Below are 57,671 nucleotides of genomic sequence, written 5' to 3'. Positions count from 1 at the left end.
GCCGCACGCGCACGTACGGCGCGCGGCGGGGTTCCTGGCCTGGTCCCAGACCGAGCCCGGCCACGGGTGCCCGATCTCGATGACCTACGCCGCGGTGCCCGCGCTGCGCGCCGACGAGACCCTGGCCAAGGAGTGGGCGCCGCTGCTGGCCGCGACGTCGTACGACCCGGGGGTGCGGGCGGCCGCACAGAAGAGCGGCGCGCTGGCCGGGATGGGGATGACCGAGAAGCAGGGCGGCTCCGACGTGCGCAGCAACGTCACCTTCGCCCGGGCCGCCGCGGCTGACGGCGAGTACACGCTGCACGGGCACAAGTGGTTCACCTCCGCGCCGATGAACGACGTCTTCCTGGTCCTCGCCCAGGCGGTCGGCGGTGTCACCTGCTTCGTGGTGCCCCGGGTGCTGCCCGACGGCACCCGCAACCAGCTCGACGTGGTGCGCCTCAAGGACAAGCTCGGCAACCGCTCGAACGCCTCCGCGGAGCTCGAGCTCGACGGCACCCTGGGCATCCGGCTCGGCGACGAGGGCCGCGGCGTGCGCACGATCATCGAGATGGTGGCCGCCACCCGCCTGGACTGCGTGCTCGGCTCCGCGTCGCTGATGCGCAAGGCGCTGGCCGAGGCGTCGTGGCACGTCGCGCACCGCTCCGCGTTCGGGTCGCTGCTCGCCGACAAGCCGCTGATGCAGAACGTGGTCGCCGACCTGGCGGTCGAGTCCGAGGCGGCCACCGCGCTGGCCATCCGGCTCGCGGCCGCGGTGGACAACCGCGACGATCCGCGGGAGGCGGCGTTGCGGCGGATCGCGCTGCCGCTGGCGAAGTTCTGGGTCTGCAAGCGCACCCCGGCGATGGTGGCCGAGGCGCTCGAGTGCCTGGGCGGCAACGGCTACGTCGAGGAGTCGGGGCTCCCGCTGCTGTTTCGCGAGTCGCCGCTGAACTCGGTCTGGGAGGGCTCGGGCAACGTCAACGCGCTCGACGTGCTGCGCGCGATCACCCGCGAGCCGGAGGCCCTCGACGCCTGGATCACCGAGGTCGGCCTGGCCCGCGGCGCCGATGCCCGCCTGGACCGCGCCGTCGACGACACGCTGGCCCTGCTGGGCGAAACGGCCGGCCTCGAGGTGGCCGCGCGGCGCCTGGCCGGGCAGATGGCCGCCTGCCTGCAGGGCTCGCTGCTGGTCCGCTTCGCCCCCGCGGAGGTCGCCGACGCGTTCTGCTCCTCGCGCCTGGGCGCCACTTGGAACGGCACCTTCGGCACCCTCACCTCCGGCGGCCTGCGCACGATCGTGGAGCGGGCGACGCCGGTGCTGGGGTGAGGCGGCGGGCTGGGGACGCGGCGTACGGCGTACGGCGTCAGACGCCGAGCCTCACCGCTTGGGCAGAAACGGCACCCCCGGACGCCGAATCGCACCCGTTGGGGACCAAACGGCGACGCCGGCCGCGTCTTTCAGGCCCGGCGACGTAACGCCGGTCACCGGAAGCTGAGGACCCCGTCGTCCACCGGGCGGGCCAGCGCCCGGCGGTCGCGGACGTAGTTCATGCTCAGGTTCCACGGCGCGCGGTCGCCCTGCTTGGGCAGCCGGTCCATCACCCGCTGGATGTAGCCGGCCTGGAAGTCGGTGAACGGCAGCGCCGCCACGGACGGGTCGCGCGGTACCACGAACGTGCGGGCGCCGACATGGTCCATGTGCTGCAGCAACCGGACGACGTACTGCGAGACGAGGTCGGCCTTCAGCGTCCAGGAGGCGTTGGTGTAGCCGAAGACGAAGACGAAGTTCGGCACGTCGCTCAGCAGCATCGCCCGGTAGGCCATCGTCTCGGCGAGGTCGACCTTCTCGCCGTCGACGACCAGGTCCATCCCGTGGAAGAGCGCCACCTCGATGCCGGTCGCGCTCACCACCAGGTCGGCCTCGAGCTCCTCGCCGGAGGCCAGCCGGATGCCGCGCTCGGTGAACGTCTCGATGGTGTCGGTGACGATGGAGGCGTCCCCGTGGCGCAGCGCCCGGAACAGGTCCCCGTCGGGCACGACGCACAGCCGCTGGTCCCACGGGTCGTAGTGCGGGCTGAAGTGCACGTCGACCGGGTAGCCCTCGGGCAGCTGGGCTGCGGCCAGCCGCCGGAACAGTCGGCGCGCGGCTGCGGGGCGGCGCCGGCTCAGCTCGTAGGAGGCCATCGCGCGCAGCACGTTCTTCCACCGGCTCAGCGTGTACGCCGCGCGCCCGGGCAGCACCCGGCGCAGCAGCGCGCCGGCCCGGTCCTGGGAGGGCAGCGCGACCACGTACGTCGGGGAGCGCTGCAGCGTCGTCACGTGGGCGGCCTCGCGCGCCATCGCCGGTACCAGCGTCACCGCCGTGGCCCCGCTGCCGATCACCACCACCCGCTGACCGGAGTGGTCGAGGTCCTCGGGCCAGTCCTGCGGGTGCACCAGCCGCCCGGCGTACCGCTCGATGCCGGGGAAGACCGGCGCGTGGCCCCGGTCGTAGCGGTAGTAGCCGGTGCACGCCCAGACCAGGTCGGCGGTGAGCTCGCGGGTCTCGCCGTCGTGCTCGACGCTCAGCGTCCAGCGTGCCTCGGCGCTGGACCACTCCGCCCGGGTGACCCGGTGACCGAAGCGGATCCGCTGGTCGATCCCCCGCTCGTGGGCCGCCTCGGTGACGTAGTCGCGGATCGAGTCGCCGTCGGCGAGCACCTGACCGCCCAGCCACGGCTTGAAGTGGTACCCGAGGGTGAGCATGTCGGAGTCCGAGCGCACCCCGGGGTAGCGGAACAGGTCCCAGGTGCCGCCGATCCGCTCGCGCGCCTCGAGCACCGCGTAGCTGCGCTCGGGGAAGGCGTCGACGAGATGGGCGGCCGCGCCGATCCCGGACAGGCCGGCTCCGATGATGACGACGTCGAGGTGCTCGCTCACCCGGGGCAGTCTAGGCACGATCCCAGCCCCGCCCCGGGTGTCGCAGACTCAGCCCAGCACGAGCCCGGGGTAGAGCGGGTGCTTGTCGAGCATCTCCGCGGAGGCGTCCTTGACCTTGGCGGCCACCCCGTCGGCCAGCTGGTACGACGCCTTCGACGGCCCGCCCGCCTTGGTCGTGCCGGGCTGGGTGTTCGACAGCACCTCGACGACCAGGTCCGCGACCCGGTCGAACTCCTCGGCGCCGAAGCCGCGGGTGGTCAGCGCGGGCGTGCCCAGGCGGATGCCGGAGGTGTACCAGGCGCCGTTGGGGTCGGCCGGGATCGAGTTGCGGTTGGTGACCACACCGGCGTCGAGCAGCGCCGACTCGGCCTGGCGACCGGTGAGGCCGAAGGAGGTGACGTCGAGCAGCACCAGGTGGTTGTCGGTGCCGCCGGTGACCAGGCGGGCGCCGCGCTTGAGGAAGCCCTCGGCCAGCGTCTGGGCGTTGTCGGCGACCTCGTGGGCGTAGGTGGTGAACTCGGGCCGGCGCGCCTCGGCCAGGGCGACGGCCTTGGCGGCCATCACGTGCGAGAGCGGGCCGCCGAGCACCATCGGGCAGCCGCGGTCCACCGAGGAGGCGTACTCCTCCTGGGCCAGCACCAGACCGCCGCGCGGGCCGCGCAGGGACTTGTGGGTGGTGGTGGTGGTGACGTGACCGAACGGCACCGGGTCCTCGTCGCCGGTGAAGACCTTGCCCGCGACCAGACCGGCGAAGTGCGCCATGTCGACCATCAGCGTGGCGCCGACCTCGTCGGCGATCTCGCGCATCTTCGCGAAGTTCACCCGGCGCGGGTAGGCGGAGTAGCCGGCGACCAGGATCAGCGGCTTGAACTCGCGTGCCTTGGCGCGCAGCGCGTCGTAGTCGAGCAGCCCGGTCACCGGGTCGGTGCCGTACTGCTGCTGGTGGAACATCTTGCCGCTGATGTTCGGCCGGAACCCGTGGGTGAGGTGGCCGCCGGCATCCAGCGACATGCCGAGCAGACGCTGGTTGCCGAGCTCGTGGCGCAGCTTCTCCCAGTCGGCCTCGGTGAGCTCGCTGACGTTCTTGGCACCGAGCCGCTCCAGCGCGGGGCTCTCCACGCGGTGGGCCAGGATCGACCAGAAGGCGACCAGGTTGGCGTCGATGCCCGAGTGCGGCTGCACGTAGGCGTACGGGGCCCCGAACAGCTCCCGGGCGTGCTCGGCGGCCAGCGCCTCGACCGTGTCGACGTTCTGGCAGGCCGCGTAGAAGCGGTGCCCGACGGTGCCCTCGGCGTACTTGTCGCTGAACCAGGTGCCCATCGTCAGCAGCGTCGCCGGAGACGCGTAGTTCTCCGAGGCGATCAGCTTCAGCGATCCGCGCTGGTCCTCCAGCTCCTGGCGGGTCGCCGCCGCGATCCGCGGCTCGACCGAGGCGATGACCTCGAGAGCCTGGGTGTACACGCTGCTGATCCGCTCATCCGTCATGTCTCCCAGCCTAGTGACCCGCCACACCGGCCGCCTCCCCGCGCCGAGCCGCAGACCGGCCGCAGAGGTGACCTGCGTCTCACCCAGCGCGCGGACCGCCCCACTGAGCCACTTGGCAGGTCCGCATCTTGGACAGACGTCTCACCACATGAGATTGCCGGTTGTGGAGACGCCGTCCGCTCCGTGAGACTCGCCGTCATGATCAGCTCCGCAACGCACACGTACCTCGTGGTTCGACGCCACGTGGACTACGGGCGTACGCGCAGCTCCATGTGTTGGCCCTGCTGACCTCGTCGTGCCAGCCCCCCGCTGGTCCGACGGACGCCCGACTGTGAACCTTCAGACCACCGGGCGCCGGTCGCAGGCCACCCCGACGACCTCACCGTCGCGGCGTCGGCCCCGCGCATCGCGCGTCTTCGTACCGCGTTAGGAAACGTCCCGTGAACGATCAGGCCCCCGCCGCACGCACGCCCCGCCCGCGCCCCAAGCGCGGCGAGGGGCAGTGGGCCCTCGGCTACCGAGAGCCGCTCAACGCCAACGAGCAGTTCAAGAAGGACGACGACGCACTCAACGTGCGCGCCCGCATCGAGGGCATCTACTCCAAGCGAGGCTTCGCCTCGATCGACCCCAACGACCTGCGCGGCCGGATGCGCTGGTGGGGTCTCTACACCCAGCGCGCCGAGGGCTTCGACGGCGGCAAGACCGCCACCGTGGACCCGGCCGAGCTCGACGCCGAGTTCTTCATGATGCGGGTCCGCTCCGACGGCAAGATCCTCGGCCCCGAGCAGCTGCGCGCGCTCGGCGAGGTCTCCACCACCTACGCCCGCGACACCGCCGACGTCACCGACCGGCAGAACATCCAGTACCACTGGATCCGCATCGAGGACGTGCCCGCGGTCTGGGAGCGCCTGGAGTCCGTCGGCCTCGACACCCAGGAGGCCTGCGGCGACTCCCCGCGTCCCTTCCTGGGCTCCCCGCTGGCGGGGATCGCCCGCGACGAGATCATCGACGGCAGCCCCGCGCTGGCCGAGATCAAGCGCCGCTTCATCGGCAACCCGGCCTTCTCCAACCTGCCGCGCAAGTTCAAGACCGCCGTCACCGGCCACCCCAGCCACGACGTGGCCCCCGAGGTCAACGACGTCTCCTTCGTCGGCACGGTCCACCCCGAGCACGGCCCCGGCTTCGACCTGTGGGTCGGCGGCGGCCTGTCCACCAACCCGATGCTCGCGCAGCGCCTGGGCGTGTGGATCCCGCTCGAGGAGGTGGCCGACGCCTGGGAGGGCGTGGCCTCGATCTTCCGCGACTACGGCTACCGCCGGCTGCGCTCGCGCGCCCGCCTGAAGTTCCTGGTCGCCGACTGGGGCGTGGAGAGGTTCCGCGAGGTCCTCGAGACCGAGTACCTGCACCGCGCGCTCGTCGACTGCCCCTCCCCCGCCATCCCCGAGCGCCAGGGCGACCACATCGGCATCCACGAGCAGAAGGACGGCAAGTTCTACCTCGGTGTCGCCCCGATCGCCGGGCGGATCAGCGGTGGCACGCTCACCGCCCTGGCCGAGCTGGTGGAGCGGTACGGCGCGCTCGGCGCCCGGCTCACGGCGTACCAGAAGCTGGTCGTGCTCGGCGTCGACGCCGAGTCGGTGCCCGCGCTCAGCGCCGAGCTCGAGCAGATCGGCCTGACCGCGACGCCGTCGAACTGGCGGCGCAACACGATGGCCTGCACCGGCCTGGAGTTCTGCAAGCTGGCGATCGTCGACACCAAGGAGCGCGCCCGTGCCCTGGTCGCCGAGCTCGAGCAGCGCTTCCCCGAGCTGGACACCCCCATCTCGGTCAACGTCAACGGCTGCCCCAACGCCTGCGCGCGCACCCAGGTCGCCGACATCGGGCTCAAGGGCCAGCTGGTGCTGGACGCCGACGGCCGCCAGGTCGAGGGCTTCCAGGTGCACCTGGGCGGTGCGCTCGGGCTGAACGCCAACTTCGGGCGCAAGCTGCGCGCGCACAAGGTCACCAGCGCCCAGCTCGACGACTACATCACCAACGTGGTGACGGCCTACCTCGCCGACCGCGAGCCGGGCGAGTCCTTCGCCCGCTGGGCCGCGCGCGCCGACGAGGCACACCTGCGCGGCGAGAAGACCCTGGAGGTGGTCTGAGATGAGCGCACGCGCCGTCCCCTTCCACTGCCCCTTCTGCGGCGACGAGGACCTGCGCCCGCACGAGGCGATCTCCGAGACCGGCGAGGTCTCCTCCCCGCACGGCACCTGGGAGTGCCGCTCGTGCATGCGCGCCTTCTCGCTGAAGATGATCGGGCTGCTGCGCCCCGACTCCGCCCGCGAGGGCTCCTCGTGAGCGCCGCGAGCACCACCGCGGCGCGCAACCGCCGCGGCACGCACACCGAGGGACGCAGCTCCGAGGAGCTGCGCGAGCTGGTCTCCCACGTCGGCGCCGAGCTCGAGCTCGCCCCGGCCGAGGACATCATCGAGTGGGCGGTGGCCACCTTCGGCGACCGGTTCTGCGTGACGTCGTCGATGGGTGACGCCGTCCTGGCCCACCTCGCCGCGAAGGTCGCCCCCGGCCTGGACGTGGTCTTCCTCGACACCGGCTACCACTTCGTGGAGACGATCGGCACCCGCGACGCCGTGGAGGCCACCCTCCCGGTCAACCTGGTCACGATCCAGCCCCGGCTCAGCGTGGCCGAGCAGGACGCGACGTACGGGCGCGACCTCTACAAGAGCGACCCCGACCTGTGCTGCAAGCTGCGCAAGGTGCAGCCGCTGGCGGAGTCGCTGGCCGGCTACGACGCCTGGGCCACCGGGATGCGGCGCGCGGAGACCCACAACCGCGTGCTGGCGCCGGTGATCGGCTGGGACGCCAAGAAGGGCAAGGTCAAGGTCTCCCCGTTGGCGCGCTGGAGCGACGCCCAGGTGGAGAGCTACATCGCCGAGCACGGGGTCCTGGTCAACCCACTGGCCTACGACGGCTACCCCTCCATCGGCTGCTGGCCGTGCACCCGCCGGGTCGCCCCCGGCGAGGACCCGCGCAGCGGACGCTGGGCGGGCACCAACAAGACCGAGTGCGGGATCCACACATGACGCACACGAGGCACTGCGCACCACTGATCCCCGAAGGGAGACTGCTCTGATGGCCGCACCCGCACTGGTGGCCCTGGCACACGGGAGCCGCGACCCCCGTTCCGCCGCCACGATCACCGCACTGGTCCACGAGGTCCGCGCGATGCGCCCGGACCTGCGCATCGAGCCGGCGTTCCTCGAGCTCTCGCGCCCGTCCTTCGCGACGGTCGTGGATCGGCTGGTCAAGGCCGGCTTCGACGAGATCGTGGTGGTGCCGCTGCTGCTCAACGACGCCTACCACGCCAAGGTCGACGTACCGGCCGCGATCGCGGAGGCGACGGCGCGCCACGAGGGGCTGAAGATCCGCGCCACCGACATCCTGGGGCTGGAGAAGTCCTTCCTCGAGGTGCTCGACCAGCGGCTGCGCGCCGCGCTCAGCGAGGCCCGGGTCCGCGAGCTCGACGCGCTCGTGCTGGCCGCCGCCGGCTCCAGCGACCCGCTGGCCAACCAGGCCGTCGCCCGGCTGGCCCGGGTCTGGGGCGCGCACCACAAGCTCCCGGTGACGGCGGCCTTCGCCTCGGCGGCTCCGCCCGCCACCGGCGAGGCGGTGCGGACCTTCCGCGCCCAGGGCCGGCGCCACATCGCGGTCGCCTCGCTGTTCCTCGCCCCCGGCTTCCTGCCGGACCGGGCCGCGGAGCTGGCGCTCGAGGCGGGCGCGGTCGCGGTCTCCGCACCGCTGGGCGCCCACCCGGAGCTGGCGCGCACCATCCTGGCCCGCTACGCCGTCGGCGCCGTCGAGCTCGTCCCCGTCTGAGCCACCTCCCCGGTCGTGTGCCCGAGGACGCGCCCAGGCGCGTCGCGGGGCACACGACCCGGGGATCAGCGGACCAGGCAGCCCACCAGGCGGGCGAGCTCGGCGGCGGGGTCCTCGGTGAGGCCGCTGTGCACCGGCCCCGGCTGCAGCACCGTGCTCTTGGGCGCCTTCAGGAAGCCGAACCGGGTGCCGATCGGTCGGGTCGCGGCCGCGCCGCCGCGCGCGTCGCCGGCGCACACCCCCGCCACGAAGTCGAGGGCGGAGCGGACGTGGGCGAGGTCCAGACCCGGGTGCAGCGCGCGCAGCCGCTCGGGGTCGAGGTGCGTGCCGACGGCCAGCACCTCGTCGGCCTGGCAGTAGAGCACGACGCCGACGTTGACGAACTCCTCACGGTCGGCGCGCGGCACGCAGCGCAGGACCACGTACTGGTACGCCCGCCTGCTCATCGGGCCCCTCCCCTGCCGCCGTCGGTACCCGTGCCGGTGCCGGTGCCGGTGCCGGTGGGCAGCCAGTCGCGAACGGCGAGGCGAGCGGTCAGGAACGCCACGTACGCCGCGCGCACGGCCTCCGGCGACTCGGCACCCGGCACCGGCTCCAGCCACTCGTCGGGCACCTCGGCGAGCACCTCGGCGAACAGCTCCTCGTCGAGCAGCTGCGAGACCTCGGCGTCCACCTTCGCCAGCGCGGGCACGTAGGCCCCCAGCACGTGGTCGGAGACGTCCCAGGGCTGCCGGGCGAACCGGGCCGGATCGGTGATCCCACCCGACCAGGCGTGGTGGAAGTACAGCGCCGCGCCGTGGTCGATCACCCACAGGTCGCCGTGCCACATCAGCAGGTTGGGGTTGCGCCAGCTGCGGTCGACATTGGCGCAGAAGGCATCGAGCCACAGCACCTTCGCCGCGACCGCGTCGCCGGCGGGGAGGTCGCCGTCGAAGCCGAACGCGCCGGGCAGGAAGTCCACCCCCAGGTTCAGCCCCAGGCTCGCGTTGATCAGGTCCTGGACCTCCTCGTCGGCCTCGTAGCGGGCGATGTCCGCGTCGAGCTGGAGCGCCACCAGCCGGGGGGTGCGCAGCCCGATGCGGCGCGCGAGACCGGCCACGACCACCTCCGCGACGAGCACCCTCAGGCCCTGGCCGGCGCCGCGGAACTTGCACACGTAGGTGCCGAGGTCGTCGGCCTCCACGATGCCGGGCAGGCTGCCGCCCTCACGCAGCGGCGTCACGTAGCGGATCACCGAGACTGTGTCGATCACGCCGATCTCTCCTCTGCCTCGAGCTGCGCAGCCCGCATCTCAGAAGCCCTTGCGAACGACCGGCTGGGAGGACCAGGGGAAGTCGATCCATCGGTCGGTGCGCCGCCAGACGTAGTCGGGCTTCACGATCGAGCGGGACTTCTCGTAGATCACCGCCATCCGGACGTCGGCGACGTGATCCGCGCAGTAGGCGCGGACCAGCTCGAGGGTCTTGCCGGTGTCCGCGACGTCGTCGGCGATCAGCACCCGCGCCCCCGAGAGGTCCACGGCCTGCGGGGTCGGCGGCAGCATCACCGGCATCTCCAGACGCTGGTCGATGCCGGTGTAGAACTCCACGTTGACCGCGGAGAGGTTCTTGACCCCCAGCGCGTAGCCGAGCGCCATCCCCAGGCCCAGGCCGCCGCGCGCGATGGACAGCACCAGGTCGGGCTCGTAGTCGTCGTCGACGATCGTCTGCGCCAGGTCCCGGGCCGCCACCCCGAACATCTCGTAGGTCAGGACCTCGCGCTCGTCGCTCATGGGCACATCATGGACCACCGGCGGTGTCGTCGCGCGGGCAGCCGGGCGCGGCTGCCTCACCCCTCCAGGTCCGGCACGTCGAGATCGGCGCGCAGCTCCTCACGGATCACCGAGAAGGCGAGCCCGGCCGGATAGCCCTTGCGCGCGAGCATCCCGGCGAGGCGACGGGTCGCCTTCTCCGGCTCCAGCCCGGCCACCGAGCGCAGCTTCTTGCGCACCAGCGCCCGCGCGGCGGCCTCCTCGTCGGCGGGGTCGATCTCGTCGAGGGCCTCGCGGGCCAGGTCGTCGTCGATGCCCTTGCGTCGCAGCTCCTGGGCGAGCGCGCGGCGCGCCAGGCCCTTGCCCGGCTGCCTGCTCTCGACCCAGGCGCGAGCGAAGGCACGATCGTCGACCAGCCCGACCTCCTCGAAGCGGTCCAGCAGCCGCTGGCCCACCTCGGGCGGCACGTTCTTCTTCGCCAGCTTGTCGGTGAGCTCCTGACGGGAGCGCGCCTGGCCGGTGAGCTGGTCGAGCAGGATCTTGCGCGCCACCGCCTCCTGGTCGGCCTCCGGACCGCGCGCCACCGGGTCCTCGGGGGGAGGCAGGTCCGCCTGGGGAGCGACCGAGCGGATCCAGGCGGCCACCCCGGCCGCCACGTCACCGCGCCACGGGTCCTCCGCGTCGGTCACGGCCGCCTCGGAGTCGTCGTGGCGCGGTCCGCGCTCAGAAGCTCTCGACACCGGTCGGGTCGGCAGGCACGTCGACGTGCGGGCCGACGCCCAGCTTCTCGAGGATCTTCTTCTCGAGCTCGTTGGCCAGGTCGGGGTTGTCCCTGAGGAACTTGCGGGCGTTCTCCTTGCCCTGTCCCAGCTGGTCGCCCTCGTAGGTGTACCAGGCACCCGCCTTGCGGACCAGGCCGGCCTCGACGCCCACGTCGATCAGGCCACCCTCGCGGCTGATGCCCTTGCCGTACATGATGTCGAACTCGGCCTGCTTGAACGGCGGGGCCACCTTGTTCTTGACGACCTTGATCCGGGTCCGGTTGCCGACCATCTCGGTGCCGTCCTTGAGCGTCTCGATGCGACGCACGTCGAGACGGACCGAGGCGTAGAACTTGAGCGCCTTGCCACCGGTGGTGGTCTCCGGGGAGCCGAACATCACGCCGATCTTCTCGCGCAGCTGGTTGATGAAGATCATCGTGGTGCCCGAGCTGTTGAGGGCACCGGTCATCTTGCGCAGCGCCTGGCTCATCAGCCGGGCCTGCAGCCCCACGTGGCTGTCGCCCATCTCGCCCTCGATCTCCGCGCGCGGCACCAGCGCGGCCACCGAGTCCACGACGATGAGGTCGAGCGCGCCGGAGCGGATCAGCATGTCGGCGATCTCCAGGGCCTGCTCGCCGGAGTCGGGCTGCGAGACCAGCAGCGCGTCGGTGTCGACGCCCAGCGCCTTCGCGTACTCCGGGTCGAGCGCGTGCTCGGCGTCGATGAAGGCGACGATGCCCCCGGCCGCCTGAGCGTTGGCCACCGCGTGCAGCGCGACCGTGGTCTTACCGGAGGACTCCGGACCGTAGATCTCCACCACCCGCCCGCGCGGCAGGCCTCCGATGCCCAGCGCGACGTCCAGCGCGATCGCACCGGAGGGGATCACGCCCAGCGCGGCACGAGTCTCCTCGCCCAGGCGCATGATCGAGCCCTTGCCGAACTGCTTCTCGATGCCCGCGAGCGCGGCATCCAAGGACTTGTTGCGGTCTCCAGCGGCCATGTCATTCCATCCAATCTCCGGGCCCCGTAGAGCCCGCCGTGTGGTGTAGCGAGTCGTGTTCGTCTGTGGGAAGGACGCTAGACAAGACCACCGACAGTGCCGGAATCCTCCCGGAACCTGGGGACAACGAACGCCCCTGCGTCACCTGTGCATCCAGGGTAGCCCGAACAGGTGTTCGACCGAGAATCTCGCCCCCGCGTGTCGCTCGTTGATTTTCCATTGTGCGCAATTGAATCGCCGGATACGTTGGGGAGCGGGTCGGTCCCGGCCCACCACCTCACGGACAGGACCCCCATGGACGCGCTCTACACCGCCGAGGCCCTCGCCACCGGAGCCGGCCGCAACGGCCGCGGCAGCACCCCCGACGGCCGCCTGGACCTCGACCTCGCCGTACCCCAGGAGATGGGCGGCAGCGGCGAGGGGACGAACCCCGAGCAGCTCTTCGCGGTCGGGTACGCGGCGTGCTTCCACTCCGCACTGCAGATGGTGGCCCGCGCCGCCGAGGCCGATGTCACCGACTCCGCCGTGGGCGCCCGCGTCAGCATCGGCGCCGCCGAGGGCGGGGGCTTCCAGCTCGCCGTGACCCTGGAGGTCACCCTGCCCCACCTGTCCCTGGAGGAGGCGGAGAAGCTGGCCGAGCAGGCGCACCAGGTGTGCCCCTACTCCAACGCCACGCGCGGCAACATCGAGGTGACGCTGAGCGTCAACGACGAGGACTGAGCCGCATCCGGGCGCCGCAGGCCCTAACGCAGGGTCTCGGGGAGCTGCTGGTCGCGCCACACCGCCGCCCAGACCTCCTTCGCCGGTACGCCGGCGTCGAGCGCCTGGGTGACGGTGCGGTTGCCCAGCTCGCCGATCACGTGATGTTCGGCGAACGTGGGGGCGTGCACGCCGAGGCCCTCCTCGAGGCGGCCCCAGAACTCGGTGAACCTCATCGCGCGTCCCTGGGCAGGACGGGGGCCAGGTACGCGCAGTCGGGGGTGAGCACACGAGCATTCTTCCAGCCACTGCCACATGCGCCGCCCGGTGCTGGGAGGATGGCGACTATGGCCGAGTTCTCGACCCGCTCCGCGACCGAATCCGATCTCGCCGCTATCTCGGCGATCTACACGCACGCGGTGGAGCACTCCACCACCACGTTCGACCTCGAGCCACCCGACATGGACCACTGGCGCGCGCGCCTGGACGGCCAGCACCCCGGTGACCACCTGCTCGTCGCGGTGAGCGACGCGGACACCGTCGTGGGCTACGCCTACTCGTGGTCGTTCCGGCCGCGACCTGCCTATTCCCTGACCCGCGAGACGTCGATCTACCTCGACCGCTCGGTGCGCGGCCAGGGCGTCGGGAGACTGCTCTACCCCGCACTGCTGCAGACGATGGCGGTCTCGGGGGTGCACACCGCCATCGCCGCGGTCGCGCTGCCGAACCCGGCCAGCGAGCGGCTGCACCAGTCCGTGGGCTTCGAGAAGCTCGGGGTGATGCGGGAGGTGGGTCGCAAGTTCGACCAGTGGATCGACATGGCCTGGTACCAGAAGATGCTGATCAACCTGCCCTGAGGCTCGCTCAGGTCAGCAGGAGGCCGTCCAGGCGCCGCCGGACCACCCACAGCCCGGCCACCCCCATCGCCAGCAGGTAGAGCACCGAGACCAGGGACGCGCTCGTCACCGCCCCGGTGGTCAGCTCGCGGCACAGCACCACGCCCCGGTACAGCGGCGTGCACTCCACCACCCAGCGCAGCGCGCCGTCGAAGGCGGTGATCGGGAAGAACGTGGCCGAGAACAGGAACAGCGGCAGCTGCACCAGCGTCACCTTGTCGAAGTCCTGCCAGCTGGTGAACCACGTGGTCACGGCCATGAAGACAGCCGAGAACGCGAAGCCCAGCAGCACCGCCGCCGGCAGCGCCAGCACCGCCCACCAGGTGTCCACCAGCCCCATCGCCACCATCACCACCAGGAACATCGCGGAGTAGCTCGCCCCGCGGATCAGCCCCCACGCGATCTCGCCGCGCGCGATGTCGGAGGTGGACAGCGGGGTGGCCAGCATCTGGTCGTACAGCTTGGCGTACTTGAGCTTGAAGAAGACGTTGAAGGTGCTGTCCATCATCGCGCCGTTCATCGCCGAGGCCGCCAGCATCCCGGGCGCCACGAACTCGGCGTACCCGATCACCTCGCCGTTGAACTCGAAGGTGTCGATCAGCTGGCCCACCCCGATGCCGATCGAGAGCAGGTAGAAGAACGGCTCCAGGAAGCCGGTCAGGAACAGCTTCCATGCCTGCCGGTAGACCACGTAGTTGCGCAGCACCAGCAGACGGGTGGCCCGCCAGGGGCTCAACGGCGCCGGCACGGGCCCGGGCGAGAACTCCAGCATCAGCTCACCAGCCTGCTGCTCAGCCCGGTCACCGAGAGCCGCCAGCCGAGCGCCGTCAGCGCGCCCAGCACCAGCACGTGGACCGCCGCCAGCGGCCAGTCCACCTGGTCCAGGGTGAGCATCCGGGAGAGGTTGACCCCGTGCCACAGCGGGGTGAGCCGGGCGACCCACTCCAGCACGGCGCCGAGGTTGGAGATCGGGAAGAACGCCCCCGAGAACAGGAACAGCGGGAACACCCCGAGCCGGTAGATCAGCCCGTAGCCCTCCTCCGAGCGCATCCGCACGCTCAGCGCGTAGACCAGCGTCGAGAAGGTCATCCCGACCAGCACCTGCGCACCGAGCGCCAGCACCGCTCCCCACCAGGTCGCGAACACCCCGAACGGCGCCAGCACGAGCAGGTAGACCGCGCAGGTGGTCAGCAGCCGGAAGAGCACGAAGAGCTGATGGCCGGCGACCAGGTCGCGCGGCTGCAGCGGCGTGGCCAGCATCGAGTCGTAGACCTTCTGCCACTTCAGCATCGACATCACCGGGTACGTCACCTCGCCCACGGCCGTCTGCATGGCGTGGCTGGCCACCAGCCCCGGCACCACGAACGCCAGGTACGACGTGGCTCCCTCGAGCCGGTCGGGGTCGGCCTGGATGTAGCCGCCGAGCAGCACCCCCATCGCGACCACGTAGAACATCGGCGCCACGAACGAGGAGATCACCGAGCCCTTCCAGGTCCGCTTGTAGACCGTGAGCCAGTAGTCGGCCTGCCGGGCGATCGCCTCGCGGGCGCTGAGCGTCTCCATCAGTCCACCAGCGTCCGGCCGGTCATCCGCAGGAAGACGTCCTCCAGGGTGGAGCGGCGCACCAGCACCGCGACGGGCTGCAGCCCCCGCTCGTGCACCTTCGCCACCACCTCCTCGCCGTCGGCGGTGTAGACCAGCAGCCGGTCGGGCAGCACCTCGACCCGCTCGCCCAGGTCGGCGACCTTCTCCGCGAGCCGCTCGTGCTCGCCGATGCCGAAGCGCAGCTCGGCGACCTCGCGGGTGGAGTGCTCACGGATCAGGCTCAGCGGGGCGCCCTCGGCCACGATCCGGCCCTTGTCCATCACCACCAGCCGGTCGCACAGCTGCTCGGCCTCGTCCATGTAGTGCGTGGTGAGCACCAGCGTCACGCCGGCCTGCTTGAGCCGGAACAGCCGATCCCACAGCACGTGGCGGGCCTGCGGGTCGAGCCCGGTGGTGGGCTCGTCCAGGAGCAGCAGGTCGGGCCGGTTGATCAGCGAGCGCGCGATCGTGAGGCGCCGCTTCATCCCGCCGGAGAGGTCCTCGACCTTGCTGCGGGCCTTGTCGGTGAGCTGGACGAACTCCAGCAGCTCATCGGCGCGCTCGCGAACCTCGGTCCGCGACAACCCGAAGTAGCGCCCGTAGATGACCAGGTTGTCGCGCACGTTGAGCTCGGCGTCGAGGGTGTCGTCCTGCGGGCACACCCCGAGCCGCCCGCGCACGGCGGGGCCCTGGGTGGTCGGGTCCAGCCCCAGCACCCGCAGCGTCCCGCTGGTGGGTGGCGAGACGGCCGCGATCATCCGCATCGCCGAGGACTTGCCCGCGCCGTTGGGCCCGAGGAACCCGAACGCCTCGCCGCGCCGTACGTCGACGTCGATGCCGCGCACCGCCTCCAGCTCGCCGAACGACTTGCGCAGGTCGCGGGCGTAGATCATCGACTCCGGGAGTTCAGCCACCTCGCGGACCCTAGTGCGCGGCTCCGACCAGGTGAAGTGGTTTCCGGCGGGCGGCCGGGCGCGACCCGGAGGCGTGTCGGTGCCGTCCGGCAGGATGGAGCCGTGCCCGACGTACTCGACCGGTTCAGCGACGCGACCCGCACCTGGTTCGCCGCCGCCTTCGCCGAGCCCACCGCCGCCCAGGCCGGCGCGTGGCAGGCGATCGGCGCCGGGCGGCACGCCCTGGTGGTGGCGCCCACCGGCTCGGGCAAGACGCTCTCGGCGTTCCTGTGGTCGCTGGACCGGCTGATGACCGGCCCGCCGCCCGCCGACCGGCTGCACCGCTGCCGGGTGCTCTACGTGTCGCCGCTCAAGGCGCTCGCGGTCGACGTGGAGCGCAACCTGCGCGCGCCGCTGACCGGGATCCGGCACACCGCGGACCGGCTCGGCTCGCCGGTGCCCGACGTCACCGTCGGCGTCCGCTCGGGCGACACCCCGGCCGCCGAGCGGCGCCGGTTGGCCAGCGCTCCCCCGGACATCATGATCACCACACCGGAGTCGCTGTTCCTGATGCTGACCTCGCAGGCGCGCGAGTCGCTGCGCGGCGTCGAGACGGTGATCCTCGACGAGGTGCACGCGGTGGCGGGCACCAAGCGCGGCGCCCACCTCGGGGTCTCCCTGGAGCGCCTCGACGCGCTGCTGGAGCGCCCGGCCCAGCGGATCGGGCTGTCGGCGACCGTGCGGCCCCTCGACGAGGTGGCCCGCTTCCTCGGCGGCTCGGCCCCGGTGGAGATCGTCGCCCCGCCCTCGGAGAAGGGCTGGGACCTGAAGGTCGTCGTGCCGGTGGAGGACATGTCCGCTCCCGGCGAGTACGACGAGGAGTCCGAGGACCCGCAGCGCAGTGCCTCGATGTGGCCGCACGTCGAGGAGCGGGTCGTCGACCTGGTCGAGGAGCACCGCTCCACGATCGTCTTCGCCAACTCCCGCCGCCTCGCCGAGCGGCTCACCGCCCGGCTCAACGAGATCGCCGCCGAACGCGCCGCCGCCCGCGACGGCGACGATGACGGCGACCCGGTCCGCGCACCCACCGCGCCACCGGCCCAGGTGATGGCCCAGGCCGGCCAGAGCCACGGCGCGGCGACGGTGATCGCGAAGGCCCACCACGGCTCGGTCTCCAAGGAGCAGCGGGCGCTGATCGAGGACGACCTCAAGCGCGGCCGGCTCCCCTGCGTGGTGGCCACCAGCAGCCTCGAGCTCGGCATCGACATGGGCGCGGTCGACCTGGTGATCCAGATCGAGTCGCCGCCCTCGGTGGCCAGCGCCCTGCAGCGGGTCGGCCGGGCCGGGCACCAGGTCGGCGAGGTCTCGCGCGGCGTGCTCTTCCCCAAGCACCGCGGCGACCTCGCCCAGACGGCGGTGGCGGTGGAGCGGATGCGCAGCGGAGCCATCGAGTCCCTGCACGTGCCCGCCAACCCGCTCGACGTGCTCGCCCAGCAGGTGGTCGCCGCGACGGCGCTGGAGGCGTGGGACGTCGAGGAGCTCTACGAGCTGTTCCGCCGCTGCGCCGCCTTCACCTCGCTGCCGCGCAGCGCCTACGACGCGACCCTGGACCTGCTCAGCGGCCGCTACCCCTCCGACGAGTTCGCCGAGCTTCGGCCGCGGATCGTCTGGGACCGGGTGACCGGCCGGCTCACCGGACGCCCCGGCGCCCAGCGGCTCGCGGTGACCAGTGGCGGCACCATCCCCGACCGCGGCCTGTACGGCGTCTTCCTCCTCGGCGGCGAGGGGCCGGGACGACGCGTCGGCGAGCTCGACGAGGAGATGGTCTACGAGTCGAGGGTCGGCGACGTCTTCGCGCTGGGCGCGACCAGCTGGCGCATCGAGGACATCACCCACGACCGGGTCCTGGTCACCCCGGCGCCCGGCGTCCCGGGCCGGCTGCCGTTCTGGAAGGGCGACGCGCTGGGGCGCCCCGCCGAGCTGGGCGAGGCGATCGGCGCCTTCACCCGTGAGCTCGCCTCGCTGCCCCCCGAGACGGCCGGCAAGCGGGCCCAGCAGGACGGCCTGGACGAGTGGGCGGCCGCCAACCTCGTCGCCTACCTGGGCGAGCAGCAGGAGGCCGTCAACGTGCTGCCCAGCGACCGGTCCGTGGTCGTGGAGCGCTTCCGCGACGAGCTGGGCGACTGGCGCCTGGTCGTGCACTCCCCCTACGGCACCCCCGTCCACGCCCCGTGGGCGCTGGCCATCAACGCCCGGCTGCGCGAGCGCCACGGGGTGGACGGGCAGGCGGTGGCCTCCGACGACGGCATCGTGATCCGGATCCCCGACACCGACGCCGAGCCGCCGGCGGGCGACCTGGTCGTGTTCTCCCCCGACGAGATCGAGGACCTGGTCACCGCCGAGGTCGGCGGGTCCGCGCTCTTCGCCGCGCGCTTCCGCGAGTGCGCGGCCCGGGCCCTGCTGCTCCCCCGCCGCGATCCCGGCCGGCGCTCCCCGCTGTGGCAGCAGCGCCAGCGCTCGGCCCAGCTGCTCGAGGTCGCCGCGCGCTACCCCAGCTTCCCGATCGTGCTGGAGGCGGTGCGCGAGTGCCTCCAGGACGTCTACGACCTGCCCGCGCTGGTCGCGCTGATGCGGCGGGTGGACCGGCGCGAGGTGGTGGTCTCCGACGTCGCGACGACCTCGCCCTCGCCGTTCGCGCGCACCCTGCTCTTCGGCTACGTCGCGCAGTTCCTCTACGAGGGCGACTCCCCGATCGCCGAGCGCCGCGCCGCCGCGCTCTCCCTGGACCAGGGCCTGCTCGCCGAGCTGCTCGGCCGCGCGGAGCTGCGCGAGCTCCTCGACCCCGAGGTGCTCGCGGAGGTGGAGGCCGAGCTGCAGCGGCTCGCCCCGGACCGCCGCGCCCGCGACGCCGAGGGGGTCGCGGACCTGCTCCGGCTGCTGGGTCCGCTGACCACCGCGGAGGTGACCGAGCGGTCGGTGGCCGAGGACGCCTCGCCCTGGCTCGCCGAGCTGCACGCCGTACGACGCGTGGTCGAGGTGCGGGTGGCCGGTGAGGAGCGTTGGACGGCCATCGAGGACGTCGCCCGGCTGCGCGACGGGCTCGGGGTGCCGGTCCCGCCGGGCACGCCGGACGTCTTCACCGACCCGGTGGAGGACCCGCTGGGCGACCTGGTCTCGCGCTACGCCCGCAGTCACGGGCCGTTCACCGTCGAGGAGCTGGCCGCCCGCTACGGCCTGGGGCCGGCGGTGGTGCGGCACACGCTGCAGCGCCTCGGCGCCGCCGGGCGGGTCCTGGACGGCGAGTTCCGCCCCGCGGGATCGGGCACCGAGTGGTGCGACGCCGAGGTGCTGCGCAAGATCCGGCGCCGCTCGCTGGCCCGGCTGCGCAAGGAGGTGGAGCCGGTCGAGCCCGAGGCGCTCGGCCGCTTCCTGCTCGCCTGGCAGCACGTCAGCCCCACCGCACGCGGCGGGCTGCGCGGCATCGACGGGGTGGTCGCGGCCGTCGACCAGCTGGCCGGCTGCGCAGTGCCCGCCTCGGCGCTCGAGCCGCTGGTCCTCGCGGCCCGGGTGCGCGACTACCAGCCCTCCTACCTCGACGAGCTCACCGCCTCGGGCGAGGTGCTCTGGGCCGGGCACGGACCCCTGCCCGGAGCCGACGGGTGGGTCTCGCTGCACCTGGCCGACCAGGCCCACCTGACGTTGCCCGCCCCCGAGCCGCTGGAGACCACGGTGCTGCAGCAGGCGGTGCTGGACGCGCTGGCGCCAGGCGGCGCGTGGTTCTTCCGCCAGCTCGCCGACGCGGTCGGCTCCACCGACGACAAGGCGCTCGCGGCGGCGCTGTGGGAGCTGGTCTGGGCCGGCCGCGTCAGCAACGACACCCTCACCCCGCTGCGCGCGCTCGCCCGGGGCGGCACACCGGCGCACCGCTCACGCCGGCCACCGGCACGCGCTCGGATGACCGGCGCCCGCGGCACCCGGCTGCCCTCGCGCACCGGTCCGCCAGAGACGGCCGGACGCTGGGCGCTGCTGCCGGCGACCGACCCCGATCCCACCCGACGCGCCCACGCCGGCGCCGAGCACCTGCTGGACCGGCACGGGGTGGTCATCCGCGGTGCGGTGATGAGCGAGCGGGTTCCCGGGGGGTTCGCCGGCGTCTACAAGGTGCTGGCCGCCTTCGAGGAGCAGGGCCGGTGCCGGCGCGGCTACTTCGTCAGCGGCCTGGGCGCCGCCCAGTTCGGCACCGCCGGCGCCGTGGACCGGCTGCGCACCTTCGCCGAGCTCCCCCCGGGCGCCGAGCCGGTCGCGGTCGCCCTGGCCGCCACCGACCCCGCCAACCCCTACGGCGCCGCCCTGCCGTGGCCCGAGCGGGAGAGCGCCACCGAGGGCGGGGCGGGGCATCGCCCCGGACGCAAGGCGGGCGCCCTGGCCGTGCTCGTCGACGGTGCGCTGGTGCTCTACGTCGAACGCGGCGGGCGCACCCTGCTCACCTGGTCCGACGACGTCGCGGTGCTCACCCCGGCCGTCCGGGCGCTCGCCGAGGCCACCCGCCGCGGCACACTGGGCCGGCTCACCGTCGAGCGGGCCGACGGCGCCGCGCTGCTCGGCTCCGGGCCCACGCCGCTGCGCGAGGCCCTGCAGAGCGCCGGGTTCGTCTCCACCCCGAAAGGGCTGAGGATCCGTGCCTGAGGGCGACACCGTGCTCCGCACCGCCCGGCGGCTGCACCAAGCCCTGTCCGGGCGAGACCTGCTGAGCACCGACCTGCGGGTGCCCGAGCTGGCCACCGCCGACCTGTCCGGGGCCCGGGTCAGCGAGACCGTCGCCCGGGGCAAGCACCTGTTGACCCGGATCGACGGCGTCGAGTCGTGGACGCTGCACACCCACCTCAAGATGGAGGGCAGCTGGCACGTCTACCGGGCCGGAGAGCGCTGGCGCCGCCCCGCCCACCAGGCCCGGGCGGTGCTCGCGGTGCCGGGCGCACAGGCCGTCGGCTTCTCCCTCGGCGTGGTGGAACTGCTGCCTCGCGACGCCGAGCAGGACGCGGTCGGCCACCTCGGTCCCGACCTGCTCGGCCGCGACTTCGACGAGGACGAGGCGCTGCGCCGGCTGCGCGCGGAGCCGGACCGGCCCGTGGTGGAGGCGCTGCTGGACCAGGGCATCGTGGCAGGAATCGGGAACATGTACGCCGCCGAGCTCTGCTTCGTCGCCGGCGTGCACCCGCACACCCCGGTCGCCGAGGCGCCCGATCTGCTCCGGCTGCTGCGACGGGCCCGCCAGATGCTCCAGGTGAACGCCGAGCGCTCGGTGCAGTCGACCACCGGCAGCCTGCGCCAGGGCGAGCGGATGTGGGTGTACCGACGTGATCGCCGGCCCTGTCGCCGCTGCGCGACGAGCATCGCGGTGGCGATGCGCGGCGAGCCGGGCCGGGAGCGCGCGTCGTACTGGTGCCCGAGCTGTCAACCGGAGGTCGCCGGCTGACCCGGACGGTGCGGGCGGGTCAGGCGGCGGAGGCGACCACGTCGCCGGTGGTGCCGCGGCGCGCGGCGACCGGGACGGCCGGGATCTCGATGCGCGCGGTCTCCAGCGCGATCGCGGCCTCTTCGAGGGCGATGGCGTCGCTGACGTCGCGAAGCACCTCCGACAGCGGCAGGTCCAGCGCCGCGCACAGCGAGGCCAGCAGCTCGGAGGAGGCCTCCTTGTGACCGCGCTCGATCTCGGAGATGTAGCCCAGGCTCACCCGGGCCTCGGCGGAGACCTCGCGCAGGGTCATGCCGCGCTTCATCCGCTGCGTGCGGAGCACGTCGCCGAGCAGCCGACGAAACAGCACCATGGGCGCACATCCTCTCCGTGTCAGTGGGGCAACGCTACCCGAGGGGGGTTGATTCCCGGTCAGGCGGGAGCCGCCGACTCGTGCAGCATGGCAGACAGCGCCGACAGCGCGGCCGCACAGGTCCCCTCCCGGATCGCGTGCCGGTCCCCGTCCAAGGAGAGCGGGACGACCGTGGTCCCCGCAGGAGCGGCGACCGCCACGAAGACCGTGCCCACGTCCTTGTCCTCCTGCGTGCCCGGTCCGGCCACGCCGGTGGTGGCGAGCGCGTACGTGGCGCCGGTGAGCCGGCGTACCCCGTCGGCCATGGCGCGCGCACACTCGGCGGAGACCACGCCGTGCTCGGCCACCAGCTCCTGGGGCACGCCGAGCAGGCTCTCCTTCAGCGCGGTGGCGTAGGAGACCACGCCACCGAGGTAGACCTGCGAGGCCCCGGGGGCGTCGGTGAGCAGGGACGCGAGCAGGCCGCCGGTCAGCGACTCGGCCGTCACCACGGTCTCCTCACGCTCCTGCAGCAGCACGTGCAGATTGGCCGCCAGTGCGGCGATGGCCACGTCGCGTGGACCCTCCGAGTTGCTCACCGCGGGAATGTTGCCAGAGGGCCCCGACCCCAAACGTGGGCTACGCAACAGGGGGCCGCCCCGAAGGACGGCCCCCTGTGCGCAGTGAGTGGACTACCTGCGACGCACCACCCGGAAGGTGACCGTCTTCGTGCTGCGCTTGACGTTCCCGGCGCCCAGGTAGGTCACCTTGACCGTCTTGCGACCGGGCCGGCCGAACTTCGCCAGCCGGACCAGCGCCTTGCCCTGGCGCAGGGTCACCGTGCGGGCGTCCCGCCCGGCGACCCGGATGATGACCTTGCCGGTCGGCACGACGCCGGCCGCCCGGACGTTGATCCGCACCAACGGGCGGGTCCGCTTCGCGACCACCCGGCGCGTGAGGACCTTGAGCGACGTCACGGACTTCACCTTGGCCACGGCATCGGGGAGGAGGTCCAGCCCGAGGATCACCGGGTCGTGGTCGGAGGACCGGAACGGCGTCGGCTGGTGGAAGTCGGTGCCGTGGTAGTTGAACCGGCTGTACTCCAGCGGGAGGGCCTCACCGGAGTTGATGTTCCAGATGTCGGCGCCGGTGGCGGCCTTCATCGCCGCGGCGTTCGCGAGGACGTGGTCCAGCGAACCCGACAGACCGGAGAACGAGTAGGAGTACTCGTCGGCGGCGAACTCCGTGGCCACGTTCTGGTAGCCGGCGTCGCCGAGCACCTGCAGCGGGTCCTCCATCGCGTAGGAGTTGAAGTCGCCGGCCAGCAGCACCGCCTCGACCCCGAGCGCCGTCTGCACGGTCGGGATCCAGTCGCGCAGCGCCGTCGCCTGGGCGATGCGGTCCGGGTTGGCGTTGCCCTGCCCGGTGCCGTCGTCGACGCCGGAGCCCTTGGACTTGAAGTGGTTGACCACGAGCAGGAACGGCTCGCCGCCCTTCACCGGGGCGAAGGCCTGGGCGATCGGCTCGCGGGCGTTGTCGAACGCCTCGCCGGTGCCGCTCAGCTCGCCGAGCGCACGAGCGGCCCCGACGCGCTTGACCGAGTCGGCCTTGTAGATGATCGCGTTGGAGATGACGTCCATCTCCGCCGCCGGTGGGAGGTCGCTGGAGGACGGGTTCGCCGCCCACACCGCCCGCCCGGCGTCGGCGTTGAGCGCGGCGACCAGGGTCTCGGTGGCCTCGTCGGCGCTCTCACCGAGCTTCAGCGAGTTCTCGATCTCCATCAGGCCGACCACGTCGGCGTCGAGCGCGTTGATCGCCTTGACGATCTTGATCTGCTGACGCTCGAGGTCCTCCGGGTCCCAGGCGCCGCGCTGGTCGCAACCACCGCTGACGTTGGTGCCGTCGCCCGCACGGTCCTTGTAGGCCACGCAGCCGCCGTCACCGACGTTGTCGTCGTCGGCGTCCCCGAGGGTGGTGAAGTAGTTCAGCACGTTGAACGAGGCGACCTTGACGTCCGCCTTGCCGGCCGGGTCGAGGCGCTCCTCATCGGGTGCGGCGGTGCGGGTGTTCTCGAAGGTGGCCGGGGAGGCGGCGTTGTCCGGGCCGATCACCGGCGCCAGCGGCTGGAACCGGTAGGTCGGCGCGGTGGCCGAGCCGCCCTCGGTGAAGATCACCGGCGCGGTGAAGGTGACACCGGCGCCGACCCGAACCGGCTTGTCGTGGGAGATGTAGGCCGGGGTGAGGCCGCTGTTGGACGCCGAGGAGAAGTTCACCGACGAGGCGTCGTCGAGCTGGATGGCCCGCGCCGTGTTGTCGGCCTCGAGCGCCTGGATCGCGGCGGTGTCCTGCGCGTCCGCCACCTCGGTGGGCTGGATCAGCGGCTGGTCGCCCTGGGCCAGCCCGAGCTCACCGAACTGGTTGGTGTTGTAGGTGTTGGTGACGGTGAAGTCGCCAGCGGGCGCGTAGAGCATCCCCTCGAGGAGCTCCTTCTCCTCCCGCGTCGTGGGCCACTCGGTGGTGGTGGGCACCACCGGGTCGACCACGTCGGTGAGCTTGGCGATGTCGGCCGAGGCCGTCACGCTCACCTGGGTCATCCCGTTGTACTCCGCCACGGTGCCGGTCACCTGCACGAAGTCGCCCGGTGTGACGGTCACGGGTCGTGCTGAGGCCTCCTGGTAGACGAAGACGGCCTCGGACGAGGTGCGGGTGGACAGGTCCACGTCCGCGCCGCCGGAGCCGGGCCTCTGGAGGTAGAAGCCGTTGAGCCCGCCGGTGGGGTACGCCGCGGTGACCACACCGGTGGTGACGACCGTGGTGCCCGCCAGCGGGCTGGCCATGCCCGGACCCTGGATCTGCGCGATGCTGGCGGCCACCGGGTCCGGGGTCTCCACGGGAGGCTCACTCCCGCCGCCGGCGCCCGAGTTCTGGGGCGTGGGCGTGTTCGCCGTGAAGTCTGCGCTGTTGACGTCGGTGTCGCTGCCGGTGGCCGAGCGGCTGACCGAGGTGGAGTTGCTCATCGCCGGAGCCGCGGTGGTCTCGAAGACGTTGCTGGCGACCCCCACGAGGTCCACCACGGTGCTGTGACCGGCCGTGGCGAAGGCACCGGTCCCGGGGTTCACCGGGGTCGTGTTTCTGACCAGCATGGCCGTGCCGTTGGAGCCGCCCATGTTGATCGAGCCGGCGACGTCCGGGGTGGGCAGCTCGACGGTTCCGCCGGCACCGGGGCCCTGGCCGACGAGGAAGTGGCTCTTGGCCGGCACGCTCCCGGTCAGCGGCGTGACCCCGGTGGCGGCGGCCGTGCCGGTGCCGCTGCGCCACTGGACCGACCAGCCGGCCACCGAGATGGCGGCGTCGGTGGGGTTGTAGATCTCGATGAAGTCGTTCTTGAGGGTGGCACCGCTGTTGCCGCCGCCGCCGTAGACCTCGCTGATCACGAGGCCGGTACCGGCGGGGTCGGCCGCAGCCGTGGGAGTGACGAGACCGGTGACCGCGAAACCGAGGGCGACGCCCACGGTGATTCGCTTCCGGGTTGAGGACATGAAAGGGCCCTTCGAAAGAGGGAGATGCGGGGAACGACGACGCCGGGCAAGGGTCCGGAGCCGCCGGGGCGCGGGGACCGGCCGTGGCCGGCCCCCGCGCGGGGTTCAGCGGCGTCGCACGTGGATGCGGACGACCTTCTTGCTCGCCTTGACCGACTCGTCGCCGAAGTAGCGCACGGTGACCGTCTTCATGCCGCGGGCGGCGTAGGGGCGCACCGTGAAGGTGGCGACGCCGTCCACGACGCGTCGCGTGTAGAGCTTGCCGCCGGTGCGCAGCGTGACCTTGCCGGTGGCCGAGACACCCGCTGCGGCCACGTTGACCCGGAACGTCGGGCGGCTCTTCTTGGCGCGGACCTTGTTGGCCGGCTTCTTGACCTGCAGGGCCGAGGAGACCTTGACCTTCTCGACGGGCACCGAGACGGTCGTGCCCGAGGGCTGGGCCACGATCTCGATCACCGTCGAGGCACGCACCGTGTGAGGCACGGTGAAGGCCACGTCGGCGGAGCCGGCGGTGACGGCGATGTCCTTGGCCACCGGGACCCGGTCCTCACCGGTCACGGCGAAGACCTCGAGCGAGGTGTTCGCCGGGCTGCCCAGCGAGGTCAGGTCGAGCTTCGACAGGGTGAACTTGACCGCCGAGCCGCTCCGCACGGAGGCGGGCAGGCCGGACGCCTCGACCTGCTGGCGCGCGAAGTCGGGCGTGATCGGGGAGTTGTCCCTGAGGTAGGCACGCCACATGTCGGCGTCGAGCAGACCGGTGTCGGTCATCGTCCCGGACGTGAACGCCCGGAAGTTGTCGCCGCCCGCCGCGAGGAACGACAGCGTCGAGACGGTGTACGTCGCGGCCGGGTCGATCGGCTTGCCGTCGAGCCAGATCGAGGTGATCCGCTGCCCGGCCGGCTTGGCCGAGTCGGCGGTGACCCGCACGTTGTCGGACAGCCCCAGCTGCAGGTAGGGCCGCGAGGGGACCGCGCCTGCGGCGTCGGTCTGCCACTGCTGCTCCAGCACGGCCTTGATCTGAGCGCCGGTCATCTCGACCAGCGCGACCGTGTTGTTGAACGGCAGCACCGCGTTGGCCTCGGCGTAGGTGACCACACCGTCGCCGTTCGCGGGGTTGGCGGCCGTGTTCCCGGCGTACAGCAGCTCCGCGCGCAGGCCGCCGGGGTTGGTGATGCCCAGGTCGACCTCGGCGAAGTCGATGCCGTCGCGCAGGGCGTTGCCGACCAGGCCGCCGAGCGTGGACTCCGAGGCCCGGTCGTCGCGGCTGCCGCCGACGTAGGCGGTGGTGACGTCGCCGGTGATCGCGCCGATCGGCTGGTTGCCCACCTCCGCGGCCTCCGCCAGGGCGGCGTCGGTGATCGTCTTGACCTCGGCGACCCGGGGGAAGCTCAGGTCCTCGGTCGCGACGCGGGCGACGTTCTGCTGGGTGTGCGCCGAGACCTCACCCGTCACGGAGTCGACCGTCAGGGTGATCTGGCCGATGTTCTCGCCGTACGAGCCGGTCTGCAGCACCGGCCGGGTCTTGCCGGCGGCGCCGGGGACGGGAGCCACCCAGGCGTACTGCTTGTGGGTGTGTCCGGTGAAGATGGCGTCCACGTCGGCGGAGGTCTTCGTGACGATGTCGGCGAAGGTGCCGCCGGCGGCGACCTCCTGCTCGAGCGTGCTGTTGTCGGGGGTGCCGGCGCCGGCGCCCTCGTGGTACTCGGCGACGATGACGTCGGCCTCGCCGTTGTCCTCGTTGCCGTCGGAGAGCTGGGCGGCGACCCGGTTCGTGGCGACCACCGGGTCCCCGAAGGTCAGACCCTGCACGCCCGTGGGAGAGACCATGGCGGGGGTCTCCTCGGTCACGGTGCCGATGACGCCGACGGTCAGTCCGCCTGCCTCGACCAGCGCGAACTCCTCGAGTGCCGGGGTCGTGGTGCCCTTGGTGTAGACGTTGGCGCCGAGGTAGTCCCACTGCGCCGCGTCCGTGACACGGCCGGTCAGGTCGTCGAACCCGTTGTCGAACTCGTGGTTGCCGACCGCGGAGGTGGCGAGGTCGAGCGCGTTCAGCACGTCGAGGGTCGGCTGGTCGTCCTGGTGGCTGGAGGCGAACAGCGAAGCACCGATGTTGTCGCCGGCCGAGAGCAGGACCGTGCTGTCCTCTCCCCCGGTGGCGCGCAGCCGCTCGACGGTGGTGGCGAACTTCGTCGTGTTGGCGTCGATGCGGCCGTGGAAGTCGTTGATGTTCAGCAGGGTGATCTCGACCGGGTCGGCGGCCTGCGCCGGCGCCATGAAGACGGTCAGGGGCGCGGCGACGAGGCTGAGCCCCACCCCCGCGGTCAGGGCCCGAAGACCCCGTCGTGCCGGGCTGCTACCCGGCGATGAGTGGCTGGAGTACAAGGCAAAACCTTTCCAGAAGGCGATTCGCGCGGAGGGTGGAGCGCGGTCACCATAACGCCGCGAGGCGTACCGAAAAGGTGCTTTCGGGTGTCGATTGCATGACGGAAAGTTCGTGGTCCGAACACGTGCCCGGAGAAGCTCCGGCTCAGCGCCGGCGCAGCTGGTGGCGCTGGCGCCACACGTCGCGGAAGAACTCGTAGCCCGACCACATCGTCATCGCCACCGCGCCCGCCAGGCACACCTGGAACGCGTAGAACAGCACCTCGCCGACCGACTCCATCGCGCCGTCGAGATGCAGCAGCGGCAGCGACAGCCCGCCCAGCGCCACGGCCTGCAGGGTGGTCTTGATCTTGCCGCTCTGGCTGGCCGCGATCACCACGGACTTCAGCACCGAGAGCCGCAGCAGCGTCACGCTCCACTCGCGCAGCAGCACGACGATGGTGACCCACCACCAGACCTCGCCGACCACCGAGAGCCCGATCAGCGCCATCCCGGTGATCGCCTTGTCCGCGATCGGGTCCGCGATCTTGCCGAAGTCGGTGACGATGTTGCGGGCCCGGGCGATGTCACCGTCGATCTTGTCGGTGAGCATGGCCAGCCCGAAGATGACGAAGGCCACCGTGCGCCACAGCACCGAGTCGCCGCCGTCGGCGAGCAGGGCCCAGCCGAAGAACGGCACCATCACGATGCGCAGGGTGGTCAGCGCGTTGGGCAGGTTCCAGTTGGTGGTGGCGGCGCTGGTCTCGGTCATCCCCGGCCCCCGTCCACCTGGGCGACCAGGTCGACGCCCTCGGTGTCGATCACCGTGGCGCTCACCAGGTCGCCGATGCGTACGTCGTGCGGCGCGCCCTCGAGCAGCGTCGTCCCATCCACCTCCGGGCCCTGGTGGGCGGCTCGCCCCTCCACCACGCCGTCCTCGAGCGACTCCACGAGCACCTCGACCCGCTCGCCGATCCGCTCCTCGGCGCGCTGGGCGTTGAGCTCCTCGACGAGCCCGGTGACGTGCTCGGTGCGGGCGCGGACCTCGTCCTCGTCCAGCTTCGCCTGGTACGTCGCGGCCTCGGTGCCGTCCTCGTCGGAGTAGCCGAAGACGCCGGTCACGTCGAGGCGCGCGGCCTCCAGGAAGTCGCACAGGGTCTGCAGCTCGTCCTCGGTCTCGCCGGGGAAGCCGACGATCACGTTGGAGCGGATGCCGGCCTGCGGCGCGAGCGCGCGGATCTGCTCGAGCAGCCCGAGGAAGCTGTCAGGGTCGCCGAAGCGGCGCATCCGGCGCAGCACCGTGGCGCTGGCGTGCTGGAAGGACAGGTCGAAGTAGGGCACCACGCCGGGGGTGGAGGCGATCGCCTCGATCAGACCGGGCCGGGTCTCGGCGGGCTGGAGATAGGAGACCCGCACCCGGGCGATGCCCTCGATCGCGGCGAGGTCGGGGAGCATCGTCTCGAGCAGGCGCAGGTCGCCGAGGTCCTTGCCGTAGGACGTGGAGTTCTCGCTGACCAGGAACAGCTCGCGGACGTCCTGGGTGGCCAGCCACTGGGCCTCCTGGAGCACGTCGCTGGGGCGGCGGCTGACGAACGATCCGCGGAAGCTGGGGATGGCGCAGAAGGTGCAGCGTCGGTCGCAGCCGCTGGCCAGCTTGAGCGGCGCCATCGGACCGCCCTCCAGGCGGCGCCGCATGGCGCGGGGCCCGCTGACCGGGGCGACCCCGTCCGGCAGGTCGGTCACCGCGTGGCCGGGGACGCTGAGCGTGCTCGCGTCGCGCTCGACCGGGGAGATCGGCAGCAGCCGGCGCCGGTCCTGAGGGGTGTGCGCGTGGTGGGTCTCGCCGGCGACGATCGAGCGCAGCCGGGCGGCGATGTCGGGGTAGTCGTCGAAGCCGAGCACCGCGTCCGCCTCGGGCAGGGACTCGGCCAGCTCGTTGCCGTACCGCTCGGCCAGGCAGCCGACCGCCACGACGGCCTGCGGGCGACCGGACTCCTTGAGGTCCGCGGCCTCCAGCAGGGTGTCCACGGAGTCCTTCTTGGCGGCCTCGACGAAGCCGCAGGTGTTGACCACCACGGTGTCGGCCTCGGCCGGGTCGTCGACCAGGCGGAAGCCGTCGGCCTCGAGCCGGCCGGCCAGCTCCTCGGAGTCGACCTCGTTGCGTGCGCAGCCCAGGGTCACCATCGCGACCGACAACAGCGTGCGGTTCGGCGCGACCCCGACCTCAGCAGCGGGCTGGGTGGGCACGTGGACAGTCGGGAGGGCGGTGGCTTCAGTCGTCATAGTCGTATCCGAGTATGGCGGTCGGGCGCGGCCGAGTCGAAACGCGCGCCGCACCCGACCGTGCGCGGCAGGTGGTCTCGTCAGCGGCGAACGACGAAGACACCCTCACCGGACTGCCCCGGCCGCCCGAGCGTGCCGCGCTTCTCACCGTCGACGGTGACCGAGATCGCTCCGGCGTCGGTGGCCGAGATGCGCACCGGAGGGGCCACCCGCAGACGCTTGACCTCCCCCATCGCCAGGTCGCTCTCCCAGACGACGGCGCCGCCGTCCCCGGTGACCTTGAGGTGCGCCCCACCCTTGGTCGCACGCAGCACCACCGGGACGGTCGGCACCGAGGCGGGGGCCGCGCCGCCGACCGAGCCGTTCAGGCCGGGGGCCTGCTGCAGCTCGACGGGGGTGTCCATCACCAGACGGGCGATCGACCAGGCCAGCACGACGACCATGATCGCGGCGATCAGCGCCGACCAGTTCGGTCCGCCCCGCGTCCCTCGGATGGTCCCGTGCGCCCCGGTGGCCAGCTCCGCCTCGAACACCCGGCGTGCGTTGATCGGCGCGTCGGCGTACCGCTCGTCGTACGACGCCAGCAGCGGCGCCGCGTCCACGCCTAGCACCCGGGCCAGCGTGCGCAGGTGGCCGCGGGCATAGAAGTCCCCACCACAGGGCGCGAAGTCGTCGACCTCGATCGACTCGATCACGTGCGGGCGGATCCGGGTCCGCTCCGCGAGCTGGTCGACGGTGAGCGAGAGCCGGGTGCGAGCCGCGCACAGCTCGGGCCCGATCACCGGGTCCTCCGCCGGCTCGACCGCGAAGTCGTCGATGACCAGCGGCTCGACCGACTCGCCGGCGGTGGCGATCGGCCGGACCCGGTCACCCCACACCTGGGTGTCCTCGACCAGGTTGACGCTGCCGGGGCGGCGCAGCTCGCGCGCCTGGGGCGCCTCGTCGGCGGGGACGCTCGCCTCGCGGTGGACCTCCGCCCGCGCGCCGGCCCGGGTGGTGCGCAGCGGCGCCGGAGTGGCGCTGGCGGTGAGACCCGCGACCGGCTCGCTGGACGGCGCGACCGCGTCCGGGGACACGTCGTCGCGCAGGTCCTCGCTTCCCACGTCCTGGGCGGCTTCCTGGTCGGCGTCCTGGTCGGCGTCCTGGTCGGCGCGCGCGGGCAGCCTCGGCAGCCGCGCGGCGGCCTGGGAGATGGCGTGCGCCGCGAGCGGGCCGAGTCGGCGCAGACGCGACAGCGGCGCCTCGGTGGGCTCGTCCTCGGGGTGCGTCGTGGCCTGCTCGGACCGGTCGACGGGCGCCGGCTCCGCGTCGGCGCGCCGCTCGTGATCAGGGGTGTCCGCGACGGCGTCCGGCTCGTCGGCGACGACGACCTCGGGCACCAGCTCCACGACGTTCACCGACGCACCGGCGAGCCGCTCCAGGGCGACCGTGAGGTCGCCCTCGGCGCCGACCACGCGGGTGGCCAGGCCGAGCGGCACCGCGAAGGGCGCGCCGTGCAGGCGGGTGGCGACCCGGGTCTGGCGCCGTCCGGCGGCGTCGAGCTCCTCGAGGAAGCGCTCGGGGCTGCGGGCCACCAGCGCGAGCCGGCCGTCGCGCAGGATCCCGCGGCGCGGCGAGTGCTCGACCCGGTCCAGGGCGCCCCACGGCAGCCCGCGCCAGGTGCGCCCGAGCCGGATCCGCACCCCGTGCGTGTCGGCCACCAGCAGCGGCGTGCGGGAGTCGACGAAGTTCCACAGGTGCATGCTGCCGAGCGCGCCCATCACCAGCACCAGCGTCCAGTCGAGGACCGCACCGGTCTGGGCCGCGCGACTCAGGTAGGCGATCGCGACCGCGGAGGCGGTCGCGCCCACCAGCGCCGAGAGGCCGGCGTTGCGGCGCACCTCGACGACGGCGGGCACCTCGCGCTGGCCGCCGAGCGGCCCGTGCGGCGTCACCGCCGTCGCCTCGGTCCCGGCCGGCTGAGCGCCGGGCTCGGCGGCGTGCCCGTCCACGGCCACCAGCGGCTCGGGGACGAAGACGCGGTTCGGACGGTGGTCCCGGGCTTCTGCTGCACTCACTGTTGTTCCCCCTGGATGATGGCGATGACGCCGTCGACCTCGTCGGGCTTGACCAGCACGTCGCGTGCCTTCGAGCCCTCGCTGGGCCCGACCACGCCGCGACTCTCGAGGATGTCCATCAGGCGACCTGCCTTGGCGAAGCCCACCCGGAGCTTGCGCTGGAGCATCGAGGTCGATCCGAACTGAGTGGAGACGACGAGCTCGATGGCCTGGATGGCCAGGTCGAGGTCGTCCCCGATGTCGTCGTCGAGGTCGCGCTTGCTCGAGGCCGGCGCGGTGACGTCGTCGCGATAGCTCGGCTCGAGCTGGCCGCGCACGTGCTTGACGACCTGCGCGATCTCGGCCTCGTTGACCCACGAGCCCTGCACGCGCACCGGCTTGGAGGCGCCCATCGGCAGGAACAGCCCGTCACCCTGGCCGACCAGCTTCTCGGCGCCCGGCTGGTCGAGGATGACCCGGCTGTCGGTGACCGAGGACGTGGCGAACGCCAGCCGCGAGGGCACGTTGGCCTTGATCAGGCCGGTCACCACGTCGACCGAGGGACGCTGGGTGGCCAGCACCAGGTGGATGCCGGCGGCGCGCGCCAGCTGGGTGATCCGGACGACCGCGTCCTCGACGTCGCGGGGCGCGACCATCATCAGGTCGGCGAGCTCGTCGACGACCACCACCAGGTACGGGTACGGCGTGAGCTCGCGCTCGCTGCCCGGCGGCACCTCGACCTTGCCCGCGCGGACCGCCTTGTTGAAGTCGTCCACGTGGCGGAAGCCGAAGTTGGCCAGGTCGTCGTAGCGCAGGTCCATCTCGCGCACGACCCAGGCCAGTGCCTCGGCGGCCTTCTTGGGGTTGGTGATGATCGGGGTGATCAGGTGCGGGATGCCCTCGTAGATGTTCAGCTCGACCCGCTTGGGGTCGACCAGGATCATCCGCACCTCGTCGGGGGTCGAGCGCATCAGCAGCGAGGTGATCATCGAGTTGATGAACGACGACTTGCCCGAGCCGGTGGCGCCGGCGACCAGCATGTGCGGCATCTTCGCCAGGTTGGCGACCACGAACCCGCCCTCGACGTCCTTGCCGAGTCCGACCACCATCGGGTGGTGGTCGTTGCGTGCGACGTTCGAGCGGAGCACGTCGCCGAGGGTGACGATCTCCTTGTCGCGGTTGGGGATCTCGATGCCGATCGCGGACTTGCCGGGGATCGGGCTGAGGATCCGCACGTCGGCGGAGGCGACCGCGTAGGCGATGTTCTTCGACAGCGCGGTGACCTTCTCCACCTTCACCGCGGGGCCGACCTCGACCTCGTAGCGGGTGACGGTCGGGCCGCGGGTGTAGCCGGTGACCTGGGCGTCGATGCCGAACTCGTCGAGCACCGTGGTCAGCCGCTCGACCACGTCGTCGCTGGCCTTCGAGCGCGGCTTGTGCGGCGAGCCGGGCTGGAGCAGGTCGTTGGCGGGCACCGTGTAGGCGATGTCGCCGGACAGCGACAGCTGCTCGACGCGGGCGGGCAGCGGGGAGTGCGGCGGCGGGACCAGCTCGTGCTTGTCCTCGACGAGCGGGGTCTCGGGCGCGTGCGGGGCCGAGGCGGGCGTGGCCATCACGTCGACGGCCGGCGCCGGCCCGGCGCCCTCGGCCAGCGCCACGTCCAGCGCGTCCTTCTTGCGCCGGCGCTTGCTGACCTCGCGGTCCTCGAGCACCGGGGTGTCGTAGGCGGGGTCGCCGCGCTCGGGGTCGATCTCGTCGTCGTCCTCGCCGCGGCGTCCGCGGGTGCGCATCGGCTGGGTGGGCTGCTCGTCCTCGTCGTAGGTGATGCCGAAGAGCCGGTCGCGGGCCTCCGCGAGACGGTGCGGCACCTGGTAGACCGGCGTCGCGGTGATCACCAGGACCCCGAAGACCCCGAGCAGGACCAGCAGCGGCACCACGACGTACGGCGTGCGGAGCAGGTCGAGCAGCAGGCTCGAGACGACGAAGCCCACCGCTCCCCCGGCCTCCTGCAGCGAGCTGGCGTCCCCGCGCACCGGCTGCGGGCTGCCGTTGGCGATGTGCACGATGCCGAGCACGCCGAAGCCGAGCGCGGTCCAGCCGATGGCCTGGCGTCCCGCGGGGCCGTTGTGCACCGGGTCGCGCATGTTGCGCCAGCCCACGTAGACGAGCATCAGCGGCACCAGCCAGCCGACCTTGCCCACCGAGCCGGCGACGATCGTGCGGGTGACCTCCATGAACCCGCCGGGCAGCTGGAACCAGACGGCGGCCGCGGCGACCAGCGCGACGCCGAGCAGCAGCAGGCCGGCGCCGTCACGACGGTGCTCGGGCTCCAGGTCGCGGGCGCTGCGGCCGATGCTGCGGGCCACCGACCCGACACCGTGGGCCACGCCGAGCCAGGTGGCGACGAGGGCGCGGGCGAGCGCGCCGAAGAGCCGGGCCACCGGACCGGGCCCGTTGCGGACCGCCCGGGGCGCCGGGCGCGCCGGAGCGCGCTTGCCGCTCGCGCCGGACTTTCCGCGCGATGCGGTGGATCGGGTGCTTCCGGTACTCCTGGATCGGGTGCTCGAACCGCCCTTGGCCGCACTCTTGGTGCTGCTGCCTCGGGACGTGCTCGAGCTCCGCGACCCCGGCGGGGAAGACGTACGGGTCGCCATGCTCTGACCCTAGGTGAAAGTCACACGCGCATCACGCTTCACATGGAGCGTGTCGCGAGGCATCCCCGTGCTTATTCGGGACGTTCGACCCATGGCGCAGTGACGACCGACCCTGCAGACCGGGCAGGCCCAGTCATAGCGTCGATGAAGCTCCGGCGAAGTTCCGCTCGCACGCCAACCACACGGGCCTCTGTCCCGCAGCCGAAAGAAGAAGCGCCTTGGACGTTCTCGAGATTGCCCGATGGCAGTTCGGCATCATCACCGTCTACCACTTCCTCTTCGTCCCCATCACGATCGGCCTCTCGGCCATCGTCGCGTCCTTCGAGACGCTGTGGGTGTTCAAGAAGAGGCCCGAGTACCTGCGCCTGACCAAGTTCTTCGGGACGCTGTTCCTGATCAACTTCGCGCTCGGCCTGGTCACCGGCATCGTCCAGGAGTTCCAGTTCGGGATGAACTGGTCCGACTACAGCCGCTTCGTCGGTGACATCTTCGGCGCCCCGCTGGCCATCGAGGGCCTGCTGGCCTTCTTCCTGGAGTCCACCTTCCTCGGGCTGTGGATCTTCGGCTGGGACAAGCTCCCCCGTGGCCTGCACTGCGCCACCATGTGGATGGTGCACCTCGGCACCGCGTTCTCGGCGTACTTCATCCTCGCCGCCAACTCCTGGATGCAGCACCCGGTCGGCTACGAGTACAGCGCCGAGAACGGCCGCGCGGAGCTGGTCGACTTCTGGGCGGTGATGTTCAACAAGGTCCAGCTGGTGACGTTCCCGCACGTGATGGCCGCGGCGACCATGACCGGCGGCGCCTTCGTGCTCGGCGTCAGCGCCTGGCTCTACCTGCGCCGCAAGACCGCCGAGGGCGACCGCCCGATGTACCGGATCGGCATCCGCGCCGGCGCCCTGGTCACGCTGATCGCCGGGCTCGGCGTCGCCGTCACCGGCGACCTGCAGGGCAAGGTGATGACCGAGGTCCAGCCGATGAAGATGGCGGCCGCGGAGGGCCTCTACGAGACCGCCGAGAGCTGCGCGCCGTTCTCGATCTTCACCGTCGGCACCCCCGACGGCAAGGAGGAGAAGTTCGCGCTCACCGTGCCGTGTCTGCTGAGCTACCTGGGCACCGGCAGCTTCGACGGCGAGGTCCAGGGCATCAACGAGCTGCGCGAGACCTACGCCGAGGAGTTCGGCCAGGACCCGGGCGCGGCGTACTACCACGCCGGCGACTACGTCCCCTCGATCCCGGTGACCTACTGGAGCTTCCGGTTCATGATCGGGCTCGGCGTCTTCGCCGCCGCCGGTGCCGCGCTGATCCTGTGGGCGACCCGCAAGGGCCGGGTGCCCAACAACGTGTGGTGGGCGCGGCTGGCCGTCGTGCTCCCGCTCGCCGTGGTCTTCGCGAACTCGTGGGGCTGGCTGTTCACCGAGCTCGGCCGCCAGCCGTGGGTGGTGTACGGGCTGATGACCGTGGGGAACGCCGTGTCCCCGGGCGTCAGCACCACCGAGGCCTGGATCTCGCTGCTCTCGCTGACGCTGGTCTACGCGGTCCTCGCCGTGATCGAGATCGGGCTCACCCTGAAGTACGTGAAGGCCGGTGCCCCCGAGTTCCAGGAGCCGCCGGACCCCGGCAACACCCCGGCCGACGACGACGCTCCCCTGACCTTCGCCTACTGAGGACATCGCCATGGAACTCACCACTGTCTGGTTCATCCTCATCGCCGTCCTATGGATCGGCTACTTCACCCTCGAGGGCTTCGACTTCGGGGTGGGCATGCTGCTGCCCGTCCTGGCCAAGAGCGACACCGAGCGCCGGGTCATGATCAACACCATCGGCCCGGTCTGGGACGGCAACGAGGTGTGGGTCCTGGTCGCCGGCGGCGCCACCTTCGCCGCCTTCCCGGAGTGGTACGCCACCCTCTTCAGCGGCTTCTACCTGCCGCTGCTGCTGATCCTGCTGGCGCTGATCGTGCGCAACCTCGGCTTCGAGTACCGCCACAAGCGCCCGGAGAAGCAGTGGCAGTCGCGCTGGACCAGCGCCATCATCGTCGGCTCGTTCCTGCCGGCGCTGCTGTGGGGCGTGGCCTTCGCCAACATCGTCGGCGGCGTGCCGATCGACGCCGACAAGGAGTTCACCGGCTCGCTGTTCACGCTGCTGAACCCCTACGGCCTGCTCGGCGGCCTGGTCACCCTGCTGCTCTTCCTCACCCACGGCGCGATGTTCGTGGCCCTGAAGACCGACGGCGACATCCGCCACCGGGCCCGCGACCTCGCGGTCAAGCTCGGCGCCGGCGCCGCCGTGGTCGCGGTGATCTTCCTGGTCTGGACCCAGGCCGAGACCGGCACCCTGGCCTCCGCCGTCGCGTTCGTGGCGGCCGCGCTCGCCCTGGTCGCCGGGATCCTCGCGGCGATGGCCGGGCGCGAGGGCTGGGGCTTCCTCGGCACGTTCGTGACCATCGGGCTGGCCGTCGCCGGCCTCTTCCTGGCGCTGTTCCCCGACGTGATGCCCTCGACCACCGACGCGGCGTTCTCGCTGAACACCACCAACGCGGCCGCCACGTCGTACACGCTGACGGTGATGACCTGGGTCGCCGCGATCTTCACCCCGATCGTGCTGGGCTACCAGGCCTGGACCTACTGGGTGTTCCGCAAGCGCATCTCCATCCACCACATCCCGACCGCAGAGCTGGCCGCCAGCGGCAAGTGAGCACGACGACGGCGCCGCCCGTGGGTGACCCCCCGGTGCGGCGCCCTCGTCTGTCACGCTGGATCCAGACCGAACGCCGACGAACCAGGACCGCTGCGTGAAGCCCCTCGACCCCCGTGTCCTCCCCCACCTGCGCCCCGCTCGCGCCTCGCTGGCGGTGGTCGTGGTGGGCAACCTCCTCGCCGGCGTGCTGCTGGTGGCGCAGGCGTTCGCGCTCGCGACCCTGGTCACCCGGCTGGTCACCGGCGGCTGGGAGGCCGACCTCTCCGGCGACGGCTGGGCCGGGCCGGCGCTGGCCCTGCTCGCCATCACCCTCGGGCGTGGACTCCTCGGCGCCCTGGTCGACACCGCCGCCTCCCGGGCCGCGGGACAGGTGGCCACCCACCTGCGCCGTACCGTCCTGCAGCGCGCGCTCGACCTGGACGCGCTCAGCCGCGCCTCGCACCGCTCCGGGGAGCTGGGCCTGCTCGCCACCCGTGGCGTCGCGGCGGTCGAGCCGTACCTCACCCGCTACCTGCCGACGCTGGTGCTGGCCGGAGTGCTGCCGGCGCTGACGGTGCTGGCGATCGCCACCCAGGACTGGCTCTCCGCGCTGGTGGTGGTGCTGACGCTGCCGCTGATCCCGGTCTTCGCGGTGCTGATCGGGATGAGCACCCGCGACCGCGCCGACCGGGAGTGGCGCATCCTGAGCCAGCTCTCGGGCCACTTCGTCGACGTGGTGCGCGGGCTGCCGACGCTCGTCGCGCACCGCCGGGCGCGGGCACAGGCGCCCCGGATCCGCGCGATCACCGACCGCTACCGACGCGCCAACGCCGACGTCCTCAAGCTCGCGTTCGCCTCCTCGGCCGCACTCGAGCTGATCGCGACGATCTCGGTGGCCCTGGTCGCGGTCCTCGTCGGCCTCCGCCTCGCCGCCGACGGCATGGAGCTGCAGACCGCTCTCACCGTGCTGCTGCTGGCCCCGGAGGCCTACTGGCCGCTGCGCCGCGTCGGCGCGGAGTTCCACGCCGCCGCCGAGGGCTCCGCGACCTTCGAGGCGATCCACGACCTCACCGCGCAGCCGCTGCCCGCCGCGGGCACCGAGCCGGCTCCGACCGGCCCGGTCCCGCTGCGCATCGACCGCCTGAGCGTGCGCTGGCCGGGCCGCGAGCAGCCGGCCCTCGAGGCGCTCGACGCCGGTATCCCGGCCCGCGGCCTCACCGTCGTCACCGGGCCGTCGGGGTGCGGCAAGAGCACGCTGCTCGCCGCGCTGCTGCGTGAGGTGCCGATCGCCGACGGCCTGGTCCGGGTGGGCGGTGTGGACCTGGCCTCCCTCGACCCCGACTCGTGGCGCTCGCGGGTGGCCCACGTCTCGCAGCGGCCCTGGCTCACCGACGGCACCCTGGCCGACAACGTCCGCATCGGCCGCCCCGACGCCGACGACGCCGCGGTGCTCGACGCGCTGTCGCGGGTGGACCTCACCGAGCTGGTCGAGGCGCTGCCGCTGGGCATCGACACCCCCCTCGGCGAGGACGGCGTCGGCCTCTCCGCCGGACAGCGCGCCCGCCTCGCGCTGGCGCGGGTGATCGTCTCCGAGCGCCCCTTCGTGCTCCTCGACGAGCCCACCGCCCACCTCGATGCCGCCACCGAGGACGTGCTGCTGCGCACCCTGCGCGACCTCGCCCGCGATCACTGCGTGCTCGCCGTCGCCCACAGCCAGGCGCTCGTCGACGCCGCGGACACGGTGGTGGCGTTGACGGCGCGGGACTCTGTGGTGGCTCCGGATGCCCCGGCGGCGCCGGTTTCCCCGGTCCAGTCGCCGAACCTGCACGTCCCAGGTGAAGGAACGCGTGGGAAGCGCGGGGATCGCGACTCGACCGGGGAAACCGACGACCCCGCCCCCTCCCGCCCCCGCGCCCGCCTCGCCCTGGCCACCCTGCTCGGCGTGCTGGCCTCGACGTCGGGGATCGCGCTGACCGCCACCGCCGGCTGGCTGATCGTCCGGGCCGCCGAGCACCCGCCGGTGCTGATGCTGATGGTCGCGATCGTCGGGGTGCGCACCTTCGGCCTCGCCCGGCCCGCGCTGCGCTACGCCGAGCGGCTGACCTCGCACGACGTGGCCCTGCGCGAGCTGGCCGAGCGCCGCGCCAGCGTGTACGACGCGCTCGTGCCGCTGGTGCCCGGGCGGCTCGGCCGGCACCGCGGGGACCTGCTGGCCTCCGTGGTCGACGACGTGGACGCGCTGCTCGACGACCAGCTGCGGGTCCGGATGCCGCTGGTCACCTGGCTGGGCGCCGGCGCGGTCACCACGCTGGTCGCGACCTGGTTCCTGCCCGCCGCCGGCCTGGTCACCGCCGCGCTGGTGCTCCTCACCGGCACGCTGACCTGGGCGACCGCCCGCTACGGTACGGCGCGGCACGCGGCCGAGCAGGTCACCGCCCGCGCCGAGCTGTCCCGGCGCAGCCTCTCGCTGCTGACCAACGCCCGCGACCTCGTCCAGTGGCAGGCGGGCGCGCGCGCCCTCGACCACGTCCAGCAGGCCGGCGCCGTGCTGGCCCGGGCCACCGACCGCACCACCCACTGGCTGGCCCTGGCCCGCACCTGGCCGATGCTGTCCGCCGGGCTGGGCGTGGTGCTGATGGCGGCCGTCGGCGGCGCCGCGCTGCGCGAGGGCGCCGTCTCGGGACCGGTCGTGGCGCTGCTCGTGCTGCTCCCGCTGGCCCTGGTCGACGTGCTCAGCCCGGTCGCCGACGCCGGCGCCCTGCAGGTCTCCACCCGCGCCGCCACCCGGCGCCTCGACGAGCTCACCACGCTGCCGCCCGCGGTGGCCGACCCGGTCGACCCGCTCACGCTGCCGAGCCCGCTGTCCCCCGCGGACGCCGCGGTCTGTCTCGACGAGGTGAAGGCCGCCTGGGAGGAGCGCGACGTGCTCGGGCCGATCTCGCTGGACCTCCCCCCGGGTCGCCGCATCGGCCTGGTCGGCCCCTCCGGCTCCGGCAAGTCCACGTTGGCCGCGGTCCTGGTGCGCTTCCTGGACCCGACCGCGGGCAGCTACCAGGTCGCCGGCATCGACGTGCGGGCCCTGGCCGCCGACGACGTACGGCGCGTGGTCGGGCTGCTCGACGACGACCCCTACCTGTTCGGCTCCACCCTGGTGGAGAACGTCCGGCTCGCCGCCCCCGACGCCGACGACGCCCAGGTGGAGACGGCGCTGCGGGCCGCCCGGCTCGGGGACTGGCTCGACGCGCTCCCCCAGGGTCTGCAGACCCGGCTCGGCGACGGTGGCGCGGCCGTCTCGGGCGGGGAGCGGGCCCGGATCGGCCTGGCCCGGATGCTGCTGGCCGACCACCGCGTGCTGGTCCTCGACGAGCCCACCGCCCACCTCGACACCCCGACCGCCCGCGCCGTCGCCGACGAGCTGCTGGCGGTCACCAGCGACCGCACGGTCGTGTGGATCACCCACGGCACCGTCGGGCTGGACCAGATGGACGAGATCGTCCGCCTCGGTCAGGAGGAGCCCCTCAGGACTCCACGACCACGGGGATGATCATCGGCCGGCGGTGGTGGGTGCGGCTCACCCAGCGCCCCACCACCCGCCGTACGATCTGCTGGAGCTGGTAGGCGTCGGTGGCGCCCTCCGCCCCGGCCCGGTCGAGCGCGTCGATGATCGGCTGCTTGATCTCCTCGAAGGTCGCGTCGTCCTCGGCGAAGCCGCGCGCGTGGATCTCCGGGCCGGCCGAGACCTTCCCGGTCACCGAGTCCACCACCACGATCACCGAGATGAAGCCCTCCTCGCCCAGGATCCGCCGGTCCTTCAGCGAGGACTCGGTGACGCCGCCGACGCTCGTGCCGTCGACGAACACGTAGCCGCACTCGACCTTCCCGGCGATCGAGGCCACCCCGTCGACGAGGTCGACGACCACGCCGTCCTCGGCGATCACCACCCGCTCGGACGGCACGCCGGTGGCCCGGGCCAGGGCCGCGTTGGCCTGCATGTGCCGGACCTCGCCGTGCACCGGCAGCACGTTGCCCGGCTTGACGATGTTGTAGCAGTACAGCAGCTCCCCGGCACTGGCGTGGCCGCTGACGTGCACCAGCGCGTTGCCCTTGTGCACCACCCGGGCCCCCCAGCGCGCGAGGCCGTTGATGACCCGGTAGACGGCGTTCTCGTTGCCCGGGATCAGCGAGCTGGCCAGGATGACGGTGTCGCCGTCCTCGATGTGCACGAAGTGGTGGTCGCGCTGCGCGATCCGGCTCAGCGCCGAGAGCGGCTCGCCCTGGGAGCCGGTCGAGATCAGCACCTGCCGCTCGGGCGCCAGCTGGGCCAGCTCCTTGGCGTCGAGCAGCACGCCCGGTGGGACGTGGAGGTAGCCCCGCTCGGCGGCGATGGCCATGTTGCGCACCATCGAGCGACCGACGTAGGCCACCTTGCGCCCGTGCGCGACCGCAGCGTCGAGGACCTGCTGCACCCGGTGCACGTGCGAGGCGAAGCAGGCCACGATGATCCGCTGGGTGCTGTGCTGGAAGGTGCGGTCCAGGACCGGGGCGATCTCCTGCTCCGAGGCGGTGAACCCCGGCACCTCGGCGTTGGTGGAGTCGGTGAGGAAGAGGTCGACGCCCTCCTCCCCCAGTCGCGCGAACGCCCGCAGGTCGGTGATCCGCCCGTCCAGCGGCAGCTGGTCCATCTTGAAGTCGCCGGTGTGCAGCACCATCCCGGCTCCGGTGCGGATGGCGACCGCCAGCGCGTCGGGGATGGAGTGGTTGACCGCCACGAACTCGAGGTCGAAGGGGCCGAAGGAGATCCGGTCCCCCTCGCGCACCACGTGGTGCACCGTCTCGCGCAGCCGGTGCTCGCGCAGCTTCGAGCCGAGCAGGGCCAGCGTCAGATCCGAGCCCACCAGCGGGATGTCCCCGCGCTCGCGCAGCAGGTACGGCGTGGCGCCGATGTGGTCCTCGTGGCCGTGGGTGAGGACCAGCGCCTCCACCCGGTCGAGCCGGTCCCGGATCGCGGCGAAGTCGGGCAGGATCAGGTCGACGCCGGGGTGGCGGTCCTCGGGGAAGAGCACCCCGCAGTCCACGATCAGCAGCCGGTCGTCGTACTCGAAGACCGTCATGTTGCGCCCGACCTCGCCGAGCCCGCCGAGCGGGATCACCCGCAGACCTCCCGGGGCGAGCGGCTCAGGCGCGGTCAGCTCCGGGTGCGGGTGGCTCATCTGTCTCCTCAGTCGATCAGGCCCGATGCGGCGAGCCCGGCGCGCAGCGCGGCGACCTCGTCGTCGTCGAGAGCCACCAGCGGGCTGCGCACGTGCCGGTTGTCGAGCACCCCGAGCAGCTGCAGCGCCGCCTTGGCGGTGGTGGCCCCATAGTTCGGTACCCCCATCACCGCACGGATCGCCGGCAGCAGCCGGGTGTAGACGGCGAGCGCCCCGGCGGTGTCGCCGGCGAAGAACGCGTCGGCCATCGCCTTGAGCTCGTTGCCGGCGGCGTGGCCGACCACGGAGACGAAACCGGCCGCGCCGTGCGCGAGCCAGCCGAGGTTGGCGATGTCGTCGCCGGAGTAGACCGCGTAGCCGAGCTGGGTCAGCTGGACCCCGCGGGCGAAGTCGCCGACGGCGTCCTTGACCGCGACGACGTTGTCCAGGCGGATCGCCGCCTCGTAGGTCTCCATCGCGATGGTGGTGGCGGTGCGACCCGGGACGTCGTAGAGCATCACCGGGAGGTCCGCGGACCGCGCGACCTGGGTGAAGTGGTGCAGCACGCCCTTCTGGGACGGCTTGTTGTAGTACGGCGTGACCAGCAGCAGCCCGTCGGCGCCGATCTTCTCGGCCTGCTCGGCCAGTTCGACGGAGTGCACCGTGGTGTTGGTGCCCACCCCCGCGAGGATCGTGGCGCGGTCGCCGACCGCGTCCTTGACCGCGCGCAGGATGTCACCGTCCTCGGCGACCGTGGTCGTCGGCGACTCGCCGGTGGTGCCGGAGACCACCAGCCCGTCATGGCCGTTGTCGACGAGGTACGACGCGATCCGGGCGGTGGCGTGCAGGTCGACCGAGCCGTCCTCGTGGAAGGCGGTGGCCATCGCGGTCAACACACGGCCGAACGGCGCCTCGGGGGCATGAGTGCTCATGGGCACCACATTATCTGGCTGCGCCGACCTCACAGGTGAGGCATGACCTGCTCGGCCACCAGCGCGAGGTGGTCGAGGTCGGAGAGGTCCAGCACCTGCAGGTAGACGCGCTGCGCGCCGAGCTCGCGGTAGCGGCCGATCTTGTCGACGACCTCCGCGGGCGTGCCGGCCAGGCCGTTCTCACGCAGCTCGGCCTTGTCCCGCCCGATCACCGCCGCGCGCCGGTCGATCTCGGGCTCGTCGGCGCCGCAGCACAGCACCAGCGCGTTGGACCAGACCAGGTCGCCGGGGTCGCGTCCGGCCGACTCGCAGGCCGCCCGGACCCGCCCGAACTGGGTGGCGGTGGTCTCCTCGGAGGCGAACGGCAGGTTGAACTCGTCGGCGTAGCGGGCAGCCAGCGCCGGGGTCCGCCGCTTGCCCAGGCCGCCGATCAGGATCGGCGGATGCGGCTGCTGGACCGGCTTGGGCAGCGCCGGGCTGTCGGCGAGGCGGTAGTGCTCGCCGTCGTGGCTGAATGTCTCACCGACCGGCGTGGACCACAGCCCGGTGACGATCGCGAGCTGCTCCTCGAAGCGGTCGAAGCGCTCGACGGTGCCCGGGAACGGGATGCCGTAGGCGCCGTGCTCCTCGGTGAACCAGCCGGCGCCCAGGCCGAGCTCGACCCGGCCCCCGCTCATCTGGTCGACCTGCGCCACCTGGATGGCCAGCGGCCCCGGGTAGCGGAACGTCGCCGAGGTCATCAGCGTTCCGAGCCGGATGGTGGAGGTCTCGCGGGCGATGCCGGCCAGCGTGGTCCACGCGTCGGTCGGCCCGGGCAGGCCGTCGCCGCCCATCGTCAGGTAGTGGTCGGAGCGGAAGAACGCTCCGAAGCCGAGTCGCTCGGCCTCCTGGGCGACGCGAAGGAGGTCGTCGTAGGTGGCGCCCTGCTGGGGTTCGGTGAAGATGCGCAGCTCCATGGTCACCACCCTGCCATCCGCTCGGTTGCCGCGCCTCGGCGGCCGACCGGGCGCACCTCAGGCGGCGCGGCGCTCCAGCCACACCACCGAGTAGCCCTCGCGCTCCTCGCGGCGGGTCTCGGTCCACTCGTCCTCGTCGTACGCCGGGTAGTGCGTGTCGCCCGGCGGCGAGAGCGGGACCCGGGTCAGCACCTGCTCGTCGGCCAGCGGCATCGTCAGCGCATAGATCTGGGCGCCGCCGGCGACCATCACGTCGCCCTCATACGACGCGGCGAGCGCGAGCGCCTCGTCGACCGAGTGGGCCACCACCACCCCGTCGTGGGACCAGGCGGGGTCGCGGGTGACCACGATCGTGGTGCGTCCCGGCAGCGGGCGGCCGATGGAGTCGAAGGTGGCGCGACCCATCAGCAGCACGTGGCCCATGGTGACGGCCTTGAAGTGCGCCATCTCCCCGGGGATCCGCCACGGGATGTCGCCGGCGTCGCCGATCACGCCGTTGCGCGCGATGGCGACGACGTGCACGACGCGCTGGCCCGAGGGGGTCGTCATACCGCGATCGGCGCCTTGATCAGCGGGTGCGGGTCGTAGCCCTCGACGGTGATGTGCTCGAGCTCGAACGCGTCGAGTGCGCTCACCGACTCGTCGAGGCGCAGCGTGGGCAGCGGGCGCGGCTCCCGGGTCAGCTGGAGCCGGGCCTGGTCGAGATGGTTGAGGTAGAGGTGCGCGTCGCCCAGGGTGTGCACGAAGTCGCCGACCTCCAGCCCGGTGACCTGCGCGACCATGTGGGTGAGCAGCGCGTAGGAGGCGATGTTGAACGGCACGCCGAGGAACACGTCGCCGCTGCGCTGGTAGAGCTGGCAGCTCAGCTTGCCGGGCCCGTCGGCCGAGGGCGCGACGTAGAACTGGAACAGCGCGTGGCACGGCGCCAGCGCCATCTTGTCGATGTCGGCGACGTTCCAGGCGCTGACGAGGTGGCGCCGCGAGTCGGGGTCGCGGCGGATCTGCTCGACGACCTGCGCGAGCTGGTCGATGTGCCGCCCGTCCGGGGCCGGCCAGGAGCGCCACTGCCGGCCGTAGACCGGCCCGAGGTCGCCGTCCTCGTCGGCCCACTCGTCCCAGATGCTGACGCCGCGCTCCTGCAGCCAGCGCACGTTGGTGTCGCCGCGCAGGAACCACAGCAGCTCGGCGAAGATGCTGCGGGTGTGCACCTTCTTGGTGGTCACCAACGGGAAGCCGGCCGACAGGTCGAAGCGCATCTGGTGTCCGAAGACGCTCAGCGTGCCGGTGCCGGTGCGGTCGCTCTTCTCCACGCCGTCGTCGAGGATCCGCTGGAGGAGGTCGAGGTAGGGCTGCACGGGGGCGAGCCTAGCCCCGCCGGGACGGCGTTCTCAGGAGGCGTGCAGCGACATCGGGCCGTAGACCTCGCGGTCGAGGTCGAAGAGCGTCACCGCGTCGACACCCTCGGCGGCGAGGTCGGCCCAGATCTCCCCGACCCACGACTCCGCGTCGCCCTGGCTCTCGAAGCGGGCGCCGTCCAGCTCCTCGGAAACAGCCACCTCCTCGCCCGCGGCGTTCTCCATCCGCCACCACCACGGTCGGTCCGTGGGCGCGGGCTGACGGAAGGTGGGCGCGGACTCGTCCGAAGGGTTCACCATGGGCCGAGCATAGGACGGGTCGCGCATAAGGTTCTCCGGTGACCGTCCGCCTCCTGGGCACGGGCGCAGCCGACGGCTGGCCCAACCCCTTCTGCACCTGCGCGTCCTGCACTGCCGAGCGGGCGGCCGGGCGCACCCGAGCGCAGACCGCAGCCCTCGTCGACGACGTGCTGCTGCTGGACTGTGGCCCGGAGACGCCGGCGGCGGCCACCCGGCACGGGGTCGCGCTGGACCGGGTGCGCTACGTGCTCTTCACCCACCAGCACACCGACCACTGCTCCCCCGCGTTCCTGCTGCACCGCTCCTGGGTCAGCTCCGGACCGCTGACCGTGCTCGGCCCCCCGGACGTGATCGAGGCCTGCCGCCCGTGGCTGGCCGACGACACCGAGGTGCGGTTCGTGGCGGTGGCCCCGGGCGACACCCTCGACCTGGACGGGTACGGCGTGCGCGTGCTGGCCTCCTCCCACGTGACCGGGCTGAGCCGCGACGGCGCCCCGGACGCGGTGCTCTACGAGGTCCGCACCCCCGAGGGGCGCAGCGTGCTGCACGCCGCCGACACCGGGCCGCTGCCCGAGGAGACCGTCGAGGCGCTGCGCGGCGCCGCGCTGGACACGGTGCTGATGGAGCAGACCTTCGGGGACCGCAGCGACCTGTCCGGCACCGGTCACCTCGACCTCACCACGTTCCCCGAGCAGCTGCGTCGGCTGCGGGAGGTGGGTGCCCTCGGCGCCGCCACCGAGGTGGTCGCGGTGCACCTGTCCCACTACAACCCGCCGACCGCCGAGCTGGCCCGGCGCCTGGCCGACTGGGGCGTGCGGGTGGTCGACGACGGCACCCTGCTCGACCCGGTGACCCGCGCCGTACCGCGACACGACGGGCCGCTGCGGACCCTGGTCACCGGCGGGGCCCGCTCGGGGAAGTCCCAGGAGGCCGAGCGGCTGCTGGCCGGGGCCGCAGGGGTCACCTACGTCGCGACCTCCTACCCCGCGCTGTCCGACGACGCGGAGTGGGCCGAGCGGATCCGGGAGCACCGCGTGCGCCGGCCCCCGCACTGGGAGACCGTCGAGACCCTCGACCTGGCCGGGCTGCTGCGCTCCCCCGGCTCGCCGCTGCTGGTGGACTGCCTGACGCTGTGGCTGACCCGGGTGATGGACGCCCACGACGCCTGGTCGGACGCGACGTGGCCGCGTGCCGAGCAGGCGGTGCGCGCGGAGATCGACGCGCTCGTCGAGGCCTGGCGGGGTACGGCGCGGCGCGTCGTCGCGGTCACCAACGAGGTCGGCCAGGGCGTCGTACCCGACAGCGCGTCCGGGCGGCGCTTCCGCGACCTGATGGGCCTGCTCAACGCCCGGGTGGCCGACGCCACCGAGGACGTGCGCTGGTGCGTCGCGGGGCGGGTCGTGCACCTGTGAGGGGCGGGCTGGGAGGCGATGCGCTGCGGCTGATGCTCGGCACGCTGACCGCGCTGCCGGTGCCCGCGCCCCGGCGGGTGGACCGGGCGACCGCGGGACTCGCGATGACGCTTGCGCCCGCCGGCGGCCTGGTGCTGGCGATGGTGGCCGGCCTCCCGTTGCTGGCCGCCGAGCACTGGTCGCGGGCCTCGGCCGTGCTGCTGGCGGCGCTCGCCATCGCCGCGCTCGCCGCGCTGACCCGGGCGATGCACGTCGACGGGCTGGCCGACACCGCCGACGGCCTCGGCAGCGGGCGTCGCGGCGAGGCGGCGCTGGCGATCATGAAGCAGTCCGACATCGGCCCCTTCGGCGTCGCGACGCTCATGCTCACGCTGCTGGTCCAGGTGGCCGCCCTCAGCGAGCTGGTAGCGGCGGGCGCCGGCGCCGCCTCGCTGGCGGTGGCACTAGTGGCCAGCCGCGCGGTGCTGCCGCTGCTGTGCACCCACCGCTTCCCGGCCGCCCGGCCCGACGGCCTCGGCGCCACCGTGGCCGGCACGGTGTCGGCCCGGCTGGCGCTCGTCGCCGCCGCGCTCACGCTGGTCCTGGCCGGCGGCGCTGGCTGGGCGCTGCTCGGCGGCTGGGCGCTGCCCGCGGGCTACCCGGTGGGCGAGGTCGCGGCGGGACTGGCGCTCGCCGTACCCGTCGGGATCGCGGCCGGCGCGCTGCTCGCCGTACACGCTGGGCGGCGGTTCGGCGGACTGACCGGTGACGTCTACGGCGCCGCCGTCGAGACCTCCTTCACCGCCGTCCTGGTGGTCGCCGCGCTCGTTGCTTGAGGGCGCGGCGGCGCGCGGGTGGGTGCGGGGGTGTCGGGGGCGTGCGGGGGCGTCGGTTTCCCCGGCCGACCGGCGATCGCTGCACTTGTCGGGCGAAGCTTCGCCCGACAACATCAGGTTTCCCCGGTCGACCGGGGGTTCCGACGCCAGCGGGCGCCCCGGCCGTGACCGATGAGGCCGCTGTGGCCGATGAGGTAATGCGCACAGTCAACTACTGATGTTGTCGGGCGAAGTTTCGCCGGACAACATCAGGCTTCCCCGGCCGACCGGGGAATCAGCCACCCCGCCACCCAGCCACCCCCGCCCGACCAGCCACCCTCAGCGCACGTGCGACTCCACGAACGGCGGGTCCACCAGCTGGAAGATCTCGCGGCGCCCGCGGATGTCGACGCCCACCTGCGCGTCGGGGGCGACCATGGTCGGGACCAGGGCCAGGCCGATGCCGGTGCGCAGAGTCGGCGAGAAGGTCCCCGAGGTGATCTCGCACAGCGGCACGTCCTTGACCAGGCTCACCGACATGCCCGGGCGCGGGATGCCCCGGCCGATGGCGAGCAGGCCGCGCAGCAGCCGCTCGGGGCCGCGCTCCCGCTCGGCGAGCAGCGCCTCGCGGCCCCAGAACTCCGGCTTCTTCCAGCCCACCGCGAAGCCGATCCGGGCCTGGACCGGGGTGACGTCGAGGCTGATGTCCTGCCCGTGCAGCGGGTAGCCCATCTCGGTGCGCAGCGTGTCGCGCGCGCCCAGCCCGCACGGCACCGCGCCGAAGGCCCGCCCGGCCTCGAGCAGGGCGTCCCACAGCTCGAGGGCGACGTCGTTGCCGGCGATCAGCTCGTAGCCGCGCTCGCCGGTGTAGCCGGTGCGGCACACGACCACCCCGGTGCCGGCGAAGTCGGCGACGGTGAAGGACATGTAGGCGTGCCCGACCGGCAGCCCGACGGCCGCGAGCAGGTCGTCGGCGTGCGGGCCCTGGACGGCGAGCACGGCGTAGTCGCGGTGGTGGTCGGTGATGCTCACCCCCTCGGGTGCCTGCGCGGCGAGGCGGCGCACGACCTCGGGGGTGTTGGCGGCGTTGGGGACCAGCAGCACCTTCTCCTCGGAGTGCAGGTAGACGATCAGATCGTCGACGATGCCGCCGGTCTCGGCGTCGCAGCACAGCGTGTACTGCGCCTGCCCCGGCGCGATCCGGCCCAGGTCGTTGCTCAGGGTGCGGTTCACGTACGCCGCGGCGCCGGGCCCGCTGACGATCGCCTTGCCCAGGTGGCTGACGTCGAAGACGCCGACCGCGTCGCGCACCGCGGCGTGCTCCTTGAGGGTGCCGGTCGCGTACTCCAGCGGCATCTCCCAGCCGCCGAACTCCGCCAGCTTGGCGCCGAGCGCGACGTGGCGCTCATGCAGCGGGGAGGTCAGCAGCGCCGGCGGGGTGGGGTGCTCAGACATGGCCGCAACCTACCCCAGCGGCGCTTCTCGTTATCCTGCGTCCGTGACGTCCTACAGCCTGCGCAGTGCCAGCCCCGCCAAGACCCGAGCCGACGCAGTGGTCGCGGGGGTGGTGCAGACCCCCAAGGGGCCGCGCCTGGTCCCCGCCGCGCAGGACGTCGCCGACGCCTACGGCCGCAAGCTCAGCCCGCTGCTGTCCACCCTCGGGGTGAGCGGCAAGGCCGGCGAGGCGGTCAAGGTCGTCACCGCCGGCACCATCGCCTCACCGCTGCTGGTGCTGGTCGGCCTCGGCAGCGAGGACGCCCTCGACGCCGTCGCGGTACGGCGTGCGGCCGGCGCCGCGGCCCGCGCCGTCCCCAACGCCGCCTCGGTCGCGCTCGCGCTGCCCGCCGACACCCCGGAGCTGGTCCGCGCGGTTACCGAGGGCCACCTGCTCGGCGGCTACTCGTTCACGGCGTACAAGCAGGACACCGCGGCCGACCCCACCGACGCCGGCACCGTCACCGTGCTCAGCCCGATCGCGCGCCGCGACGAGGCCGGCGAGGCGTTCGAGGCCGCGCGCACCGTCGCCGCCGCCATCGCCGGGGTCCGCGACTGGGTCAACACCCCGCCCGGTGACCTGACCCCGCCCAAGTTCGCCGACGCGGTCACCGCGGCGCACGCGAAGCTCACCAAGGGCCGCGGCGCCCCGAAGGTCGGCCTGACGGTGCTGGACGAGCAGCGCCTCGCCGAGCTCGGCTGCGGCGGCATCCTCGGCGTCGGCGGCGGCTCGGACGCTCCGCCGCGACTGGTCGAGCTCACCTGGGCGCCCGAGGACGCCGTCGCCCACGTGGCGCTGGTCGGCAAGGGCATCACCTTCGACTCCGGCGGCCTGACCATCAAGCCCGGCTCGAGCATGGCGACGATGAAGAGCGACATGGCCGGAGCCGCGTCGGTGATCCAGGCGACGTTCGCGATCGCCGCCCTCGGCCTGCCGGTGCGGGTCTCGGCGTTCGCGCCGATGGCCGAGAACATGGTCTCCGGCGACTCGATGCGCCCCGGCGACGTGCTCACCATGTACGGCGGGCGCACCGTCGAGGTCACCAACACCGACGCCGAGGGCCGCCTGGTGCTGGCCGACGCGCTGGTGCGCGCAGGCGAGACCGAGCCCGACGTGATCATCGACATCGCCACCCTCACCGGGCACATGGTGCTGGCGCTGGGCGACAAGGTCGCCGGTGTCCTGGGCGACGACCAGGTGGTGCCGGCCGTGATCGAGGCCGGCGCGCGGGCCGGCGAGGCCCTGTGGCCGATGCCCATCCCCGAGGAGATGAGCGAGCGGATCCGCAGCAGCAAGGTCGCCGACCTCGCCCAGCACGACTGGGTCCGCTGGGGCGGCGGCCTGTTCGCCGGCGCGTTCCTGCGCGAGTTCACCGGCGGCCTGCCGTGGGCCCACATCGACATCGCGGGGCCGTCGTGGAACGGCGCCGGGCCCTGGGGCCACGTCACCTCCGGCGGCACCGGGTTCGGCACCGCCACGCTGGTCGACTACGTCCGCGGCCTCGCCGAGCGGGCCACCGCGGTGGACGGGGCGGTGGACGTCGCGGCCGACGGCGACGACCCGGACGACTCCGACGCGCCCCAGGCCTGAGTCAGCTGCTCTTCATCCGACGGTTGTAGTCACGCATCCGCTGCGGGATGCCGACCACGGCCGCGTCGTAGGAGGGCACCTGGTGCAGGTTCGCGAACTCGTGCGCCCACTTGACCGAGGGCACCCGGCGACGCGTCCACTCCCCGTCGTGGGCCACCAGCAGCAGGGTCACGTCGCTGACCGCGGTGCGGGGCTCGACGAACCCCTCGACCCCCCGGTGCTGGCGGACGAACTCCAGCAGGTGCGCCTGATCGGCGTTGTCGGAGGCGCGCACCTGGGTGGAGCCGGTGCGGGTCGCGTCGGCGGCCGGTCGGCGCATGCGGGGGCGTGAGCCACGAAGTCGATCGAACAAACCCATGCCCCCAGTCTGCCCTGTCCCGCCGGAGACCCGGTGTGGACAGGCTGGGCGGAAGTGCGAGGATGGACCGCACTTCGACCCGGCACGAGCTCTCGTGCCCGAGATCTGGGGGAGGAAAGGACCACGGTGGCCGACGCCGACTTCGACGTACTCATCCTGGGAGCGGGTTCCGGCGGCTACGCCTGCGCCCTGCGCGCGGCCCAGCTCGGCCTCACCGTGGGACTCGTCGAGAAGAGCAAGGTCGGCGGCACCTGCCTGCACATCGGCTGCATCCCCACCAAGGCCCTCCTGCACGCCGCCGAGGTCGCCGACTCCGCCCGCCACGCCGACCGGTTCGGGGTCCGCGCCAGCCTGGACGGCATCGACATGGCCGGCGTGAACTCCTACAAGGACGGCGTCGTCGGGCGCCTGCACAAGGGCCTGACCGGTCTGGTCCGCACCCGCGGCATCACCGTGATCGAGGGCGAGGGTCGTCTCACCGGGCCCCGTGAGGTCACCGTGGACGCGAAGGCCTGGACCGGGCGCCACGTGGTGCTCGCGTCCGGCTCGGCTGCCAAGAGCCTGCCCGGCCTGGACGTCGACGGCGAGCGCGTCCTCACCTCCGAGCACGCCCTGTCCCTGGACCGCGTGCCCGGCTCCGTCATCGTGCTCGGCGGCGGCGTGATCGGCTGCGAGTTCGCCAGCCTGTGGCGCAGCTTCGGCGCCGAGGTGACCATCGTCGAGGCCCTCCCCCGGCTGGTCGCCGCCGAGGACGAGGCGTCCTCCGCGGCCCTGGAGCGCGCCTTCCGCAAGCGCGGCATCGCGCTGCGCACCGGCACCCCCTTGCAGAGCAGCAAGCCCGTCGACGGCGGCGTCGCGGTGACCCTCGAGGGCGGCGAGGTCCTCGAGGCCGAGCTGCTGCTCGTCGCGGTCGGCCGGGGCCCGGCCACCGACGGGCTCGGGTACGACGAGCAGGGCGTCGCCCGCGAGCGCGGCTTCGTGGTCGTCGACGAGCGCTGCCGGACCAGCGTGGACGGCGTCTACGCGGTCGGCGACATCGTCGCGGGCCTGCAGCTGGCGCACCGTGGGTTCGCCCAGGGCATCCTGGTGGCCGAGGACATCGCCGGCCTGGCGCCGGCCCCCCTAGACGAGGCGGGCATCCCGCGGGTGACCTACTCCAGCCCGGAGATCGCCTCGGTCGGCCTCAGCGAGGCCGCCGCGCGCGCGGCGTACGGCGCGGACGCGGTCGAGACGGTGACCTACGACCTCGGCGGGAACGGCAAGAGCCAGATCCTCAAGACCCAGGGGTTCGTCAAGCTGGTCCGCGAGAAGGACGGCCCCGTGGTGGGCCTCCACCTCGTCGGCGACCGGGTCGGCGAGCTCATCGGGGAGGCCCAGCTGATCTACGGTTGGGAAGCCCACGCCGAGGACGTCGCCACCCTGCTCCACGCGCACCCCACCCAGAACGAGGCTCTCGGCGAGGCCCACCTGGCTCTCGCCGGCAAGCCTCTGCACGCCCACTCCTGACCCAGACACGTCCTCACCGAGGACCCGACCAGACACACGACGCGAGCGAAGGAACCTTCCATGGCCACCGAAGTCAACCTGCCGGCACTCGGCGAATCCGTCACCGAGGGAACCGTCACCCGCTGGCTCAAGCAGGTCGGAGACACGGTGGCGGTCGACGAGCCGTTGCTCGAGGTCTCCACCGACAAGGTCGACACCGAGATCCCCTCCCCCGTGGCCGGCACCCTGCTGGAGATCCGCGTCAACGAGGACGACACCGTCGAGGTCGGCGAGATCCTCGCCGTCATCGGTGACGCCGGCGAAGGCGGCGGCGACAGCGGCGGCGAGCAGGCCCAGCCCGAGCAGGAGCAGGCCCCCGCCGAGCCCGAGCCCGAGCCCGAGCCGGAGCCGGAGCAGGCCGAGGAGCCGTCGGCCCCCGAGCCGCCCGCCGAGCAGCCCGAGCAGTCCCAGCCCGCCGCCTCCGGTGGCGACCAGGGCGGCTCCGGCACCTCGGTGACGCTGCCTGCGCTGGGCGAGTCGGTCACCGAGGGCACCGTCACCCGCTGGCTCAAGAAGGTGGGCGACGAGGTCGCCGTCGACGAGCCGCTGCTCGAGGTCTCCACCGACAAGGTCGACACCGAGATCCCCTCCCCCATCGCCGGCACCCTGCTGGAGATCAAGGTGGAGGAGGACGAGACCGTCGAGGTCGGTGCCGAGCTCGCGGTGATCGGCTCCGGTCAGCCCGCCCCCGCCCAGGAGTCGGCCCCCGCGCCCGCCCCAGCCGAGGAGAAGCAGCCCGAGCCCGAGCCCGAGCCGGAGCCCGCCCCGGAGCCGGCCCAGGAGAAGCAGCCCGAGCCGCAGGCGCGCGCCGCGGAGCCCGCTCCCGAGCAGCCCGCCAAGGCCGAGCCCGCCCCGCAGCAGGCTCAGCAGCCCGCGACGCAGACCGAGCAGCCCGCCGCCGCGGGTGACGGTCACGGCTACGTCACCCCGCTGGTGCGCAAGATGGCCTCCCAGCACGGCGTCGACCTCGCGTCGGTGACCGGCACCGGCGTGGGTGGCCGGATCCGCAAGCAGGACGTGCTGGACGCGGCGAAGGCTCAGGAGGCTCCCGCCCCGGCGGCTGCCGCCGAGGCGCCGGCCACCGAGGGCGCCCCCGCCGCGGCTGCGCCGTCCCCGCTGCGCGGCAAGACCGAGAAGCTCAGCCGTCTGCGCAAGGTCATCGCCAAGCGGATGGTGGAGTCGCTGCAGGTCTCGGCGCAGCTGACCACCGTGGTCGAGGTCGACGTCACCGCGATCTCGCGGCTGCGCGACTCGGTCAAGGCCGACTTCGCGGCCCGCGAGGGCGTGAAGCTGTCCTTCATGCCGTTCTTCGCCAAGGCGGCCATCGACGCGCTCAAGCAGCACCCCTCGCTCAACGCCGCCATCGACACCGAGGCCGGCGAGGTGACCTACTACGACCGCGAGAACCTCGCGATCGCCGTGGACACCGACCGGGGCCTGCTGACCCCCGTGGTCAAGGACGCCGGGGACCTGTCGATCGCCGGGCTCGCCCGCAAGATCGCCGACGTCGCCGAGCGGACCCGCACCAACAAGATCACCCCCGACGAGCTGTCGGGCGGCACGTTCACGCTGACCAACACCGGCAGCCGCGGCGCGCTGTTCGACACCCCGATCATCAACCAGCCGCAGGTCGCGATCCTCGGCACGGGCACGGTCGTCAAGCGGCCGATCGTGATCGACGACGCGAACCTCGGCGAGACGATCGCGGTGCGCCAGATGTGCTACCTGGCGCTCACCTACGACCACCGCCTGGTCGACGGCGCGGACGCCGCCCGGTTCCTCTCCGAGGTCAAGCAGCGCCTCGAGGCCGGTCAGTTCGAGGTCTGAGCACCCGCACCACCACGCACCACCCACCACCCGGTGGTCCTCCGTCCGCGGAGGGCCACCGGGTGGTGTGTGTCACGCTGGCGTCATGCACGTCGTCGTCGCCGGCTCCTCCGGGTTCCTGGGCTCCCACCTGGTCACCGAGCTGCGCGAGCGCGGCCACCGCGTCACCCGGCTGGTACGCCGCGCGACGGGGACGCCGGACGAGTCGGTGTGGGACCCCTACGCCGACCAGGTCGACACCGAGCTGGTCGCCGGCGCCGAGGTCGTGGTCAACCTGGCCGGGTCCCCGACCGCCGGCAACCCGCACTCGCGGCGGTGGGCCGAGCAGCTGCGCACCAGCCGGGTGAGCACCACCGCGCTGCTGGCCCGGACCATCGCCGACGCCCGGGCAGGCGCGCGAGGACCGGCGTTCCTGGCCGGCAACGGCATCTCCTACTACGGCGACCACGGGCTCGCCGAGCTGACCGAAAACGACGAGAGCCGCGGCGACGCGCTGCTGACGAGCGTGAGCCGCGACTGGCAGGCCGCCGCGGAGCCCGCCCGCGAGGCCGGGGCCCGAGTCTGCGTGCTGCGCACCGCCCCGGTCCTGGATCGCGCGAGCCCCCCGCTGCGCCCGATGCTGCCGCTGTTCCGGCTCGGGCTGGGCGCCCGTCTGGGCGACGGCAGGCAGCACTTCCCGGTGATCTCGCTGCGCGACTGGGTGGGCGCGGTGGCGTTCCTGGCCGAGGACGCGGGAGCCGCCGGCGCCTTCAACCTGTGCTGCCCCCACACCCCCACCAACGCCGAGTTCACCGACGCGCTGGCCTCGGCGGTGTCCCGGCGCGCTTTGCTCGCCGTTCCCGCGCCGATGCTTCGCCGTGCCGCCGGCGCGATGGCCCCCGAGGTCCTCGGCTCGGTCAACGCCCACCCGGCCGCGCTGCTGCGGGCGGGCTTCGCGTTCCGCGACCACGACGTGCGCGACGTGCTCTCAGCCGCCCTCGGCTGAGCGTCCGGCGGCCCGCACCTCCCCCACCAGCCACCGCTCGTCCTCGCGGACCAGCAGCACCGTCCGCGTGCGGGCCCGGCCCCGCGGCAGCGCCTGGTCCGTGCCGGGCCCCACCGCCCGACCGGAGGCGAGCCGCTCGGTGACCGAGAGGCGCCAGCGGCCCGCGCTCGCGTCCTGCAGCCGGGCCCGCAGGATCTGGGTGCGCAGGTCGCGCACCACCAGCCCGCGTGCGACGTAGCGGCCCAGCATCGCCGCGTCCCGGGCGCCGGCCCCCGAGCCGGTCACGTACAGCGCGCGCAGCGCCACCACGTCACCACGCGCGTACGCCGCGGCCCGGGCGGCGTCCCACTCCCGCAGGACCGCGAGCGCCTGCTGCAGCTCCGAGCCGGCCGGGCCCTGCGCGCTCGTCGCCAGCGTCGGGGCGCGCCGCGTCTCCAGGCGCCACAGCACCCCCGTCAGCGTCGCCGCGAGCACGCAGAGCGCCACCACGAGCAGGAGGCTGCGGCGCGCGGTCACCGCTCCAGCATGGCGGGTGGGCGACGCCGGCGTCGGCGCTCCTCCACAGGGCCGCCGACCGGGCACCGGCGCCGACCGCGCCGGCTGCGGCGTAGGCTCGCTGCGTGGTTGACTTCACGATCGCCGGCCTCGGCCCGGACGCCCTCGACTACCGCGCCGCCTGGGAGCTCCAGCGCGAGGTGCACGCAGCCGTCGCCGACGGTCGCCGGCCCGACACCGTGTTGCTGCTCGAGCATCCGCCGGTCTTCACCTGCGGCAAGCGCACCCAGCCCCACGAGCGTCCCGCCGATCCCGGCACGGCCGACGTCATCGACGTCGACCGCGGCGGCAAGATCACCTTCCACGGGCCCGGTCAGCTGGTCGGCTACCCCATCGTGCGGCTGCCCGAGCACGTGCTGGTCGTCGACTACGTACGCCGCGTCGAGGAGGCCCTGATCGCGGTCTGCGCCGACCTGGGCGTCACCACGGCCCGGGTCCCGGGCCGCAGCGGGGTCTGGCTGCGCGCCGACGAGCCCGGCGCGGGCCTGCGTCCGGAGCGCAAGATCGCCGCGATCGGGATCCGGGTCAGCCGGGGCGTGGCGATGCACGGCTTCTCGCTCAACTGCGACGTCGACCTCGGCTGGTACGACCGCTTCGTGCCGTGCGGCATCGCCGACGCCGGGGTCACCTCCCTCTCGACCGAGCTGGGCCGGCGCGTCAGCGTCGAGGAGGTCCTGCCCAGCGTGGAGCGGCACTTCGCCGACCTGCTGGCCTGGGCGCCGTACACGCCCACCCCGGACTACGAGCCCCGCCCCGACCCGGCTCGCACCCCGCGCATCGAGATCCTCACCCCGGGCGGCTGACCCGCGCGTTCTCCGTACGGCCGGAGCCCGGACCTGTCACGATCTCGTTCGGGACCGGGCGACGGGCGCGGTGGATCGGCGAGAACACGGGGGTGTGCCGATGGTCGGCAGTGCGGCGAGCAAGGTGCCGGTGGGCGATCTGGTGATCGAGACCCACCGACTGCGCAAGGAGTTCCACGGACGTCGCGGGCGTCGGGTGGCGGTGGCCGACCTCGACCTCGCGGTGCCGGCGGGCGGCGTGCACGGCTTCCTCGGCCCCAACGGCTCGGGCAAGACCACCACGATCCGGATGCTGCTGGGGCTGGCCTCGGCCACCTCGGGCAGCATGGCGCTGTTCGGGACCCCGGTCCCCCGGCGGCTGCCGGCGG

The 57,671-nt window shown here is 72.9% G+C and carries 48 protein-coding genes (2 of these 48 only partly in view); 20 read left to right on the top strand and 28 right to left on the bottom strand.

The features are described 5' to 3' along the window. Positions 1-1,309, top strand: partial view of an acyl-CoA dehydrogenase family protein gene (locus tag AC6EH9_RS13820; RefSeq protein WP_498423941.1) — the 3' portion only. The gene continues 338 nt to the left of window position 1, outside the view; the window shows 1,309 of its 1,647 coding nt (coding positions 339-1,647); its start codon lies off the left edge, out of view; it ends in the stop codon at positions 1,307-1,309. Positions 1,310-1,464: 155 nt separating this feature from the next. Here the strand turns inward: AC6EH9_RS13820 and AC6EH9_RS13815 are convergent, their stop codons facing one another. Together AC6EH9_RS13815 and AC6EH9_RS13810 are read right to left on the bottom strand one after the other, a co-directional pair. Further along, positions 1,465-2,901, bottom strand: coding sequence for a flavin-containing monooxygenase (locus tag AC6EH9_RS13815; RefSeq protein WP_498423940.1), 1,437 nt, complete (start codon positions 2,899-2,901; stop codon positions 1,465-1,467). Between the two features lie 48 nt (positions 2,902-2,949). Next, on the bottom strand, positions 2,950-4,386 hold the full coding sequence (locus AC6EH9_RS13810; protein WP_498423939.1) for a glycine hydroxymethyltransferase: 1,437 nt from the start codon (positions 4,384-4,386) through the stop codon (positions 2,950-2,952). A gap of 440 nt (positions 4,387-4,826) precedes the next feature. Here AC6EH9_RS13810 and AC6EH9_RS13805 point away from each other — a divergent pair, with 440 nt between their 5' ends. Genes AC6EH9_RS13805 through AC6EH9_RS13790 form a run of 4 tightly spaced genes read left to right on the top strand, consistent with a single transcriptional unit; the run spans position 4,827 to position 8,265 of the window. Continuing rightward, a complete protein-coding gene (locus tag AC6EH9_RS13805; protein WP_498423938.1) occupies positions 4,827-6,533 on the top strand; it encodes a nitrite/sulfite reductase in 1,707 nt (568 codons plus the stop codon). 1 nt (position 6,534) lies between these two features. After that, complete coding sequence (locus tag AC6EH9_RS13800) at positions 6,535-6,729, top strand: hypothetical protein (protein WP_498423937.1); 195 nt, start codon at positions 6,535-6,537, stop codon at positions 6,727-6,729. Continuing rightward, positions 6,726-7,472, top strand: a complete 747-nt coding sequence (locus tag AC6EH9_RS13795) for a phosphoadenylyl-sulfate reductase (RefSeq protein ID WP_498423936.1) — start codon at positions 6,726-6,728, stop codon at positions 7,470-7,472. The genes AC6EH9_RS13800 and AC6EH9_RS13795 overlap by 4 nt, the downstream gene beginning before the upstream one ends. 49 nt (positions 7,473-7,521) lie before the next feature. Then, positions 7,522-8,265, top strand: coding sequence for a sirohydrochlorin chelatase (locus AC6EH9_RS13790; protein WP_498423935.1), 744 nt, complete (start codon positions 7,522-7,524; stop codon positions 8,263-8,265). A gap of 65 nt (positions 8,266-8,330) precedes the next feature. Here AC6EH9_RS13790 and AC6EH9_RS13785 read toward each other — a convergent pair whose 3' ends face one another. The 5 genes from AC6EH9_RS13785 to recA are packed head-to-tail and all read right to left on the bottom strand — an operon-like array spanning position 8,331 to position 11,776. Continuing rightward, entirely contained in the window at positions 8,331-8,711 is a 381-nt protein-coding gene (locus AC6EH9_RS13785) for a DUF3037 domain-containing protein (RefSeq protein ID WP_498423934.1), read from the bottom strand. Then, positions 8,708-9,517 carry a HipA family kinase gene (locus AC6EH9_RS13780; protein WP_498423933.1) on the bottom strand — a complete coding sequence of 270 codons (810 nt, stop codon included), beginning with the start codon at positions 9,515-9,517 and terminating at the stop codon, positions 8,708-8,710. The genes AC6EH9_RS13785 and AC6EH9_RS13780 overlap by 4 nt, the downstream gene beginning before the upstream one ends. Before the next feature lie 39 nt (positions 9,518-9,556). Further along, on the bottom strand, positions 9,557-10,036 hold the full coding sequence (locus tag AC6EH9_RS13775; RefSeq protein ID WP_498423932.1) for a phosphoribosyltransferase: 480 nt from the start codon (positions 10,034-10,036) through the stop codon (positions 9,557-9,559). Between the two features lie 56 nt (positions 10,037-10,092). After that, entirely contained in the window at positions 10,093-10,755 is a 663-nt protein-coding gene (locus AC6EH9_RS13770; RefSeq protein ID WP_498423931.1) for a regulatory protein RecX, read from the bottom strand. Next, positions 10,739-11,776: a recombinase RecA gene (recA, locus tag AC6EH9_RS13765; protein ID WP_498423930.1), complete on the bottom strand. Its 1,038-nt coding sequence runs from the start codon at positions 11,774-11,776 to the stop codon at positions 10,739-10,741. The genes AC6EH9_RS13770 and recA overlap by 17 nt, the downstream gene beginning before the upstream one ends. A 294-nt stretch (positions 11,777-12,070) precedes the next feature. On the opposite strand from recA, the gene AC6EH9_RS13760 reads away from it, so the two are divergent. Continuing rightward, entirely contained in the window at positions 12,071-12,496 is a 426-nt protein-coding gene (locus AC6EH9_RS13760; RefSeq protein ID WP_498423929.1) for an organic hydroperoxide resistance protein, read from the top strand. 23 nt (positions 12,497-12,519) lie between these two features. On the opposite strand, the gene AC6EH9_RS13755 is transcribed toward AC6EH9_RS13760, so the two are convergent. Further along, a complete protein-coding gene (locus tag AC6EH9_RS13755) occupies positions 12,520-12,711 on the bottom strand; it encodes a DUF3046 domain-containing protein (protein WP_498423928.1) in 192 nt (63 codons plus the stop codon). A gap of 111 nt (positions 12,712-12,822) precedes the next feature. Here AC6EH9_RS13755 and AC6EH9_RS13750 point away from each other — a divergent pair, with 111 nt between their 5' ends. Continuing rightward, positions 12,823-13,332, top strand: coding sequence for a GNAT family N-acetyltransferase (locus AC6EH9_RS13750; RefSeq protein WP_498423927.1), 510 nt, complete (start codon positions 12,823-12,825; stop codon positions 13,330-13,332). 7 nt (positions 13,333-13,339) lie between these two features. On the opposite strand, the gene AC6EH9_RS13745 is transcribed toward AC6EH9_RS13750, so the two are convergent. From AC6EH9_RS13745 to AC6EH9_RS13735, 3 genes are read right to left on the bottom strand one after another with little or no spacing between them, the layout of a single operon-like run. Next, positions 13,340-14,143, bottom strand: a complete 804-nt coding sequence (locus AC6EH9_RS13745; RefSeq protein WP_498423926.1) for an ABC transporter permease — start codon at positions 14,141-14,143, stop codon at positions 13,340-13,342. Further along, entirely contained in the window at positions 14,143-14,934 is a 792-nt protein-coding gene (locus tag AC6EH9_RS13740; RefSeq protein WP_498423924.1) for an ABC transporter permease, read from the bottom strand. The genes AC6EH9_RS13745 and AC6EH9_RS13740 overlap by 1 nt, the downstream gene beginning before the upstream one ends. Then, complete coding sequence (locus AC6EH9_RS13735; RefSeq protein WP_498423923.1) at positions 14,934-15,869, bottom strand: ABC transporter ATP-binding protein; 936 nt, start codon at positions 15,867-15,869, stop codon at positions 14,934-14,936. The genes AC6EH9_RS13740 and AC6EH9_RS13735 overlap by 1 nt, the downstream gene beginning before the upstream one ends. Before the next feature lie 102 nt (positions 15,870-15,971). Between AC6EH9_RS13735 and AC6EH9_RS13730 the strand changes: the two genes are divergently transcribed. Then, on the top strand, positions 15,972-20,534 hold the full coding sequence (locus tag AC6EH9_RS13730; protein WP_498423922.1) for an ATP-dependent helicase: 4,563 nt from the start codon (positions 15,972-15,974) through the stop codon (positions 20,532-20,534). Further along, a complete protein-coding gene (locus AC6EH9_RS13725) occupies positions 20,527-21,324 on the top strand; it encodes a DNA-formamidopyrimidine glycosylase family protein (protein WP_498423920.1) in 798 nt (265 codons plus the stop codon). Before AC6EH9_RS13730 ends, AC6EH9_RS13725 begins: the two co-directional genes overlap by 8 nt. Positions 21,325-21,343: 19 nt before the next feature. Here the strand turns inward: AC6EH9_RS13725 and AC6EH9_RS13720 are convergent, their stop codons facing one another. From AC6EH9_RS13720 to AC6EH9_RS13685, 8 genes are all read right to left on the bottom strand, one after another. Beyond that, the gene (locus tag AC6EH9_RS13720) at positions 21,344-21,676 is read right to left on the bottom strand and encodes a helix-turn-helix domain-containing protein (RefSeq protein WP_498423918.1); all 333 of its coding nucleotides are present in this window, start codon (positions 21,674-21,676) and stop codon (positions 21,344-21,346) included. Positions 21,677-21,735: 59 nt separating this feature from the next. Then, the gene (locus tag AC6EH9_RS13715; protein ID WP_498423917.1) at positions 21,736-22,254 is read right to left on the bottom strand and encodes a CinA family protein; all 519 of its coding nucleotides are present in this window, start codon (positions 22,252-22,254) and stop codon (positions 21,736-21,738) included. Between the two features lie 93 nt (positions 22,255-22,347). Continuing rightward, positions 22,348-25,194, bottom strand: coding sequence for an ExeM/NucH family extracellular endonuclease (locus AC6EH9_RS13710; protein ID WP_498423916.1), 2,847 nt, complete (start codon positions 25,192-25,194; stop codon positions 22,348-22,350). A 105-nt stretch (positions 25,195-25,299) separates the two neighbouring features. Beyond that, on the bottom strand, positions 25,300-27,507 hold the full coding sequence (locus AC6EH9_RS13705; protein WP_498423914.1) for a bifunctional metallophosphatase/5'-nucleotidase: 2,208 nt from the start codon (positions 27,505-27,507) through the stop codon (positions 25,300-25,302). A gap of 214 nt (positions 27,508-27,721) precedes the next feature. Further along, positions 27,722-28,327 (bottom strand): CDP-diacylglycerol--glycerol-3-phosphate 3-phosphatidyltransferase, encoded by a 606-nt coding sequence (gene pgsA, locus AC6EH9_RS13700; RefSeq protein ID WP_498423912.1) that lies wholly within the window; start codon positions 28,325-28,327, stop codon positions 27,722-27,724. Beyond that, positions 28,324-29,739: a 30S ribosomal protein S12 methylthiotransferase RimO gene (gene rimO / locus AC6EH9_RS13695; RefSeq protein WP_498424022.1), complete on the bottom strand. Its 1,416-nt coding sequence runs from the start codon at positions 29,737-29,739 to the stop codon at positions 28,324-28,326. Before rimO ends, pgsA begins: the two co-directional genes overlap by 4 nt. A gap of 179 nt (positions 29,740-29,918) precedes the next feature. Beyond that, on the bottom strand, positions 29,919-31,895 hold the full coding sequence (locus AC6EH9_RS13690) for a helix-turn-helix domain-containing protein (protein WP_498423911.1): 1,977 nt from the start codon (positions 31,893-31,895) through the stop codon (positions 29,919-29,921). Further along, on the bottom strand, positions 31,892-34,528 hold the full coding sequence (locus tag AC6EH9_RS13685; protein WP_498423910.1) for a DNA translocase FtsK: 2,637 nt from the start codon (positions 34,526-34,528) through the stop codon (positions 31,892-31,894). Before AC6EH9_RS13685 ends, AC6EH9_RS13690 begins: the two co-directional genes overlap by 4 nt. 218 nt (positions 34,529-34,746) lie before the next feature. On the opposite strand from AC6EH9_RS13685, the gene AC6EH9_RS13680 reads away from it, so the two are divergent. From AC6EH9_RS13680 to cydD, 3 genes are all read left to right on the top strand, one after another. Then, positions 34,747-36,195, top strand: coding sequence for a cytochrome ubiquinol oxidase subunit I (locus AC6EH9_RS13680; protein ID WP_498423909.1), 1,449 nt, complete (start codon positions 34,747-34,749; stop codon positions 36,193-36,195). 10 nt (positions 36,196-36,205) lie between these two features. Beyond that, positions 36,206-37,225 (top strand): cytochrome d ubiquinol oxidase subunit II, encoded by a 1,020-nt coding sequence (gene cydB / locus AC6EH9_RS13675; RefSeq protein WP_498423908.1) that lies wholly within the window; start codon positions 36,206-36,208, stop codon positions 37,223-37,225. Between the two features lie 97 nt (positions 37,226-37,322). After that, a complete protein-coding gene (cydD, locus tag AC6EH9_RS13670) occupies positions 37,323-40,751 on the top strand; it encodes a thiol reductant ABC exporter subunit CydD (protein WP_498423907.1) in 3,429 nt (1,142 codons plus the stop codon). Here the strand turns inward: cydD and AC6EH9_RS13665 are convergent. The 6 genes from AC6EH9_RS13665 to AC6EH9_RS13640 are packed head-to-tail and all read right to left on the bottom strand — an operon-like array spanning position 40,726 to position 45,939. Further along, positions 40,726-42,417, bottom strand: coding sequence for a ribonuclease J (locus AC6EH9_RS13665; protein ID WP_498423906.1), 1,692 nt, complete (start codon positions 42,415-42,417; stop codon positions 40,726-40,728). The two genes, cydD and AC6EH9_RS13665, sit on opposite strands and share 26 nt — an antisense overlap. An 8-nt stretch (positions 42,418-42,425) precedes the next feature. After that, a complete protein-coding gene (gene dapA, locus AC6EH9_RS13660; RefSeq protein WP_498423905.1) occupies positions 42,426-43,328 on the bottom strand; it encodes a 4-hydroxy-tetrahydrodipicolinate synthase in 903 nt (300 codons plus the stop codon). 29 nt (positions 43,329-43,357) lie between these two features. Continuing rightward, positions 43,358-44,284, bottom strand: a complete 927-nt coding sequence (locus AC6EH9_RS13655; protein WP_498423904.1) for an LLM class F420-dependent oxidoreductase — start codon at positions 44,282-44,284, stop codon at positions 43,358-43,360. 57 nt (positions 44,285-44,341) lie between these two features. After that, positions 44,342-44,833, bottom strand: a complete 492-nt coding sequence (locus tag AC6EH9_RS13650) for a dihydrofolate reductase (protein WP_498423903.1) — start codon at positions 44,831-44,833, stop codon at positions 44,342-44,344. Continuing rightward, complete coding sequence (locus tag AC6EH9_RS13645; RefSeq protein ID WP_498423902.1) at positions 44,830-45,639, bottom strand: thymidylate synthase; 810 nt, start codon at positions 45,637-45,639, stop codon at positions 44,830-44,832. Before AC6EH9_RS13645 ends, AC6EH9_RS13650 begins: the two co-directional genes overlap by 4 nt. A gap of 33 nt (positions 45,640-45,672) precedes the next feature. Beyond that, positions 45,673-45,939 carry a hypothetical protein gene (locus tag AC6EH9_RS13640; protein WP_498423900.1) on the bottom strand — a complete coding sequence of 89 codons (267 nt, stop codon included), beginning with the start codon at positions 45,937-45,939 and terminating at the stop codon, positions 45,673-45,675. A 38-nt stretch (positions 45,940-45,977) separates the two neighbouring features. On the opposite strand from AC6EH9_RS13640, the gene AC6EH9_RS13635 reads away from it, so the two are divergent. Then, complete coding sequence (locus tag AC6EH9_RS13635) at positions 45,978-47,351, top strand: bifunctional adenosylcobinamide kinase/adenosylcobinamide-phosphate guanylyltransferase (protein WP_498423898.1); 1,374 nt, start codon at positions 45,978-45,980, stop codon at positions 47,349-47,351. Between the two features lie 32 nt (positions 47,352-47,383). Further along, entirely contained in the window at positions 47,384-48,166 is a 783-nt protein-coding gene (locus AC6EH9_RS13630) for an adenosylcobinamide-GDP ribazoletransferase (protein ID WP_498423896.1), read from the top strand. Positions 48,167-48,484: 318 nt separating this feature from the next. Here the strand turns inward: AC6EH9_RS13630 and gcvT are convergent, their stop codons facing one another. Beyond that, positions 48,485-49,600: a glycine cleavage system aminomethyltransferase GcvT gene (gene gcvT, locus AC6EH9_RS13625; protein WP_498423894.1), complete on the bottom strand. Its 1,116-nt coding sequence runs from the start codon at positions 49,598-49,600 to the stop codon at positions 48,485-48,487. Between the two features lie 43 nt (positions 49,601-49,643). Here gcvT and AC6EH9_RS13620 point away from each other — a divergent pair, with 43 nt between their 5' ends. Beyond that, entirely contained in the window at positions 49,644-51,230 is a 1,587-nt protein-coding gene (locus AC6EH9_RS13620) for a leucyl aminopeptidase (protein WP_498423893.1), read from the top strand. A 1-nt stretch (position 51,231) separates the two neighbouring features. On the opposite strand, the gene AC6EH9_RS13615 is transcribed toward AC6EH9_RS13620, so the two are convergent. Continuing rightward, positions 51,232-51,549 (bottom strand): hypothetical protein, encoded by a 318-nt coding sequence (locus AC6EH9_RS13615; RefSeq protein WP_498423891.1) that lies wholly within the window; start codon positions 51,547-51,549, stop codon positions 51,232-51,234. A 165-nt stretch (positions 51,550-51,714) separates the two neighbouring features. Between AC6EH9_RS13615 and lpdA the strand changes: the two genes are divergently transcribed. The 3 genes from lpdA (at position 51,715) to AC6EH9_RS13600 (ending at position 55,945) form a co-directional block, all read left to right on the top strand. Next, positions 51,715-53,094 (top strand): dihydrolipoyl dehydrogenase, encoded by a 1,380-nt coding sequence (gene lpdA / locus AC6EH9_RS13610; protein WP_498423888.1) that lies wholly within the window; start codon positions 51,715-51,717, stop codon positions 53,092-53,094. Between the two features lie 60 nt (positions 53,095-53,154). Then, complete coding sequence (sucB, locus tag AC6EH9_RS13605) at positions 53,155-54,960, top strand: 2-oxoglutarate dehydrogenase, E2 component, dihydrolipoamide succinyltransferase (RefSeq protein WP_498423886.1); 1,806 nt, start codon at positions 53,155-53,157, stop codon at positions 54,958-54,960. Between the two features lie 85 nt (positions 54,961-55,045). Then, positions 55,046-55,945 carry a TIGR01777 family oxidoreductase gene (locus AC6EH9_RS13600; RefSeq protein ID WP_498423884.1) on the top strand — a complete coding sequence of 300 codons (900 nt, stop codon included), beginning with the start codon at positions 55,046-55,048 and terminating at the stop codon, positions 55,943-55,945. On the opposite strand, the gene AC6EH9_RS13595 is transcribed toward AC6EH9_RS13600, so the two are convergent. Continuing rightward, positions 55,928-56,461, bottom strand: a complete 534-nt coding sequence (locus AC6EH9_RS13595) for a hypothetical protein (RefSeq protein WP_498423881.1) — start codon at positions 56,459-56,461, stop codon at positions 55,928-55,930. The two genes, AC6EH9_RS13600 and AC6EH9_RS13595, sit on opposite strands and share 18 nt — an antisense overlap. A 104-nt stretch (positions 56,462-56,565) precedes the next feature. Here AC6EH9_RS13595 and lipB point away from each other — a divergent pair, with 104 nt between their 5' ends. Then, a complete protein-coding gene (lipB, locus tag AC6EH9_RS13590) occupies positions 56,566-57,303 on the top strand; it encodes a lipoyl(octanoyl) transferase LipB (RefSeq protein WP_498423879.1) in 738 nt (245 codons plus the stop codon). 100 nt (positions 57,304-57,403) lie between these two features. Continuing rightward, positions 57,404-57,671, top strand: the 5' portion of a protein-coding gene (locus AC6EH9_RS13585) for an ABC transporter ATP-binding protein (protein ID WP_498423877.1). It continues 737 nt past the right edge of the window; only the first 268 of its 1,005 coding nucleotides appear in the window; the start codon lies at positions 57,404-57,406; its stop codon lies off the right edge, out of view.

The organism is Nocardioides sp. Z21_20, assembly GCF_059766585.1.
This window is presented reverse-complemented; position numbering and strand designations above follow the sequence as displayed.

Excerpts from the sequence above, each read along its gene's own strand:
- AC6EH9_RS13810 (WP_498423939.1), bottom strand. The coding sequence starts at position 4,386 with ATGACGGATGAGCGGATCAGCAGCGTGTACACCCAGGCTCTCGAGGTC.
- AC6EH9_RS13800 (WP_498423937.1), top strand. The coding sequence starts at position 6,535 with ATGAGCGCACGCGCCGTCCCCTTCCACTGCCCCTTCTGCGGCGACGAG.
- AC6EH9_RS13790 (WP_498423935.1), top strand. The coding sequence starts at position 7,522 with ATGGCCGCACCCGCACTGGTGGCCCTGGCACACGGGAGCCGCGACCCC.
- AC6EH9_RS13785 (WP_498423934.1), bottom strand. The coding sequence starts at position 8,711 with ATGAGCAGGCGGGCGTACCAGTACGTGGTCCTGCGCTGCGTGCCGCGC.
- AC6EH9_RS13775 (WP_498423932.1), bottom strand. The coding sequence starts at position 10,036 with ATGAGCGACGAGCGCGAGGTCCTGACCTACGAGATGTTCGGGGTGGCG.
- recA (WP_498423930.1), bottom strand. The coding sequence starts at position 11,776 with ATGGCCGCTGGAGACCGCAACAAGTCCTTGGATGCCGCGCTCGCGGGC.
- AC6EH9_RS13760 (WP_498423929.1), top strand. The coding sequence starts at position 12,071 with ATGGACGCGCTCTACACCGCCGAGGCCCTCGCCACCGGAGCCGGCCGC.
- AC6EH9_RS13755 (WP_498423928.1), bottom strand. The coding sequence starts at position 12,711 with ATGAGGTTCACCGAGTTCTGGGGCCGCCTCGAGGAGGGCCTCGGCGTG.
- AC6EH9_RS13750 (WP_498423927.1), top strand. The coding sequence starts at position 12,823 with ATGGCCGAGTTCTCGACCCGCTCCGCGACCGAATCCGATCTCGCCGCT.
- AC6EH9_RS13745 (WP_498423926.1), bottom strand. The coding sequence starts at position 14,143 with ATGCTGGAGTTCTCGCCCGGGCCCGTGCCGGCGCCGTTGAGCCCCTGG.
- AC6EH9_RS13740 (WP_498423924.1), bottom strand. The coding sequence starts at position 14,934 with ATGGAGACGCTCAGCGCCCGCGAGGCGATCGCCCGGCAGGCCGACTAC.
- AC6EH9_RS13720 (WP_498423918.1), bottom strand. The coding sequence starts at position 21,676 with ATGGTGCTGTTTCGTCGGCTGCTCGGCGACGTGCTCCGCACGCAGCGG.
- AC6EH9_RS13710 (WP_498423916.1), bottom strand. The coding sequence starts at position 25,194 with ATGTCCTCAACCCGGAAGCGAATCACCGTGGGCGTCGCCCTCGGTTTC.
- pgsA (WP_498423912.1), bottom strand. The coding sequence starts at position 28,327 with ATGACCGAGACCAGCGCCGCCACCACCAACTGGAACCTGCCCAACGCG.
- rimO (WP_498424022.1), bottom strand. The coding sequence starts at position 29,739 with ATGGTGACCCTGGGCTGCGCACGCAACGAGGTCGACTCCGAGGAGCTG.
- AC6EH9_RS13685 (WP_498423910.1), bottom strand. The coding sequence starts at position 34,528 with ATGGCGACCCGTACGTCTTCCCCGCCGGGGTCGCGGAGCTCGAGCACG.
- cydB (WP_498423908.1), top strand. The coding sequence starts at position 36,206 with ATGGAACTCACCACTGTCTGGTTCATCCTCATCGCCGTCCTATGGATC.
- AC6EH9_RS13665 (WP_498423906.1), bottom strand. The coding sequence starts at position 42,417 with ATGAGCCACCCGCACCCGGAGCTGACCGCGCCTGAGCCGCTCGCCCCG.
- dapA (WP_498423905.1), bottom strand. The coding sequence starts at position 43,328 with ATGAGCACTCATGCCCCCGAGGCGCCGTTCGGCCGTGTGTTGACCGCG.
- AC6EH9_RS13655 (WP_498423904.1), bottom strand. The coding sequence starts at position 44,284 with ATGGAGCTGCGCATCTTCACCGAACCCCAGCAGGGCGCCACCTACGAC.
- AC6EH9_RS13650 (WP_498423903.1), bottom strand. The coding sequence starts at position 44,833 with ATGACGACCCCCTCGGGCCAGCGCGTCGTGCACGTCGTCGCCATCGCG.
- AC6EH9_RS13640 (WP_498423900.1), bottom strand. The coding sequence starts at position 45,939 with ATGGTGAACCCTTCGGACGAGTCCGCGCCCACCTTCCGTCAGCCCGCG.
- AC6EH9_RS13630 (WP_498423896.1), top strand. The coding sequence starts at position 47,384 with ATGCTCGGCACGCTGACCGCGCTGCCGGTGCCCGCGCCCCGGCGGGTG.
- gcvT (WP_498423894.1), bottom strand. The coding sequence starts at position 49,600 with ATGTCTGAGCACCCCACCCCGCCGGCGCTGCTGACCTCCCCGCTGCAT.
- AC6EH9_RS13615 (WP_498423891.1), bottom strand. The coding sequence starts at position 51,549 with ATGCGCCGACCGGCCGCCGACGCGACCCGCACCGGCTCCACCCAGGTG.
- sucB (WP_498423886.1), top strand. The coding sequence starts at position 53,155 with ATGGCCACCGAAGTCAACCTGCCGGCACTCGGCGAATCCGTCACCGAG.
- AC6EH9_RS13600 (WP_498423884.1), top strand. The coding sequence starts at position 55,046 with ATGCACGTCGTCGTCGCCGGCTCCTCCGGGTTCCTGGGCTCCCACCTG.